Below are 56977 nucleotides of genomic sequence, written 5' to 3'. Positions count from 1 at the left end.
GGCTTATGTCTACCAACTGCAAGCCTATCGCAAGGGGCGTGCCGAGGCACCACGCAAGCCGCCTTCGGATCTGCCTATTCCCGATGAGCTGCGCTATTGACGTTTTTTTGGCGCCCAGAGCGTGAGCTGTATAACCATCTGAAAAATAAGTAATTAATTAGTGGCTCGTATTTTGCTAGTCTTTGGTTAGTATTTCTAGTCGAAGCTATGCCATGGAATTGAAAGCTGTTCTTGATTCGCTGGGGCTTAATCGAAGCATGCTGAGCAAGGGGCTAGGTACGCCTCTGCTGGTGCTGGCCTCCCTGGGCATGGTGGTTTTGCCCATGCCGACTTTCCTGCTGGACATACTCTTTACCTTCAACATCGCCCTTGCCCTAGTCGTCTTGCTGGTTTCCGTCTACACCAAGCGTCCTCTGGATTTCGCCGCGTTTCCCACTATCTTGCTGGTGGCCACCCTGCTGCGTCTGGCGCTTAACGTGGCCTCGACCCGGGTGGTGCTGCTGGAGGGGCATAATGGCCCCGGGGCCGCCGGTCATGTGATCGAGGCCTTCGGTAACGTGGTGATCGGCGGCAACTACGCGGTCGGTCTCATCGTCTTTATCATCTTGATGATCATCAACTTTGTCGTGGTCACCAAGGGGGCTGGCCGTATCGCCGAGGTGAGTGCCCGTTTTACCCTGGATGCCATGCCAGGGAAGCAGATGGCCATAGATGCCGACTTGAATGCCGGTCTCATCAATCAGGATGATGCCAAGCGGCGGCGCCAGGAGGTGACAGGGGAGGCCGACTTCTACGGCTCCATGGATGGTGCCTCCAAGTTTGTGAAAGGGGATGCCGTAGCCGCTATCCTCATCATGTTTATCAACATCATTGGTGGCCTGATTGTCGGCATGGTCCAGCATGGGTTGGGTTTTGCCGAGGCCACCACCATCTATACCCTGCTGACCATAGGCGATGGCCTGGTGGCCCAGATCCCCTCCCTGCTGCTCTCCATCGCCGCTGCTATCATAGTCACCCGGCAAAATAGCGAGCAGGACATGGGCAACGTCATGCTCTCCCAGATGTTCGCGGATCCCAAGGCGCTGAGTATTGCTTCCGGTATTTTGGTGGTGATGGGGCTGGTGCCGGGTATGCCCCATTTCGCCTTCCTGTTGCTGGGGAGTGCCTCGGGGGGGGTCACCTGGTGGGTTTATAAGCGTAACAAGGCCAATCAGTTAGCCGCAGCCAACCGTGCCTTGGCTCCGGTGGAGAGTGCGGGTGTGCCCGAGCACAAGGATCTAAGTTGGGATGATGTGAGTCCAGTGGATGTGATTGGACTGGAGGTGGGTTATCGGCTTATTCCCATGGTTGATCGCAGCCAGGGGGGTGAGTTGCTCAATCGTATCAAGGGGGTGCGCAAGAAGCTCTCCCAGGAGCTGGGCTTCCTCATTCCACCCGTGCATATCCGTGACAACCTGGATCTGCCGCCCAATCAGTATCGCATTACCCTGATGGGGGTGAATACCGGTGAGGCGGATGTTTATCACGACCGGGAGATGGCTATTAATCCTGGCCAGGTATTTGGTGCGTTGCAGGGGATCGAGACCCGGGATCCGGCCTTTGGTTTGGATGCCATCTGGATCAACCGGGACCAGGTCGATCAGGCCCATAGCCTGGGCTATACGGTGGTGGATGCCTCCACCGTGATTGCCACCCATATGAGCCAGTTGTTGACCAATCACGCGGCACAACTCTTGGGTCATGAAGAGGTGCAAAACCTGCTGGATATGGTGGGGCGCAGTCAGCCCAAGCTGGTGGAGGGGCTGATCCCGGGCGTCATGCCGCTGGGGACTCTGGTCAAGGTATTGCAGAACCTGCTGATCGAGGGAGTGCCCATTCGGGATATGCGTACCATACTGCAGACACTGGTGGAGTATGCGTCTCGTAGCCAGGATCCCGAAGTATTGACCGCTGCCTGCCGGATTGCCCTGCGTCGCCTGATAGTACAGGAGATAGTGGGAGGGGAGTCGACCATTCCGGTCATCACTCTGGCTCCTGAGCTGGAACGTATATTGCATCAGTCCCTGCAGGCGGGAGGCCCGGAAGGGGCAGGTATCGAGCCTGGATTGGCCGAGCGGATGCAGCAATCCTTGACTGAGGCGGCACAACGGCAGGAACTGGATGGGCAAGCCGCCGTCCTGTTAACATCGGGTGTGCTGCGGAACACCTTGGCTCGTTTCGTAAAAAATGCCATTCCAGGGTTACGGGTGCTCTCTTATCAAGAAATCCCTGATGATAAACAGATCCGCATCGTGAGCGCAGTTGGCCAGCAATAGCGACGCACGGGAGGTTTAGGTGAAGATTAAGCGTTTTTTTGCCAAGGATATGCGTACCGCTCTGGCTGAGGTGAAAGAGACTCTGGGGCCGGATGCGGTGATCATGTCCAACAAAAAGGTCTCCGGGGGCATAGAGATAGTCGCTGCCGTCGATTACCAGAATCAAGTGGCACCTCCTGTGGCTGAAGGGAAGCGGGAGGTGCGGGACGATAGCGTCAAACTATCGACGCATGCCCGTGCGTCCGAAAATTTTTCTAGCCAACTGGCGTTAAATAGTCAAAAACATGACGACAGTGACACCTTTCCCGATAGTCTGAGCGCCCTGCTGGCACGTCAACAGCCTAAGAGTCATGGCCATGGCGGCGGGGAGGTCGGTGCGCCGCGCACACTGGCCGAACAGTCGCAGTTTTCCGAGCCCCGTGATGCATCTCGGCGCTCTGCTCCGCTCCGTGGCGCGGCACCTGTGGCGCTCCCCGCTCGTGATAAAGAGATGGAGACCATGCGTGCCGAACTCACCTCCATCCGCAAGCTGTTGCAACATCAGCTCTCCGGTTTGATGTGGCAGGAGGTCGAGCGGCGTGAGCCGGTGCGGGCCCTGTTGATCAAGCAGTTGGTCAAAGGCGGATTTGACGATGCTTTTGCCGAACAGTTGGCGGCGCTCATCCCCGAAGAGGTGCCATTGCATGAGGCTTGGGGTCTATTGCAACGGGTGTTGACCGAGCAGGTGCGAACCGGCGACGACGACATATTGCGTCACGGTGGCGCCGTGGCTCTGCTGGGACCTACCGGTGTGGGCAAAACCACCACCATTGCTAAGCTGGCGGCCCGTTTCGCCATGAAATATGGCGCCGAGCAAGTGGCTCTCATCACCACGGATCACTACCGTATTGGCGCCCATGAGCAGTTGCAAACCTATGGCCGGATCATGGGGTGCCTGGTGCGCCCGGTAGCCGATGTCGAAGAGTTGTCTGCAGCACTTTACCAATTACGTAATCGCCGTCTGGTATTGATCGACACCGCAGGTATGGGGCAGCGCGATGTGCGCCTCACCGAGCAACTGGATACCCTGGTCAAAAATGCCAAGGTGCGCATTCGCAACTATTTGGTGCTGCCGGCAACCTCTCAACGTCGGGTATTGCAGGAGGCCTATGAGCACTTTCGGCGGGTGCCACTGAGTGGCTGTATTCTCACCAAGCTGGATGAAAGTCTGAACCTGGGAGATGTGCTGAGTATGTGTATTAAAAACGCCTTGCCGATCAGCTATGTCACCGATGGCCAGAGAGTGCCAGAAGATTTACAGGTAGCCAATGCTTCCGAATTGGTCGCTGCCACCCTACGTCAGTTGGAAGATGAGCGGACTCAGAATCATTTCTGGGGCCACGAGGGCGATCGAGCCGACCACATGGAGTTTTATAAATAAAATGAATAATCAATTTCTCGATCAAGCCAGTGGTCTGCGCAAGATGCGCACTAACAATCGCGTCAAGGTCATCACTGTCACCGGGGGTAAGGGTGGCGTGGGTAAGTCTAACGTCACCTTGAATGTGGCCGTGGCCATGGCGGCCCAGGGCAAGCGGGTGCTGGTGTTGGATGCTGACCTAGGTTTGGCCAATATTGACGTCATGTTGGGGCTACGTGTGCAGCGCAACCTCTCCCATGTGCTATCTGGTGAATGCACCCTGGATGAGATCATAGTCGAAGGCCCCTATGGACTGATGATCATTCCCGCCACCTCGGGTACGCAGTCCATGGTTGAATTGAAGGCCGCCGAGCATGCGGGGCTCATTCGCGCATTCAGCGACATGAAGACGCCAATTGATATCCTGTTGGTGGATACTGCTGCCGGCATTTCTGACATGGTGTTGAGTTTTGCCCGTGCGGCTCAGGATATCATGGTGGTGGTGTGTGATGAGCCAACCTCGATAACCGATGCCTATGCGCTCATCAAGATACTCTCTCGCGAATATGGAGTCTTCCGTTTCAAGGTGGTTGCCAACATGGTGCGGAGCATGCGAGAGGGGCAGGATTTATTTACCAAACTGACGCGGGTGACGGATAGGTTTCTGGATGTCTCACTGGAGTTAGTGGCCTGTATTCCCTACGATAATAATGTGCGGCAAGCGGTGAGGAAGCAGAAGGTTATAGTGGATGCATTTCCCAAGTCACCGGCTGCCCTGGCATTCCGTGCCTTGGCTAATAAGGCCATGAGTTGGCCGACACCTCATCAACCAGGTGGCCATCTGGAGTTCTTTATCGAAACCCTGTTACATAAACCAGCGTTAGTACAGGAAAGTATTCGTGAATAAAGCCCATGCTTATGTTCGTCATCAAGACGCCAATGCGTTGGTGGAGCGCCATGCGCTGCTGGTCAAACGCATAGGCCAACACCTGATGGCCAGACTACCAAGCAGTGTTCAGCTGGATGACCTGGTTCAGGCGGGCATGATTGGCTTGTTGGAGGCTGCGCGAAATTATGATGGCAGCAAGGGAGCAAGTTTCGAGACATTTGCGGGCATTCGTATTCGTGGTGCCATGATTGATGAAATCCGCCGTGGTGACTGGGTGCCACGCTCTGTGCATCGTAATAGCCGTCGTATCTCTGAGGCTATTGATGATGTTGAACAGAGGCTGGGTCGCGATGCTCGTGATCAGGAGGTGGCTGAACATCTCGATGTCACCTTGGATGAGTACCACAGTATGCTCAATGAGTCGGCTTGTGGCCGGATCATTGGCATTGAGGATTTGGGGATAACCGAGGATGTGCTCGGTGCACCTTCCGATGAACAAGAAGACAATCGCACCTTTTCAGGAATTGCCAACGAACGTTTCCAGGATGCACTGGCTAATGGTATTTCTACCTTGCCGGAAAGGGAGGCGCTGGTTTTATCGCTTTATTATGACGAAGAGCTCAATTTGAAAGAAATTGGTCAGGTTCTCAGCGTCAGCGAGTCTCGCGTCAGCCAAATTCATAGCCAAGCCATGCATAGATTGCGGGCCAGAATGAAAGATTGGAACTGACCGCACACAGCTTGTCTACACTGATAGGCAAGGGTGAGGCATAATAAAAGTATTATTGTTATAAACAGCATGAGTTCGGGCTGTGTTTGGCAGCCACCTAGGAGGGTATTTTGGATAAGAACATGAAAATCCTCATTGTTGATGATTTCTCAACAATGCGCCGGATCATCAAAAACTTGCTGCGTGATCTGGGGTTTAACAACACCCATGAAGCGGACGATGGCAATACGGCACTACCCATGCTGAAAAATGGTGATTTCGAGTTTGTTGTTACTGACTGGAATATGCCGGGTATGCAGGGGATCGATTTGCTCAAAGCCATTCGTGCGGATGACAAACTAAACCATCTGCCGGTATTGATGGTAACGGCTGAAGCGAAACGTGAACAGATTATTGAGGCTGCTCAGGCCGGGGTAAATGGTTATATCGTCAAACCCTTTACGGCTGCCACCCTTAAGGAAAAACTGGACAAAATTTTCGAGCGCATTGGCTAACGAGGTGGTGGTATGAAGGTCGATGCACCTCTGATTAGTCTGGAGCAGGCTAAATCGCTCGTTGCATATTTGGAGCAGGGTGAGCAAGCCGCGGCTGATCAGCTGTTGGCTGAGATCTGCTCGCATAATGCCAATGACCTGTTTGAGCAGATTGGGCATCTGACCCGACAGTTGCATACCTCACTCAATGATTTTCAGTTAGATCCTCGCATCCCTCACTTGGCGACTCAGGAAATCCCCGATGCCAAGGAGCGTCTTAGCTATGTCATCACCATGACAGATCAAGCGGCTAATCGCACTATGGATGCGGTAGAGGCCAGCCTGCCGTTGGCCGATGCCTTGACTGCGCGTATTCAACAGGTGCAACCCAGTTGGCGTGCCCTGATGAGTCGGCGTTTGGCTTTGGGTGAGTTCAAGGTGCTTTGTCATCAACTGGATGCATTCATCAACCAGTCTGAGCAGGATGCCAGCCAACTGCATTCACTGTTGACCGATATTCTTATGGCGCAGGATTTTCAGGATTTGACCGGGCAGATGATTCGCAAGGTCATCACCCTAGTGCAAGAGGTGGAGACCCAACTGGTTGAGATGCTACTGGTCTTTGGGGAGCCAGAGACGGCGAAGGTTGAACCCGTACCCGTTACTCGCTGCATCAAGGCTGAAGGGCCAATAATTAACAAGGATAAACGGACTGATGTCGTGGCAAGTCAGGATGATGTCGATGATTTGCTGTCAAGTCTAGGATTCTGAGGGAGTAAATATGGGCTACGAAGTTGATGAAGACATACTGCAGGACTTTTTAGTCGAGGCATCTGAGATCCTAGAGCAGTTGTCGGAACAGTTGGTTGACCTGGAAAAGCGTCCCGATGATCGTGAGCTGCTCAACGCCATCTTCCGTGGTTTTCATACGGTAAAGGGGGGCGCTGGCTTTCTCTCGCTCACCGAGTTGGTCGATGCCTGCCATGGTGCAGAAAACGTCTTCGATACCTTGCGCAACGGGCAACGGAAAGTTGATTCCGAGTTGATGGATGTGATACTGCAGGCGCTGGACGCGATCAACGAAATGTTTGCGCAAGTGCAAAACCGTGAGGCCTTGATCCCTGCCAGTCCCGAGGTGTTGGCCGCGTTACATGTTCTGAGTAAACCCGCTTCGTCCGAAGAGTTGGCGGCCAAGGCCAGGGCGGCAGCGCCTGCCGCAGCCCAAGCCCCCTCTGCTCCTGCTGCCTCTGCCTCGTCCATTGATGAAATCAGTCAGGATGAATTTGATCGCCTGCTGGATGAGCTGCATGGTAGCGGCAAAACGCCTAAGGCACAGGTTCAGGCCGACGTGTCACAGAGCGATATTACCGATGATGAATTTGAGGCTCTGCTGGATCAGTTGCATGGGCAGGGCAAGCATGCAGGCATTCCCAGTATTGCTGAGGTGCTGGAAACGGCCAGTCAGCATATTCAGAGTGCTCAGTCTGAAGCTGATGCGCTCATCAACGATGATGAGTTCGAGCGGCTGCTAGATGAATTACATGGCAAGGGTAAGGCACCGGTGGGGCCTGCAGTGGCTAGTGAACCGGGCTCAGATGCCGCAGGGCTCAAACCCGTCATTGTCGCTCCGGTTGCTCAAGCCCAACAGCAATCTCAGCAGGTGCAGAATGATACTACGGTCCGCGTGGATACTCGGACTCTGGATGTCATCATGAATATGGTGGGTGAGTTGGTGCTGGTGCGTAATCGCCTAGTTAGCTTGGGTATTGCCAGTAATAACGAAGAGATGTCCAAGGCGGTTTCCAATTTGGATGTGGTAACGGCCGATTTGCAAGGCGCCGTCATGAAGACGCGTATGCAGCCTATCAAGAAGGTGTTTGGTCGTTTTCCGCGAGTGGTGCGTGACTTGGCTCGTAGCCTGAAGAAAGAGATTAACCTGGTCATGGAAGGGGAAGAGACGGATCTAGACAAGAACCTGGTAGAGGCGCTGGCCGATCCTATGGTTCACTTGGTTCGTAACTCCTGTGACCATGGTATCGAGTTACCCGAAGAACGGCTTAAGGCCGGCAAGCCAAAAGTTGGGACTATTCGCCTCAGCGCTTCCCAAGAAGGGGATCATATTCTGCTACTCATCGAAGATGATGGCGCCGGAATGGACCCCGAAAAGTTGAAGTCAATTGCCATCAAACGTGGCGTTCTCGATCCCGAAGTGGCTAGCCGTATGAGCGATGCCGAGGCCTATAACCTGATTTTTGCGCCCGGTTTTTCGACCAAGCAGGAGATTTCCGAGGTGTCGGGGCGTGGTGTGGGCATGGATGTGGTCAAGACCAGCATTACCCAACTCAACGGCTCCATCCGCATTCACTCCGAGAAGGGAAGCGGCACTCGTTTGGAGATAAAGGTTCCCCTGACGCTGGCTATTTTGCCCACTCTGATGGTGGAAATTGGACAGCAAACATTTGCTCTTCCATTAAGCAGCGTCAATGAGATTTTTCATCTGGATTTGACTCGCTCCAAGATGGTCGATGGTCAGCTGACCATCATAGTCAGAGATAAGGCCATTCCGCTTTTCTACTTGCAAGACTGGCTGATACGCGGCGCGCGTAGAGGTAGCACTCGCAAGGAGAAGGGGCATGTGGTCATAGTGCAGATTGGTACACAGCATATCGGTTTTGTAGTCGATAATTTGATTGGCCAGGAAGAGGTAGTGATCAAGCCGCTGGACAAGTTACTGCATGGCACGCCCGGCATGGCTGGAGCTACCATTACCAGTGATGGCGGCATTGCACTCATCCTGGATGTACCCAATTTATTGAAAGCGTATGCACGCCGACATTGATGGAGCGAAAGAATAGATGGCAGTTAAGGTATTGGTTGTAGACGACTCCAGCTTCTTTCGACGTCGGGTTAGCGAAATCATCAATCAGGATCCGACCCTGGAGGTGGTTGACACCGCACAAAATGGGCGAGAGGCGGTAGAGAAGGCACTGAGTCTGCATCCTGATGTGATCACTATGGACATTGAAATGCCGATTATGGACGGCATAACGGCCGTACGTGAAATCATGGCAAAGTGCCCTACGCCTATCTTGATGTTTTCATCTCTGACCCATGAAGGGGCTAAATCTACTCTGGAGGCGTTAGAGGCTGGCGCCTTGGATTTTTTGCCGAAAAAGTTCGAGGACATTGCCAGAGACAAAGAAGAAGCAATTAAGCTGTTGCAACAACGGGTTAAGGCCATAGCTCGCCGTCATAGCTTCATGGCCCCTCGAGCGGCAGCAGTGGCACCGACGCCTTCATTAGGTAGCACCACTTCCGCTGTTACTCGTGCTGCTGTGTTGGGACGATCATCGCTGCCTCAACCCGCACCATCGCCGGTTGAGCGAGCGGCCCTGGTTGCTTTTAAAAAATCGGGTAAGTCATATCAGCTTCTGGCTATTGGTACCTCGACCGGGGGCCCCGTTGCGCTACAGGCTGTACTGACGCAACTGCCGTCTAATTTTCCTTACCCCATTCTGCTTATCCAACATATGCCTGCGACGTTTACCGCGGCCTTTGCTGCTCGCCTCAATACGCTGTGTCAGATTAATGTAAAAGAGGCTGAGGATGGTGACTTGTTGCGTCCTGGTTGCGCCTATCTGGCTCCAGGGGGGAAGCAGATGATGTTGGATGGCCGTGGCAACGGTGCGCGTATCCGGATCATCGAAGGCAACGATAAAGTTAACTATAAGCCTTGTGTAGATATCACTTTTGCCTCACTGGCCAAGAGTCACAACGACAAGGTACTGGCCATAGTCCTTACCGGAATGGGGGCGGATGGCCGGGACGGAGCGCGCCTGCTCAAGGAGCAGGGGGCAACCATCTGGGCGCAGGATGAAGCCAGCTGTGTTGTCTATGGCATGCCGCAAGCCGTTGCCAAGGCGGGGATAGCCTCAGAGTCTCTGCCTCTGGATAGAATTGCACAACGGATCCTGGTTGAAATAGGGCGATAATATGAGTCTCATCGGTATCTTTGTTGCACTAGCTTTCATCATTGGGGCCAACCTGCTGGAAGGTGGGCACCCCAGTGCTCTGCTGAATATGCCTGCTTTCCTCATCGTTATCGGTGGAGCGATTGGGGCTGTCATGGTGCAGTTTTCGTTTGGGGTATTGATAGGCTCTCTCAAGCAATGTAAGTGGCTGCTGGCTGGACCAAAACTTGATCTGAATGCCCAAGTGGAGCTGCTTGAGGGCATGTCAACCACGGCTCGGCAACAGGGTCTCTTGGCCTTGGAAAATCAAGTGGCGCAGATTGACGATCCTTTCACCCGCAACGGGTTGCAGATGATAGTTGATGGGGTTGATAAAGAGCAGTTACATCAATTACTCGAAAATGGCATCGAGATGGAACAGCATGAACTGGAGCAGTCCGTGAAAGTATTTGAAGCTCTAGGAGGATATGCGCCAACTATGGGGATCCTGGGCGCTGTACTGGGTCTTATTCACGCCATGGGACTACTGGATCAACCGGAAAAACTGGGGCCAGCCATAGCCGTGGCGTTCGTGGCCACTATTTATGGGGTTGGTTCTGCCAATATTCTGTTTTTACCTATAGCTAACCGCTTCAAGGCGTTCAACCATGATATTGCCCATTTCAAAATGATGGTGCTCGAAGGGTTATTGTCCATCGCCAGTGGCGAAAATACCATGCAGCTCAAGCGGCGTTTGCAGGTTTACATCGGAGAAGAGTAAGCCATGGCAAAAAAAAAGAAGGCCGAACCCCCAGAGAACCATGAACGTTGGCTGCTCTCTTATGCTGATTTCATGACGCTGTTGTTTGCGCTGTTTGTTGTGCTCTATGGCTTCGCCATGTCCAAGCAGACTGAGGTCAAAGCTCTGGTGCAGGGGTTGATCCAGAGTTTTACCGAGATGGGGTTCGTCACGGCGCGTCCCGGCTCCACAGTACTCAGTGGCAACTATGGGGTGCAGGAGGGGAATGACAGCTCGGATGTGCGCGCTGCGTCACCCAGTCAGCAGATGGCGATTGTCCAGGCTCCAACCCAGGGTGGGGGTGGTTTGCTCGATACCGGACAACCGCCAACTAACCAGCCTATGCCTAGTCAGAAATCCGCGCTGGAGAGCAAGGATCAGCTTCCTATCGATAATGCTACTAACAACAATGCTGGCGCTCCGTTTGATGCAATACGAAAAGAGTTCAAGAGCTCACTCGAGGAGTTGATCAGCTCGGGTCTTATCAATATCAACGAAGATGAGAACTGGTTAACCATAGAGTTGAACTCAGGCCTGATTTTTCCCAGCGGCAGTGCCACCATGATGAATCGAGCCAAACCCATTTTGCAACAGATAGCCAAGACGCTGGCTCCGCTCCGCAATTACGTGCGGGTTCGAGGCTATACCGATAATGTGCAGATGAGCAATGAGCTCTACTCCTCTAATTGGCAGCTTTCTGCTTACCGAGCGCTAGCCGTATTGAGCAGCTTGACCGTTAATGGCATTCCCCCGCAGCAACTGGCGATTGAAGCCTATGGTGAATTTTCTCCCTTTGCATCCAATTCGACCACCCGAGGCCGGGAGCAGAATCGTAAGGTAGTCATTGCCGTTTCGCGTTACTCCTATGTGCCCAAAGAGTTACCCATTTTTGCCGATGCACCCAGCGGCACACAGCCTGATGGCTCACAAAAGGAAATGCCAAATCTGGATGACTATGGTGTTATCCAGTTGCCAGATGGCCGTTTCAAGTTGAAGAAGACAGGAACCAATCCGTGATTGTATGGACGATTGCAAATCAAAAAGGTGGGGTGGGGAAAACAACCACGGTTGTCACCTTGGCGGGTCATCTGGCTGCGCAAGGCAAACGGGTTCTATTGATTGATACGGATCCCCATGCCTCGCTTACCAGCTATCTCAACTATGATTCGGATCTCCTTGAGGGGACCTTGTTTGATCTGTTTGAAACCGTTGCACCGACTCGACTGCAGGTTGAGCGAGTCACCTTGCATACGCAATTTGCCAACATCAGTCTGATCCCGGCTTCTATTGCTCTGGCTACTCTGGACCGCACCCTGGGTGGGCGAGATGGGATGGGTTTGATATTGCGTAGTGCTCTTGCCAGTGTCCGTGAGCAATATGATGTGGTCTTGATTGATTGTCCTCCCGTCCTTGGGGCTATGATGGTCAATGCCTTGGCGGCGAGTTCCCGAGTCTTGGTGCCGGTACAGACCGAGTTTTTAGCGCTAAAAGGGTTAGAGCGGATGGTGAAGACCTTTGAAATGATTCAGGGCACCAGCAAGCAATCGTTTAACTACATCATAATACCGACCATGTTTGATAAGCGTACACGAGCCTCCTTGCAGACGTTGGCCGAAATCAAGGCGCTGTATGGTACCCGGGTTTGGGACTCGGTAATTCCTATAGATACTAAATTTAGGGACGCGAGTCATTTACATATTCCTCCTTCTATCTTCGCGCCCGAGAGTCGGGGAAGCTATGCTTACCTTGAGTTATTAAAGACCTTAGTTGCATTGGATAGTGAAGCCGAAGGAGCCACGACATGAGTCAGTCTTCACAATTCAAGGCCATGGACAGTTATTTCTCGGCTCTGCTCTCAGAGCCAGGCAAAGAGCAGGTTGAATGCCAGAGTGCGCCATCTGTGTTTGCCGAGCCGGTTGAGCAGCAAGGGAAGCTGGCTGAGTTACTGGCCAATGTGAAATCGGACGTCGCGATTGCCACGAAACCTGCCAGCCTGCAGACGCAAAGTCTCTCTCGAGGTGTGGTCAAGGTTCCTGAGCCCCCCGCCCCCCCCCAGTGGCAGAACATTGTCACCGACCGTGAATTCCAGGCACTCTTCTTTGTCGTTTCGGGGGTGACGTTTGCGGTGCCGTTGACTGAGTTGGGGGGGATCCATCAGTTGGCCAAAATTAACACTCTGTTTGGTAAGCCAGACTGGTTTGCCGGTGTGATGACTCAGCGTGAGAGCCAGCTGAATGTGGTGGATACCACACGTTGGATCATGCCGAGCAAGGCGTCATCAGAGCCTTATCAGTATCTGGTTATGTTGGGGGATTCTCCCTGGGGGCTAGCGTGTCATCAGTTGGTTGGCACCGAGTTGTTATTGCGTGACCGGATCCAGTGGCGTAGTAGCGCCGGGCATAGGCCTTGGCTGGCTGGTATGGTGAAGGAAAAGATGTGTGCCTTGCTCCATGTTCAGGAGTTGCTCACACTACTGGAACGCGGTGTAAATATTGATGGTTGCTAACATCGCCCTTGTGTCAGTTTATTGCTAGTTTTAGTGTCAGGACGCCAGAAATTAAGGAAACCAACATGAGTCATAAACGTAACGTGGCGCAGAACATTGCTGAAGATGAAGTGCTCCAGTGGGTAACCTTCCAATTGGACAAGGAAACCTATGGTATCAATGTAATGCAGGTGCAAGAGGTCTTGCGCTATACCGAGATTGCATCCGTGCCCGGCGCGCCTGACTATGTGCTGGGTATCATCAACTTGCGTGGCAATGTGGTGACCGTGATCGATACCCGTTCGCGGTTTGGTCTGCCCCCTGCTGAGGTCAGTGATAACTCCAGAATCGTGATCATTGAGGCGGAAAAGCAGGTGATTGGTATTATGGTGGATAGCGTGGCTGAGGTTGTCTATCTGCGTTCATCTGAGATTGATGCCGCCCCTAGCGTCGGAACCGAAGAGAGTGCCAAGTTTATTCAGGGTGTCAGCAATCGTGGTGGTGAGTTGCTTATCTTGGTGGATCTCAATAAGTTGCTAAACGATGAAGAGTGGGATGAGCTGAATCTGCTCTGATGATGAATTACACACTGCTCTCTTTGTTGTTATCTGGCGCGGCACTCCTTCTTGGTGTGCTCGTTCTGGTGTGGGTTTGGCTCTTGGCTGGCAGACAACAGCGTAAGATGCAGGCGATGGAATTGTTGCTCAAAGAGTTGCTGAAGGCCCGTGATAGTGCTCGTAAGCAACTCAATGAACTGCATACCAGTTCCTTGGGGGTGGGGCAGCGTATAGGTGAGCTGGAAAAGGGGATCCTAACCGTTGCCGAGCGTCAGCAGGAACTGGTACAACAGGATCCTGATGGTCGGCTCTATAGTCGCGCAGCCAAGATGGTGGAGTTGGGGGCCGGTTTGGCAGAGGTTATGGCCGAGTGTGAGATACCCAAAGCTGAAGCTGAACTATTGATCTCACTGCGAAGTGCCAAACAACGGCCATAACAGCGTGAGACCCAAGAAGAAACGAAAAAAGAAGGCAACGCCTTCTTTTTTCGTTTTCCAACGCCTGTTCACCTGCATCAGATTTCGGTGTCAACCGCCTGACTCCCATCCGGGCGGCGCCAGTGCTCTGGGTATTTGCCCTGCAGCAGGTAGGAGTAGGAGAGGATTTCGGCTATGACCACATAGAGGGCCGGGGGAATAGACTCGCCCTCATTCAAGGAGGCTAGCCGCGCCACGAGTGCCGGGTCCTGATGAATATATAAGCCCTCTTTTTCCGCCATCGCCAGGATCTGTTCGGCAAATGAACCTTCCCCCTTGCTGCTGATATGGGGCGCCCGGGTGCCATCATAGCTCAGGGCAACGGCACGACTCACCTCTTGTTCACTCACCTTATTTTCTCCTAAATATGGATGGAAAGACCATCGCTGCCATTGGCTGTGGCCGCCTGTGGTGGCGGGGAAATTTTCCCCTGCCGACAACCCATGGCGGTAGGGGTTAACCCCAACTCTCTGAAGCGGCTTTCGAGTTGAGGCAGTGTCTGCTTGATGCGATCCACTGTGGTCAACTTCTCTGCTGTCACCTGCAACTGCAGATCAGGAATATCCAGGCAGGCCCGCACTTGCACAGGGCCTAGACCTGCGGGCTCCAGATAGAAATTGATACTCCACTGATAGGCATTGTGTTTGCCTGGACTGCGTTGCCAACCGAGTGAGCCTTCGCGCCCGTTCGGGTGCAGGGGGGGGAGGGGAATGTAATTTGGCAGTGGCTGCTGTGGCTCTGCTTGCTGCTGCAACCGATCTACTTGACCAAGAAAGTGGCCTGTCATCTTGCCCAAAGCCTGCTGTGTCTCTGGCCCTAACAGATCCTGTAGCGACTGGCCCAGTTGCTGGGAGAGGTGTTGCTGTTGAGCTTCATTTAGCTTGCCTTGCACCCCGAAGCGGATAGCTAGCAGGGTGACCCCCCACTGGCGCATCGCGCGGCCCATGGATGTGGTCTCGCTCATTGGCGAGCGTAGAAACTGGATCCACTCCCGCACAGCTCCCTCCGAGGTTAGGGGTTGCTGCAGTAAAGTTGACAGTTGCAGTAACAGCGGGCGCAGAGGCGAAGGGCTCGCAGCGTGAGAAACTTGCTGATTTAACTGGTGGATAAATTCGCCCAGCGGCTGTGCTACGACCATCTGGGGGCGCTCACCTATAGGCTGGTTGGTAATGGTTACGGTTTGCTGTTGGTTAAGTTCAGCGGTTTGAGCCGGGCTCAACCTGCCGTTGGGCTCTGCTGCGCTGGCAAGCTTAGCTATCACGCTGCCTGTTGGTTGGGCGGTTGCATCGAAATGACCCACTGGTTCGATTGTAAGCGAGTGGAGCGGCTGTGTCTGGGGGAGCTTGCCCGTTTGGATAGTCGCGCCGCCAACGCTGGTGAGTTTGGGCTGCTCAGCCTGTTGCCGTGAGGGCACTGACTCTTCAGCATGCTGAATGTCTTCGGCTCCCTCTGTAGCCAAGGCCATGTCTGTGCGGCCAGAGGGCATAGTGACGCCGGTTGTGGGGCTGGGACTCTGCACCGCCTGAGTTGTGCTTGTACTTGCTGTTGCTGTTGCTGTTGTGGTTGGGGGGGGAGCAGTCAACTTGCTGCTTAGCCAACTGGGGGTGATCCGCGCCAGAGTGGCACCGAGTTTTTCTTTTAACTCATGGCCAGTTGTCGTTTGGCCTGTCGCCTTACCCTCTTCGGACACCTCAGGCAGAGGGGGGCTGGTTATGGCGACGTTGCTGCGTTTATCGCCTGGCATTGCTGAGTCTGAGGTGGTTCGATTGTCGCGCGCGGGCTCGGGAGTATTGGTGATGGGAAGGCTAGCCCGTGCCAGTAGTTGTAAAGTTTCCTTAGTCAGTGACTGGAGTTGTGCTTGCCCGCGCTTATCGTTCAGCAATGCCTCGCTGGGTAAGGCTATCTGCGACTGCAGAAGTTGACTCTTGAGTGACTGATTGCCACTGCTCTGTGGGGTCAAGGTTGGTGTCCGCAGCGTTACCAGCTGGAGTAACCATTGGTTCAACGCCCGGCCTGCTCCTGCGTTTTCTTGTAACATTGGGGGGAGCCGGGTCAAGAGCTCCTGCAGGAGCTGCGGCTGTTGCTGTAGCTGAGCCAAGGGAATGCTGCCTCGCTCACCATAGGAGAGTGTTTGTCGCAGCAGAGGATCACTCCCTGGCAGCAGGGGCAATATTCGTTGTAACAATTGCTGCAGGGGGGCTGCGGGTACGGCTGTGGTTGTCGAGGCGGCATTAGTGATGGCCGGCTCTGCTGGCTCAGGGTTGGATGGATCCAGTAGTGGGGTCAGTTGCCGCAGCAAGGGTTGCAGCTTCTGGGCTTGCTCGGGTGGGAGTTGCCCTTGTTGCTGGCTCAATAATTGAACAAACTGGCGTAGCAGAACTGGGTCCAGGGTGCGCAGAGGTGAGCTTGCTGCAGACTCGGGTGGGGTCGTGTCATTTTCCTGGGGGAGAGAGAGTGGTGTACTTTGTTCTACTTGCTTGATGTTCGCCACCTGAACCCCCTTGGCATTTAGTCTGGCTAAGACCATGCTATCATGAAGCTTGTCGCTAGAGTGATAAGCCAAGCTTTGCAGCAAGTATTGCAGATAGTAGCGTGAAGTGGCGTGATACCACCCACTCTTGTCTCGCATCAAAGTGCGATTCGGTTTGCTAAATGCGGCGGCTGTTTGTCAGCTAAGTTATATGTTGATAGTCAAACGACTATCGCTATGGAATTGAATATCCCACATATGAATAGAGCCTATATAAAGTCTGGGGTTGCGTTGTTTTTGTTCCTGCTGCTCGGCACTCAGCAGGGTGTTGCAGCACAGACAACCCAGGGTGTTAATCATCAAGCCGAAATCGCTGCGGATGGTTCATCAGACCCTTTCGAACCGATCAACCGCGCAGGCTGGATGCTCAACTATGAATATCTGGATCGCTATGCCTTACGGCCAGTGGTCCATAGCTATGTCCAGTGGGTTCCTGTTCCCGTACGCGATGGGGTTGGCAATTTTGTCGATAATTTCGATGAGCCGAATAATACCGTCAATAACCTGTTGGTTGGGCGGCTGGCTGACTCTGGGCGTAGCGTCTTGCGTTTTGCTCTTAATTCGACACTGGGCCTGTTCGGTATAGTCGATGTGGCGGATGGTATGGGGATCTCCGCGCGTCCCATGACCATGAGCACGGTACTGGGCAAGGGCACGGTGGAGCAGGGCCCCTATTTCATGGTTCCCGTCTATGGGCCAACCACGCTGCGTAATATGATTGGCGATACTGTCGATGGCCTCTATTTCCCCTACGGCAGAATGTCGTTTGCCATGCGCGCCACCCATTGGGTGATTAATGGGTTGGATAGTCGCTCCAGGGTGGTTGATCAGGAGGCGGTGTTGGATAACTCGCTGGATCCCTATCTTTCGAGTAAAGATTTTTATCTGCAGTATGAAGAGGGTAAGGTGCAGGAGGGGCGAACCCCAGGCAAGCCATCTCCTCAGCCTGGCGATGCCGAGCTCGAACACTATATGGATGAGATTGATCAATAACACTATTTTTTGTTGGCTAAGCCCCGCATGTCGGGGCTTAGCGCTTTTTACGCCACGAAACAGCGCTTGCAAATCCTGACTGGCTTGGTATGGTGTGGTCACTTAGTGCCAAATTATCCATATGTCAATGCAGCAATTAAAACTTGATGGCGTCATTGCTGTAAAGTTTTGTTTACGAGGTTGGTTTACATCATGCAGAAAGATACCCTCAATAATGTTCATATTCAGTCAGAGCGAGTGCTCATCACTCCCATCGAGTTGAAACAGAAGGTTCCAGTTTCAGCCGAGGCTCTGGTTTTCATCGCCGACGCGCGCCAGCAGATTGCCAATATAGTGCAGCGTCAGGATCCGCGCTTGCTGGTGATCTGTGGCCCTTGCTCCATCCACGATGTCGAGGCTGCCAAAGAGTATGCTCTGCGTCTGAAAAAACTGCATGATGAGTATGCCGATAGCCTCTATATCGTCATGAGAGTCTATTTTGAGAAGCCGCGGACCACGGTCGGCTGGAAAGGTTTCATCAATGATCCCAATCTGGATGGCACCTTTGACATTGAGCTGGGTCTGGAGAAGGCGCGTGAACTGTTAGCCTGGTTGGCCGAGTTGCGTCTGCCCCTGGCGACCGAAGCGCTGGATCCTATCAGCCCCCAATACCTGGCCGATCTCTTCTCTTGGTCCGCGATTGGCGCACGAACCACAGAGTCACAAACCCACCGAGAAATGGCGTCCGGGCTCTCCATGCCGGTAGGCTTCAAGAATGGGACCGATGGCAACCTGGATACGGCCATCAATGCGCTGAAGTCCGCCTCGGCGCCTCATGCCTTCATGGGCATTAATCAACAGGGACAGGTGGCGCTGCTGCAGACCCAGGGTAACCCGGATGGCCATGTGATATTGCGTGGCGGCAAGCACCCTAACTATGATTCCGTCAACGTGGCACTGGCCGAGGCGGCACTGAATAAGTCAGGCTTGCAGCCGCGTCTGGTAGTGGATTGTAGCCATGGTAACTCCAGCAAGGATCACAATCTGCAGCCGCTGGTGGCAGAAAATGTGGTGCATCAAATCCAGGATGGCAACGGCTCTATCCTTGGTATCATGTTGGAGTCCAACCTGGGGGCGGGTAATCAGTCCAGCGAGCAGCCCAAGAGTCAGATGCAGTATGGTGTGTCCATCACCGATGCCTGTATTGATTGGGATACCACCGCGACGCTGTTGGCTAAGTGTTACCGGGAGTTGGCCGCGCCGCTCAAGGCTCGACTCAAAGCATGATCGGATCGGATAATAAGGCTCCGGTTTACCGGAGCTTTTTTTTGGATGACGGACAATGAATGAAGAATTAAATGCCCTGAGGGATCAGATCGATGAAGTTGACCAGCAACTGGTGACACTGCTGGCCCGTCGTCTGGAGCTGGTAGCTGGGGTGGGCGAGGTCAAGAGTCGCCACGGTCTACCCATCTACGCCCCCGACCGCGAGGCAGCCATGCTGGCCAAGCGGCGGGCTGAGGCTACGGCCAAGGGCGTGCCTGCCGATCTGATCGAAGATGTACTGCGTCGCGTCATGCGCGAATCGTATAGCAGTGAGAAAGATTCAGGCTTCAAGTGTGTGAACCCGGCCTTGCGCCCCATTGTGGTCATCGGCGGGCGAGGTCAACTGGGTAGCCTGTTTGCCCATATGTTTGAGCTCTCCGGTTATCAGGTACAAATTCTGGAACGTGACGATTGGTCTCATGCCGATGCTATGCTCTCTCAGGCGGGCATGGTGGTGGTGGCTGTGCCTATCGACTCGACCTGTGAGGTGATCGATAGATTGGGCCAGTTACCCGCCGATTGCGTGTTGGTGGATTTGACCAGCGTGAAGAGCGCCCCCTTGCATCATATGATGGCCGTTCATGCCGGCCCCGTGCTGGGATTGCACCCTATGTTCGGGCCCGATGTTGCCAGTCTGGCTAAGCAGGTCGTCGTCTGTTGCGCCGGGCGTGATGAGGCGGCTTGGCAGTGGTTGGTGGATCAGATGCGGATCTGGGGAGTGCGGCTGCATAGTGTGACAGCAGAGGAGCATGATGAGGCCATGAGTCTCATTCAGGCGCTGCGTCACTTTTCCAGTTTTGCCTATGGGTTGCACCTGAGTGAAGAAAAGGCAGATTTAAAGCGTCTGTTGGCCCTGAGTTCGCCTATCTATCGCCTGGAGTTGGCCATGGTCGGGCGACTGTTTGCCCAGGACCCCGCTCTCTATGCGGATATTATCCTCTCTGCGCCCCGTAACGTACAGATGATACGTCGTTATCATCAGCGCTTGGGGGAGGCCCTCGCCATGCTGGAATCAGGCAATCGGGCTGGCTTCATCGAGGCGTTCCATCGTGTCGCCGATTACTTTGGTGATTATGCGGGGCAATTTTTGCGGGAGAGCAAGCTGCTGCTGGCTCAGGCGAATGACAACCGTCATCACGAAACGCTGTGAGTGATCATGCATGCAAAAAAAAAGCGCCAATCGGCGCTTTTTTTCTGCGTTACGTTTCAGCTCTCACGCCTCGGGCGTGACATGGTTGCCTGAAACCAGATAGTCCGGGAGCTCGGTAGGGAGGACATCCTCACTGGGGTAGCAACCCAGCACCTTGAGGGAGCGGGTCAGCTGATACAACTCCTTGAGCACCGCCTGCATGGCGGGTTCACTCACATTGCCTGCCACATCCATGTAAAACATCTCTTCCCAAGGATTGCCCTGGATTGGTCGTGACTCCAGTTTGGTCATGTTAATGTTATGGTTGCGCAGTACCAGCAGGGCCTCTACCAGGGAGCCCGCTTTTTGGGCTGTGGACATGATGAGGGTGGTCTTGGCCGGGATCTGTGGTGCCACATCAATGGCTTTGCGCGCGACAATGATGAAACGGGTGATGTTATCGGTCTGGTTGGCAAGGCCCGCGGCGATGGGGTGCAAGCCAAACAGTTCACCGCCGGCCGCGCTACCCAATGCTGCAGCGTGGGGGGATGCCAGGTTTTTGACCTGCCCCATGGCGGCAGAGGAGGAGTCGCAGTACTCGTGACGCACACCTTGGAGCTTGGCCAAGTATTGCGAGCACTGCTGCAGGGGTTGGGGATGGGCATAGATAGTCTGGATCTCTTCCACCCGAGTCTCTACTGCGGCCAGGAGGCAGTGTTCGATGGGCAGGGTCAACTCTCCGACAATCGCAAGGCTGGTGTGTTGCATCAGGTCATAGACCTCATTGATGCTGCCTGAACTGGTGTTTTCGATGGGTAGCACCCCATATTGCACCTTGCCCGACTCCACTGTCTCGATGACCTGCTGGAAGTTGCTGCAACTGGCTTCTACTACTTGTGCCGTCTGGTGACTCAGATACTTGCGTGCCGCCAGACTGGAGTAGGAGCCGCGAGGTCCAAGAAATGCGATGCTGATCAGATCGCCTTGCTGCTCGGCGTTGAGTTGCCCCTGAATATAAGCCTGCTGGCTCAGCACCGAATCTTCGATGATCAGGTGGTAGAGCTGGTTGATATAGTGGGCGGAGAGTCCCAGCGGTTTACCCTGTTGGATCAGGCGTTCCAGCAACTCCTGCTCGCGAGCCTGATCGCGGATGGGGCGCAGATCGGTCTGCTTGCTACGTGCGACTTCAATGCTCAATGCCTTGCGCCGAGCCAGCAGAGTCAAGAGTTCGCCATCCAGGCTGGTGATCTCCTGCCGGATTGTCTCCAGTGTCGCCATTATGTTCTCCCTTCATAAAATGGAACCAGTTTGTGGCAAAAAAAAACCTCCCATCAGGGGAGGCTTTGCGCTGAAGGTCAGATTCACTGCTGCACATAAGCCTCACCCTGTGTGGGCGGGGTAAAATGGAAGCTAAAAGAACACAGCGAATGCAGGGACATGAATTACCAACCATCAACGGAATTGTTTATAGCAATACGTGAAATTACGACAAGATGCAAGTTTACCCCGCTCTTGGGCGCCATCCAGACTCGAGCATTTCATGTTCGAGAAGTAATGAAAAGGGCGCCAGTAGCGCCCTTTGGAAAAATGCTCCTCTGCTTAGAGTGCGGGGGTTAACTCCCCGGCACGGCACTGCTCTTTCCCTGAACGCCCACTGCGATGGGCTACGGGCTTGGTGCTGTGGCGGTGAAGTTGGCGTTCCAGCTTCTGACCCAGCAGGGTGACGGCGGCATAGAGATCTTCATGTTCAGCCTGCGCAAACAGTTGACCATTGGGTATGCCGATCTTGGCTTCGATTGTGAACGCGAGTCCCTCTTTGCAAATGATGACTTGGGGGGTGATAAGAGGGACTTGCATCCGTCCCAATTTGGCAAAGCGAGACTCAATCCGTTCGCGGATGGTCGGGGTGATGTCAACGGCTTTGCTGGCGATATCGATAATCATGTGAACCCCCTTGGTTCTTCTTCATTCTTCGATTTCAGATTAACCATTTCATCCCTGATGTAAACGTGATTGTCATCACTTCTCCATGCTTTAAGTTTAGTAAGAACTGCTTCTGTGATCCTTTGTCATTTACCAATAAATAATGCTTGTCACTGTCACTTCCCGCAGGCAGACTTTTTTGGATAAGTGCATGTTGTCATGCTGTTGGGTGCTCTTTGAGCGAGTGTTGTAGTTTGTGGGATAAACACCCCAACCAGTTGAATTTAAGGTTTTTTGTGAGCTTGCATTCCGGGTATGAATTGACAGATTTTTTTAAATTGGTCGCCGATGAGGCACCGGTTTTTTCTTTGCCGTCATACATGGAAGCCTTGCCTCATGGCACCACTGCCGAGCCGCCTGTTACCCAAGGGGCATTTCCTCATCCTCACTTGACGCACTCTCCGCCGGACGTTGCCGGAGAGTTGGTCTTTTTTTACCGCCAACTCTGTCTGCTGAGTCAAAAAATGCTTGATGCCAATCAGGTCAGCATTTGGCTAGGCGGGATGAATAGCGATGAGTTGATCTGTTCCCATGTGCTGGATGGTCATGGACGCTTGGGGCGGGTGTTGGAGCCTGAGGTGACCGGAGCCTTGACTAGGCTGTTGGCGGAGGGCGGGTGTGCCATATCGCGTCATACTCATACTGCGCTTTGGGATAGTCTGCTCTCGTCCGAGGTGAGTAGTGGTTGCTTGCTCTTGGCGAGCGTCCGCTGTGGCAGTCAGTGGCAGGGAGTGCTCTGTTGTCACCGTGCCCTGAGCATCTCCGATTGGGATAGTTTGGCTCAGGTTTTGAATCAATTGAGCATGTTGGCCGGGCGTGGTTTGGACTCCTTGTCCCAAAGCCAGAGCGAGCACGCCTTGCTGCAGCGCCAACACCAATTGGATCGCATCGCCTATGCCCTCTCCAGCAAGACCGGTCGCGCTTTCTTTGATGAACTGGTGAGCCAGTTGCATCGGGTATTGCAGGCCCAGCAGGTGTGGTTGGCGGAGGTCGAACGTTCGCCTTTGGCATCAACGGCTCGTGTGGTAGCGAGTGCCGGTATTGCGGAAGAGTTTTCTCGTTATCTGCTCAGTGACTCCGCTTGCGGCATCCTCTATCAGCATTGCACCGTGCCCTTTTTTGCCACGCAAGAGGTCACCTTGCCTCCGGCTCTTGCTCAGGCCGATTACTATTGGGCTTTGGCCCTGTATGACAGTAAACAGCAGATGATTGGTCACCTGGCGTTGACCTTTAGCGGTCTCTTGCCGGATAACAACACCCTGATTGCCTTGCAACAACTGATTGCCCATCGGGCCTCCGCCGAATTGGAACGGCAGCGAGCCGAGGCGGAGTTACGGCTATCAGCCGTAGCGTTTGAGACCAACGAAGGCATCATCATCACAGATCCGGATCTACTGATCTTGCGCGTTAACCATGCATTTTCTCACATTACAGGCTACGACTTGCAGCGGGTGGCGGGAAAACGGCTAGGCGTTGAGTTCTGGCCTTGGCACCATCTTGGCTTATTGGAATTCGATGAGGATGGCCGCTGGCAGGGGGAAGTGGAGCGGCAGCGCGTTGATGGCTCCAGCTATCCTCAATGGGAAACCTGGTCGCCGGTGCGCGATGAGCAAGGGGCGATCAGTCATTATGTCATCTGCTTTGAAGATATGTCCGAGCGCAAAGCCGCAGCTAAGCAGATCCAGAGCCTTGCCTATTATGATGATCTGACCGGACTCCCCAACCGTCGTTACTTGATGGAGCAGGTGGAGCGTAGCTTCACTCTTGCCCGTCAGCGGGACATGGTCGGCGCCTTATTGTTCATCGATCTGGATCATTTCAAGACCATCAATGACTCCTTGGGACACGCTACCGGGGATGCCTTGTTACAGCAGGTGTCCGGTCGGCTGGCCCTGCAGCTCAGTGGCGCCGATTTACTCGCGCGGCTGGGGGGGGATGAATTTGTGATCCTGCTGCCGTCACTGTCCAGTAACCCCCCACAGGCCGAGATCCAGGCCTCGTTACTGGCTGAACAGCTCATCGCGGCCATCTCCTTGCCCTATGAGTTTGAAGGGCAAACCCTGCACATTGGCGCCAGTGTGGGGATCAGTCTGTTTCCCACCCGTGAGCAGACGCCGGCGGATTTGTTAAAACAGGCGGATACGGCCATGTATCAGGCCAAGGCGGCCGGACGTCGGGTGATGCGGCTGTTTGATTCCACCATGCAGCGGCAGGCGGATAGACGGCTGCATATTCATAATCAGTTACGAAATGCCCTGAAAAACAATGAATTGCTTCTGCATTTTCAACCGCAACATATGGTGGATGGTGGTCGTTTGATCGGAGTAGAGGCCCTGCTGCGTTGGCAACCCCCCGGACGTAGCCTGATCTCGCCAGCTGAGTTTATCCCCATAGCCGAAGAGACCGATCTCATTATTGATATTGGTCAGTGGGTGATGATGGAGGCTTGCCATCAGTGTGTACGTTGGGAAGAGGAGGGGCTGCAATTGCCACAACTCTCGGTCAACGTCAGCGCCAAGCAGTTCCATCATCCAAACTTTGTCGATCAAGTGTACGAGGTTTTGGCCTCCACTGGGATGGAGCCATCGCTGCTCAATCTGGAGATCACTGAATCTGTGGTGTTAGGCAATACCGAAGATACTATCCACAAGATGACCGAGCTCAAGCAACTGGGGATCTCCTTTTCCATCGATGATTTTGGCACCGGTTACTCCTCTCTGGGGTATTTGAAACGCTTGCCAGTCGATGAGCTGAAGATAGATCGCTCCTTTATCCAGGATATTCCGCACGACACCAGCAACATGGCCATAGTCGAGGCCATCATGGCCATGGCTTCCCACCTGAACTTTAATGTGACGGCTGAAGGGGTGGAGACACGCCAGCAGCTGGAGTTTTTAAAGAAACAGGGCTGCCCCTTCTATCAGGGTTATCTGGCCAGCAAACCGCTCCCGCCAGATAATTTAGCTCGCTATTTGCGCAATCAGAAACCCCAGGCAGGCGCGTCGCAACCCGGCGATAACGAATAAAACAGTGTTATACTGCTCTTCCGTATCTATGTCGCATCTCTTGGAAGGCTTGTGGTGGTGAAACCCGCTGACTTTTTTTCTCGTATATTCGTGGTCTCTCTTCTTCTTACCGCCGCCCTGTCGCCCGTCTCGGCCAAGACGGTGCAACAGTCGCTCTATCTACAGGCACTCGATGCAGTGCGCAGTGGACAGAGTGCCCAGGCGCAACAGATCAGGCGTCAGTTGGGGGATTATCCTCTGGCGCTCTATGTCGACTACTATGACCTCTACCTGCAACCGGATGTCTCTCGTCTCGCCGAGGTGAAGCAATTTATTGTCCAGGATACTCAGGGGCTGCTCGCGGGGCGTTTGACCGGTCGCTACATGCGTCTGCTGGCCAGTCAGGGTCAGTGGGAGGCCTTACTGCGTTTTGCCGGGAAAGAGCCCAAAGCCCTCAGTTTGCGCTGCAGCTACTACTTCGCCAAGTGGGCTACGGGGGATCAGCTAAGTGCCTATCAGTTTGCCGACGATCTCTGGATGCACGCCACATCTCGTCCCGGGGAGTGTGATGCTCTATTCGAGCAGTGGAAAGTGGCTGGCTTGATGACCCCGGAGAAGGTGTGGCAGCGCATGTTGCTGGTCTACCCGGCTAGCAGCAGTGTCAACTTACTCACCCATCTCAATAGTCAGTTACAAGGCTCCAGCCTGCACAGCAAAGGGCAGCAGTTGGAGCAACTGTTCACGACGCCCGAGGCATTGCTGTCGATTTTGCCCGCCAGAAATGATGCGGATAGCCGGCAGATGGCCACCTTGGCGCTACAGCGTTTAGCGGCTCAGGAGCCGGCGCGCAGCCGTCAACTCTATCTGCAGGCGCGGAGCCGTTATAGTCTGAGTGAGCCCCAGCGGCTTGCGGTAGAAGGCGCCATCGCCCGTCAATTTATGCTCGATAGGACGGCAGAGGAGCGAGCCTGGATTGATAGCACGCTTAAGCGTCAACATGATCCGGCTCTGATCGAGTTGCGGTTGCGTTTGGCGTTGTGGGAATCCGATTGGCGCGGGGTGAAGCAGTGGGTGCAGCGCATCCCTGATTCCGCCCGTAGCGATGTGCGTTGGACCTATTGGTTGGCGCGGGCAGAAGAGGCGCAAGGTAAGCATCAACACGCTCAAGCTTTATATCGGCAAGCCAGCTATGAACGCAGTTTCTATGGCTTCATGGCTGCCGACAGGGTAGGCGCGCCCATGCCCATGAATCGTGTACCGTTGAAGCCCTCGCTCGCACTGGATTCGGCTATCACCCGATGGTCAGCCGTGGCCAGAGTACGCGAACTGCTGGCGTTGAATGAAGATGATCAGGCTCGTGGCGAGTGGAACTACCTGCTGGATCAGGTGAGCTATGATGACAAATTACAGTTGGGTAGCGTGGCCTTACAACAGCAGTGGTTTGATCTGGCGGTACTGGCCAGCATCAGCGCCAAGGCTTGGGATGTGCTGGATCTGCGCTTCCCGACGCCTATGGTCAGTACCTTTTCCCGTTATGCCGAGGCCCGGAATATGGAGCAGAGTTTTCTCTATGCCCTGGCGCGCCAAGAGAGTGCTCTCTATCCCAAGGCGCAATCCCCAGTGGGCGCCAGTGGCCTGATGCAACTGATGCCGGCTACGGCGGCACATATGGCCAAGAAGATAGGATTTGAACTGCAGGGATCGCGCCAGCTCATTGACCCAGAAGTGAATGTCAACCTGGGGAGTGCCTACATCAAGGAGCTGTTGGATAATTACGGTGGCAACCGGATCTTGGCGGCCGCGGCTTACAATGCGGGGCCCGGGCGAGTGCGGCAGTGGCGGCGCTTGAGCGGTGGTAAATCCTTTGATGTTTGGGTGGAGAATATCCCCTATCGTGAAACGCGCAATTACGTGCAAAATGTATTGGTTTTCAATGCGATATATCAAGAAAATCTGCGGAGTCCTGTGAAGTTTCTGACTGAGCGTGAACGCAAAGCCAAGTACTGATAGGGCTCGCGCCAAGTGGTTTATAAGTAATAATGATGATATAGCAATAGGTTGCCGTAGCGAGTTCATTAGCCGACTGTGGTACAATCTCAGTAGAAGATTTCTAAGCTTTTTAAGCTTTTAAGCACAAGGGGGTTCGGGCATGGCAACAATCAAAGATGTTTCCAGGCTGGCAAATGTTTCAATATCGACCGTTTCGCGGGTGATCAACAACACGGCCCAAGTGGCGCCGGAAAAACGCGAAGCCGTATTGAGTGCCATGAAAGAGCTGAATTTTCGTCCTAACAGCTTTGCTCAAGCCTTGGTCAGCAAGCGCTCCAATTGTATCGGCGTGTTGGTAGGGGATCTCTGTGGCGGCCCGTTTTTTGCGCAGATGATGCTGGGTATTGAACGAGTGATCGATAAGGCCAATAAGTTCACCATAGTCATGTCTGGTAATCACGATGAAGAGCGTGAGCGCCACGCCATTGAGGCGTTGCTGCAGCGTCAGTGTGACGCTCTGATTGTGCACTCCAAGGCATTACCGGATCAGGAACTATATGAGATAGCGCAGACGGGTACGCCCATTGTGTTTGTTAACCGTCTGGTTCCCGGGGTCGAAGAGCGTTGTGTCTGGTTGGATAACCGCGAGGGAACCCTGTGTGCAGTGCGTCATCTGCTGAGCCGTGGGCACAGAGAGATCGCCTTTGTCACCTCAGATGATGAAGAGTTCACCGATGCCCAGCAGCGTTTTGCTGGTTATCTGGAGGGGTTACGTGAGGCTGGGATTGAGTTCAAACCAGAATTAGTCGCGACTGCCTATCCTGATGAGATCGGTGGCTATGTGGCCGCCAAGGAGTTGTTGGTTAAACAAGTCAAGTTTACCGCCTTTGTCGGTTTCAATGATGCCATGGCCGCGGGTGCTATCTCTTGCTTTATCGATAACGGAATTGCTGTACCGGAGAAGGTCTCGGCCGTTGGCTTTGACGATATTCCCTATATTCGGTTTATTCGGCCTAAGTTGACCACAGTTCGTTATCCTATTGAAGCCATTGGTGAGCAAGCGGCTGAGCTGGCCGTTCGTCTGCTGGATAACAAGCCCGTAGAGGGGATGCAGCTTAAGTTTGTGCCCGAGATGGTGATCCGCGATTCAGTGGTGGGATGAGTAAATGAGATGAGACGGGGAGCTTCCCCGTTTTTTTTTTGGAGTCACCTTGAAATCGTTTGCAGAAAAGCTTTTCAATAGTGATCTACTTCAATTTTTCCCTGATTAAAGCGGGGTATGATCCCTCTCGAAATCTGGTTTCTCTTCACTATTCCCGCTGTGGGAGATAGCTGGTTCCGGATCCAGATATTTCCTTCGTTACTTTTAACGGTCATCATATGATGACCGTTTTTTTTGGATTTTTTATGTCTCAGCTAAGTATTGTTGGTCTGGGCTGGTTAGGTGAGCCTCTGGCTCATGCTCTCACGGCAGAGGGGATGTCGGTGGTGGGGTCGGTAACCTCGGAAGCCAAGGCCTTCCGTTTACGGGCGCAGGGGTTGACGGTGCAATGCTGGCAGTCGGCACTCGAGCAACCCTTGCCCGCCAGTCTGGTGGCTCCTGTCATGATCTTGACGCTACCGCCAGGCCGTTGCCCTGACTACCTTGCTGCACTCACGGCTATTCTTGAGTCAATGAAGCGGCAGGGTGGTCAGAAGGTGTTGTTTATCAGCTCTACCTCCGTATATGGCGTCGACGATCTTGGCATTGAGTCTCGGCATCCCCAGCCTGATGAGGCGCGTGGTGAGTTGTTGTTGGCGGCAGAGCGCCTGCTCATGAAAAGCGGGCTGACGCATACCATAGTACGCGCCGCTGGCTTGTTTGGGCCGGGGCGTTATCCTGGGCGGTTTTTAGCGGGGCGGCAGACGACTCGGGGGGGGGCGCCCGTTAATCTGGTCCATCAGGCCGACATGCTCGGTATCATCCGCGCTATTCTGGCCCAAGAGGCCTGGGGCATGCTATTCAATGCCTGTGCCCCCAGCCATCCCACTCGACGTGCCTTTTATGAGCGGGCTTGCACCCTGGCAGGCTTGCCGCAGCCTGAGTTTGTCGATGATGAGGTTGCAGGCAAGCAAATTGATGGGAGCCTGGTGGAGCGAGTGTTAGGCTATCACTACCAGTATCCTGATCTCTCGGCCGCCTTGGTGAGCCTATTAGCATGAAACAAGCCGTTTGTTATCCCTTGGTCTCCGTTGCGATCGCAGCCCTTTGCCTGAGCGGTTGTTTGGAAATCCCAGGCAGTGAGGTAATCAACTCCAATCAGGGCGAGCATTTGGTGGAACGTTGCCAGCGCATTCCTCTGAGTAAGGGCTTTAGTGGCGGAGTGCCTGCAGAGTTTGAGCTGCTGGTCTGGAATATTCATAAACAACAACATGTGAGTTGGCAGCCTGAATTGACACGTCTGGCTGCCAACAGCGATCTTCTGCTCTTGCAGGAGGCGGTGAATACCGATGAGCTGGTTCGTTGGTTTGCTGCTCAGGGTTGGCAATGGCAGCAGAGTGTTGCCTTTCGCTATGAGGGGCATACTGCAGGGGTGCTCACCGCGGCCAAAACCAGTGATGTATATGCCTGTGCGATCCGCGTTCCTGAACCCGCTATTCGCATCCCAAAATCGAGTCTGGTGACGCTCTTCCCTCGGCAGGGCAGCAGTTATCCGCTATTGGTCATCAACATCCACGCCATTAATTTCGAGCTGGGCATAGCCGCCTATAAACAGCAGGTTAACTCTCTACTGGCCATGAGCCGTCACTATCCAGGGCCGGTTATCGTGGCTGGCGATTTCAATACCTGGAGTGAAAAACGTCAGTTGTTGGTGACGACGCTACTACACCAATATAAGTTTAATGAGGTGAGTTTTTCCCCGGATGTGCGGACCAGAGTCTTTTCCCAGCAACTGGATCATCTCTTTTATCGTGGCCTATCCGTGGCACAGAGCGAGGCGATCCCCTCTTCTGGCTCGGATCATGTTCCGTTGCGGATTCGGTTTACGCCATGAGTTTGCTGCTGAAATAAAAAACCCCGCAGCTGCGGGGTTTTTTTGTCCGTGACAAGATCAGACATCGGGCCTGTCGACTCGCACCATCAGGGTTTGTCCTGGTTTGAGTTGATGACGATTTTCCAGTCGATTCCAACGCAGTAACTCGCTGACCGAGATCTGGAACTTTTCGGCGATGGAGCTGAGTGAATCACCGCGTCGCACCTGATAGTTGATGGTCTTGTTCTTAGCCGAGCTGGCGGGCAATTTGAGCTCTTGCCCGACGCGCAGGCGATTGTGCTCAAGCTGGTTGTAGCTTAGTAATTGGGTCTTGGTGATACCGTGTGCCTTGCTGATACTCCAGAGGCTGTCGCCAGGCTTGACCTTGTAGTTCGCCAGCTTGACTTGGTGACTGCTCACCCCTTTGGTGCGCCGATTCTGGGCTATGCTGAGGCTGGCCGTGTCGGTTGCGCCAGGAATATCCAAGGCTTGTCCCGGTTTTAGTCTGCGGCTTGACGGCAGCTCGGCGATGGCCAATTCCAACTCTTGGGCACCACGCTTGGGTACCAGCAGCAGATGGGAGCCATTTGCCGAGGTAGTGCCGCGTAAATAACCCGGATTGAGTTGCTTCAACTCGGCAAGGGTAATACCGCCCAGATCGGCAACCACGGCCAGATCAACCTGTCCACCCGCATCAATTTGCTGTAGATGGGACTTGTTCGGATGAGAGGGGAGGTTAACGCCATACTCATCGGCATGCTTGATAATATCGGCCAGGGCCAACAAGCGGGGAACGTACTCAGTGGTCTGTTTGGGAAGATCCAGACTCCAGAACTCTCCTGAGCCGCCACGTCGTTTACTCTGCTCAACGGCACGCTGTATCCGACCTTCGCCGGCATTGTAGGCGGCGATGGCGTTTGGCCAGCTGCCATCAAAGGTGTCATGCAGGATCTGCAGGTAATCCAAGGCGGCACGGGTCGAGGCTAGCACATCGCGACGGCCGTCATACCAGTAGTCCTGTTTCAATCCGAAACGTTGTCCGGTACCGGACATGAATTGCCATAAACCGACAGCATTACCATGGGAGCGGGCATTAGGGTTATACGCACTCTCGACAACGGGTAGTAAAACCAGCTCCATTGGCATCTGACGCTTCTCTATCTCTTCGATGACGAGGTAGAGATAAGGGGTGGCCCTTTGAGTAACAGTGTTGAGGTATTTAGGGTGTTTCAGGTACCAGTTGCGGTAGGTGGCTATCTCTGAGCGATCTGGAATATCCATGGCCATTTCGTTGCTGGCATATCGCCAGACCGAAATTCGTGCCTTTTCGTTTTCCGATCGATCGAGCGCGGAGCGTGCATCCGGTGCTGTCTGCTGAGCAATTTGCTCTGGCTCATTAGCACCATTACGGGTCTGTAAAGCCTGGCAGCCCGTGAGCAACAAGGTGGCTATAACAGCCATTCGTAGCTTCATGTTCATCCAGTTCTCTTCCAAGGTCAGTGGCGATGGTAAGGGTGATCGACAACTAGATCAACCAAAGCAAGTTTTATGCTCAATTTATGAACTGCGGTGGTCAAACATTATTCTTTTTTTCACGCAAAGAGGCAAAGACCTGGATCTCATTTTTACACATTGCCATTGCGATTCGTTCGGCACTCGACTTTATCCCGGGCAGGTGAGTGCGCAGAAACACATTGGTAGCTAGTTCCTCAGATAGTGTGCAGGGCAGCGTCGGTAATCCTTGCTGGCGAAGCCTGGCGACCATTTGTATCCGACGTAGCAGGTGGGGATTATCAGGCTCTATCAGCAGACCAAAGGCCAGATTATTGGCCGTATACTCATGAGCACAGTAGATGAGGGTTTCCGGGGGCAGCTGTTTGATCCGTTGCAGGGAGTCAAACATCTGTTCCGCTGTACCCCCCAGCAGACGACCACAGCCCCCGGCAAAGAGCACATCGCCACAAAAGAGGGCACCCTGCCCATAAAAGGCGATATGTTCTTGGGTATGCCCTGGCAGATGCAGTATGTCAAAAGTCAGATCCATGGCGGGCAATGGCAGCTGTGCCCCATCATGCAGCGGCGTAAGGTTAGTAATCATACTGGCTAGCATGGCTGGGCCGTAGCAGCTAGCCTCAGGATAGTGTGCTAATAATGCAGGGACGCCATCCACATGGTCATGATGGTGGTGGGTCAGTAAAATGGCGTGGAGTTTCAGGTCCAGCGCTCGCAGCCTCTCGAGCACCGGCTCGGCGCTGCCCGGATCGATCACCACGGCCTGATCCGCTTTTTTTATCAACCAGATGTAGTTATCCTGCCCAGCTGGCAGGGTGATGATTTGTAACATGTCTGCTTTCTCCTTCGACACCGTTGGCTATACATACGGGTAATTCAGGGGGGCTGCAATGTTTTTACGGAGGGAGTAGATGAAGCCAGCGCTCACTCGCAGAGAGATAGTTGCGCCGCTCTCCTGGTATGAATTACCTATGGGGGAGTGGTTGGCGGCCGAAATCCAGGAACGACTGGATGCCTGGTGTCCTCTGCTGTTTGGCTACCATCTGCTCAAGGTCGGGGCTCTGAGCAGTCATCTCTCCTGTAACAGTTCGGCCATTCGTCATCAGTGTGCCTTGGCGCCAGAGGGGGAGCGGGTAGGGCTGCGAGCCGACGTGGGGGCGCTGCCTGTGCGTGATGGGGTGATTGATGCCTGTCTGCTGGCTCATACCCTGGATTATGTTACCGATCCGCACCTGGTGTTACGAGAAGTCGAGCGGGTGTTGACCACTGATGGCTGGCTATTTTTGAGCGGATTCAACCCGCATAGCTTGGTGGGTATTGGCCGTCTGTTTCCGCGTTTGCGGCAATATCAGCCTTGGCATGCGCGGATGTTTTCACCTGAGCGGGTCACTGATTGGTTAGAGGTGCTTGGGTTTGAAGTGATCCATCTGGAATCATTTGCCTTCAGTACCCTCTCTCAGCAGAGTCATATTCACTGGTGGCGAGAGAATCTGGGGCGAGGTTATTTCAGCTATTTTGCCTCGGTCTATGTGCTGGCTGCACGCAAGCGCACCATTCCGCTGACGCTGGAGCCTCAAGAACAGTGGTTTAGCAAGCCGATCCTGGCCAACGGCATGGCCAGGATCTGAATGGCTTAGGGTTGGTAGCCGCTGTCTTCCAATAGTTCATGCCCCATGGCCGCATCGCGCGCCAAAATATCACACCGCTCGTTTTCATCATGTCCTGAGTGCCCCTTCACCCAGTGCCAGCTGACCTGATGTCTATGGACTTCTTTGTCCAGCAACTGCCAGAGATCGATGTTCTTGACGGGCTCCTTATTGGCGGTCATCCAACCGCGCCGCTTCCAGTTCTGGATCCACTGGGTAATGCCCTGTTTTACATATTGGCTATCTGTGGTTAAGGCAATCTGACAAGATTCTTGTAGCGATTGTAGTCCGGCAATGGCCGCCATCAGCTCCATGCGGTTATTGGTGGTGAGGCGGTAACCCTGAGATAGCTCCTTGCGATGCTGTTTGTAGATGAGAACGGCGCCATAGCCGCCAGGACCAGGATTGCCTAGACATGAACCATCGGTGAAGAGTGAAACCTGCTTTAACATGCTTGAAATAGGGTAAAATGAGATTTTCCGCAGTGTGACATAAAAGGCCTATGAACCCAACGCAATCCACACGCCAAGTGATTCTGGATACCGAAACCACAGGGATGAATTTAAGTGGTGGTCCACACTATATGGGCCACAGGATCATTGAAATAGGCTGTGTTGAGGTGATCAATCGTCGCCTGACGGGAAATCACTTTCATGCCTATATCAAGCCGGATCGACGGGTTGATGAAGAGGCGATCCGGGTGCATGGAATCACAGATGCTTTTTTGGCGGATAAACCTAGTTTTGCTGCCATAGTGGATGAGTTCCTCCGGTTTATCGATGGTGCCGAGCTGGTGATCCATAACGCCCCCTTCGACGTTGGCTTTATGGACTATGAGTTTGAGAAGCTTGGCATCTCGACCCGGACCAAACAGATCTGCGGCGTGACCGACACCCTGGTGATGGCGCGTCGACTGTTTCCCGGTAAACGTAATAGCCTGGATGCACTCTGTAGCCGTTACGACATAGATAACAGCCATCGCACCCTGCACGGCGCTTTGCTGGATGCCGAGATCTTGGCGGATGTCTACCTCTTGATGACGGGGGGGCAGACTCGTCTGGATTTGAGCGCTCAGGAGGAGCGGCATGCTCAGAGTGAACAGCGTGGCGAGCCCCAGCTTCTGGAGCGCGGCGCCTTTCAGCTGCGGGTGATAGGGGCCAGTGCCGACGAATTGGCAGCCCATGAAAAACGCTTGGATTTGGTGGCGAAAAAGGGGGGGCGTTGCCTGTGGCGGGAAGAGCCAACGGGCTGATGGCCGACATAAGCGGGAGCTAACAAAGAGCAGGCGGCCTGCTCTTTTTTTTGATGTCGGGAATCGCCTAGTCGCCCTGAAACTCATCCTTGTAGGTATCCCGGATGGCGAGAAATCCATCCAGATTGCTGAGCATCAGATCCACCAGGGCTGGGTCAAAATGGCGGGCACGCTCTTCTTGGATAAGCCCTAGTATCTTGTCCAGGGGCCAGGCGCGCTTGTAGCAACGGTCGGAACCCAGCGCGTCGAATACATCAACCAGAGCTGTGATGCGTCCTTCCAAAGGAATTTGCTCGGCTTTGAGCCCTTGCGGGTAGCCACTGCCATCCCATTTTTCATGGTGATTGAGGGCGATCTGCGAGGCGACCTGGAACAGCTCGATGTTGGAGCCACTCAGCATGTCGTAGCCTATCTGGGCGTGAGTCTTCATGATCTCCCACTCTTGTGCATCCAGCTTGCCTGGCTTATGCAGGACGGCGTCGGGTATGCCGATCTTGCCAATATCATGCAGTGGCGAGGCGCGCTTCATCAATTCTGCCCGCTCTTCGGAGAGCCCCAGCAGGCGAGTGAACAGCTCGCAGTAGAGAGCCACCCGCTTGACATGCAGGCCTGACTCTTTGGAGCGGGTCTCGACGATTTCGCCAATCCGATAGATGATTTCTCGTTGATTGTCCGCCAACAACTCATTGAGACGAATGTTCTCCAACGCCACCACGATATTTTCAGTAAAGAGGTTGAGCAGGTAGGTATCCACCTGGCTCAGTGGTCGGGTGCCCTCGATGTGAAACAGCAGGCTGTGGCGTGGATTCTTGCAGAAGATGACCAGCTCGTTATCCCGGTAGACATTACTCCGATTGCGGATCGCCTCGGCTATGATGTCAGATTTGGTCAGGTTGGCATGGCGTTCATTCACCTCCAGCAGCGGATCCAGGTCACTCTCACGCAACTCATAGGCATTCTGCTTAAGGCTATAGAGGCTGGTCTCTTCCAGGGCCAACAGGGCACTCAGCTGCTCTAGCGTTCCCTCGACAAACTGCTTGAGAGCCTGCTTCTCAAAGATCCCTTTGGAGGCGGCGATGACCTTCTCCAGCCCCTTGCGGTTGTGCTCGAGGGTGCAGATGTCACGGTAGGAGCGCAAGCTGGCCCGGATCAGCGTGCGTAACTTTTGGGAGGTAAGTTCGGTTTTGTCCTTGTAGTCGTTGATATCGAAGTTAGCGACGACATCATCTTCTGGCGCTTGGCCTGGCTGCCCGGTGCGCAGCACTATCCGTACACCCTGGTTGTGGAGTTCATTACGGACATAACGCACCACTTCCAGCCCGGCGTTGTCGGTCTCCATCACCACATCCAGCAGCATGAGTGCGACGTCGCTCTCTTGCGCCATTAATGCCTTGGCTTCATCGCCTGAGTAGGCATGCAGGAATTCGATGGGTTTGTTATCAAACTGGAACTGACTGAGCGTCATCTTGGTAATACGGTGAACTTCAGGCTCGTCGTCGACGATCAGAACTTTCCACCCTTGCTTGATGTGACGAGTTTCAGTGACATTATCGTCAATGATCAGGATCTCATCATCCAATTGCATAGTTATCATCCTGGTGGCTGTGCCTGAAGTCCGGCTCTTTAATCATATAAAAAGATCTCAAGAATGAAAGGCATACTCACGCTATTTCCCCTGTTCTGTGTCTTCACGCAGTAATTTGCTCTGTGACGTGGTGACACTGACGTACAGAGTAGCTTGTGTCACAATGACTATTCGTGATCGGGTGTTGATAAGAGGGAGAGGGAATGTACCAAACAGTGATCGAGCAGGAATTGCATGAAGCGGCGCAGGTGCTGACTAACTTTATTGGTCAGGCTGAGAATTTGCAGAAAATCTCTGCCGCTGCCGTCATGATAGCCGATTCGTTCAAGCAACAGGGCAAGGTTCTCTCTTGTGGTAACGGGGGATCCCATTGTGATGCCATGCATTTTGCCGAGGAGCTAACGGGTCGTTATCGGGAGAACCGACCAGGCTATGCGGGAATTGCCATCTCCGATCCTAGCCATCTCTCCTGTGTTTCCAATGATTTTGGCTATGAGTATGTGTTCTCCCGCTATGTGGAAGCGGTAGGACGTGAGGGGGATGTGCTCCTGGGGATCTCCACCAGTGGTAACTCGGCTAATATCCTGCGTGCCATCGAGGCGGCCAAGGCCAAGGGCATGAAGAGCATTGCCTTGACGGGTAAGGATGGTGGCAAGATGGCCGGGCTTGCGGATATCGAGATCCGGGTGCCGCATTTTGGTTTTGCCGACCGGATCCAGGAGGTGCATATCAAAATTATCCACATCCTGATCCAGTTGATAGAAAAAGAGATGGTCAAGGCTAGTTGAGGATCGACGCATGTGTGAATTGCTTGGGATGAGCGCCAATGTGCCGACCGATATCTGCTTCAGCTTTACGGGCCTGATGCAGCGCGGCGGTAAGACCGGCCCCCATAGGGATGGCTGGGGCATCACCTTCTATGAGGGCAAGGGGTGCCGAACCTTCAAGGATCCGATGCCCAGCAGCCAGTCGCGGATCGCCCAGTTGGTTCAGGAGTATCCCATCAAGAGCTGTGCCGTGGTTAGCCATATACGGCAGGCGAACCGGGGAGGCATAGCACTGGAAAACACGCACCCTTTTACGCGTGAGCTGTGGGGGCGTTACTGGACCTTTGCCCACAATGGCCAGCTCAGTGGCTACGAGAGCCTGGCGACTGGCCGGTTTCAGCCCGTGGGCACCACCGACAGCGAGCTGGCGTTTTGCTGGTTGCTAAACGAGATGGAGCAGGCATTTGCTACCCCGCCCGAGGAGGTTACGACTTTGTTCACCCTGATCGCCGAGCGCAGTACACAACTGGCGGCATTAGGCGTGTTCAACATGTTGCTCACGGATGGTGAGTTTGTGATGTGCTACTGCACCACTAATTTGCACTGGCTGACCCGGCGGGCTCCTTTCGGTCAGGCGCGTCTGCTGGATGAGGATGTCTCCATCGATTTTCAGCGGGAGACCACGCCGAATGATGTGGTGACTGTCATCGCTACCCTGCCTCTGACTCACGATGAGCGTTGGCAGAAGATGGCCCAAGGGGAGTTCAATCTCTTTCACTATGGTGAGCGGGTGTGGCATGGTTCTGCGGCTTAGGCCACAAATGAGTGCGGCTCGGCTGACTCGCGTTACGCCTAGCTACTGCCAGCGTGCATAAAAAAACAGGAGGACGCTGGGTCCTCCTGTGTCTATTGCGTCACTCCGTCATCTCATGCCTGTTGGCTTGGCTCGTCATCTTCATCGTTGGCGTAACCTTGCGCCGGTAAAGCTTGACCATCCAGCCAGGCTTGACCTGCCTGCATCTGCAGGCGTCCCTGACAGAACCAGTTCACCACCAGCGGATAGATCTGGTGCTCCTGGGTCAGCACTCGGGCAGCCAGCTCATCCGGGGTATCGTCGGTAAAGATCGGTACCTTGGCTTGCAGCACAACCGGGCCACCATCCAGCTCTTCGGTAACAAAGTGCACACTGGCGCCATGCACTTGGTCGCCAGCGGCGATGGCGCGGGCATGGGTGTGGATACCCTGATACTTGGGCAACAGCGCCGGGTGAATGTTGAGCATCCGCCCTTGGTAGTGTTGCACAAAGCTGGGGGTCAGAATGCGCATGAAGCCAGCCATGACGATGAGCTCGGCCTGCCAGGACTCCAGCGCCTGCAGCAGAGCCGCATCATACTCTTCGCGATTGGCATAGGCCTTGTTGTCGAGAACCTGGGTGGCAATGCCTGCTTCCTGGGCGCGTACCAGACCATAGGCGTCGGCGCGATTACTCAGCACGCCGACCAGTTGGCCTTGTACCCGTCCGGCCTCACAGGCGTTAATCAATGCCTGCAAGTTACTGCCATTACCCGAGATCAGTACAACAATACGCATCAGCAGATCTCTACCTGCTCTTCATCGGTGCTGGCTGCGGCTATGTGGCCGATATGCCAGGCTTGCTCCCCTTCGGCTTGCAACAGAGCCAGTGCTTGAGCCACTTGCTCGGCAGGCAGGGCGATGATCATGCCCACCCCACAGTTGAAGGTGCGGTACATCTCGTAGGTGTCCACATTACCGTTGGCTTGCAGCCAAGAGAATACGGCAGGCCACTGCCAGCTCTGGCCATCGATCACCGCTTTGGTATTTTCCGGCAGTACACGGGGGATATTTTCCCAGAAACCGCCGCCTGTGATGTGGGAGAGGGCATGGATATCGCACGCCTTGATGAGCTTGAGTACCGGCTTCACGTAGATGCGGGTTGGTTCCAGCAGGGCGTCAGCCAGGCTCTTGTCACCGACGGTTTGTTGCAGATCGGCCTTGGAGACTTCCAATATCTTGCGGATCAGCGAGAAACCGTTGGAGTGCGGGCCGGAGGAGGCCAGGGCGATCAGGGCATCACCGGCCTTGACCTTGGTGCCATCAATGATTTCAGAGGCTTCCACTACGCCGACACAGAAGCCGGCGATATCATAATCTTCGCCTTCATACATGCCGGGCATCTCGGCAGTCTCACCGCCGATCAGGGAGCAACCTGACATCTCGCAACCGACACCGATGCCGGTCACCACGGCGGCGGCCGTGTCCACATCCAGCTTGCCAGTGGCATAGTAGTCGAGGAAAAACAGCGGTTCAGCACCTTGTACGATGAGATCGTTGGCACACATGGCCACCAGATCGATACCGACTGTGTCATGCTTTTTCAGGTCGATGGCCAGACGCAGCTTGGTGCCAACACCATCGGTGCCAGAAACCAGAACTGGCTCGCGGTAGCCAGCCGGAATGCGGCACAGGGCGCCGAAGCCACCGAGGCCACCGATGACTTCAGGACGGCGAGTGCGCTTGGATACGCCTTTGATACGTTCAACCAGGGCATTACCCGCATCGATATCAACGCCAGCGTCCTTGTAGCTCAGTGAGGTCTTGTCAGTCACAGGAGATCCTTGTCGTATAAGGGGGTGGAAAAAACGCGCATATTCTAGCAACCAAAGGCCTCAGGTTAAAACGAAATCGTTGGTTGGTCGTTCGATTAAACTACTCCACTCCCTGTTCTGTGAATGATAAAATTCTGTGATTAAGCATGGCGCCTAAGGAGCGAATGATGAAAGTGGTTGAGGTCAAACACCCGTTGGTAAAACACAAGCTGGGATTGATGCGCGAAGCAGATATCAGTACCAAGCGTTTTCGTGAGTTGGCCAAGGAGGTGGGAAGTCTGTTGACCTATGAGGCGACGGCTGATTTCGAGACCGAAAAAGTGACCATAGAGGGGTGGAATGGCCCGGTCGCCGTGGATCAGATCAAGGGTAAAAAAGTGACTGTGGTGCCTATCCTGCGTGCTGGACTTGGCATGATGGACGGGGTCCTGGAGCACATGCCCAGCGCCCGAGTCAGTGTGGTGGGCATCTATCGGGATGAAGAGACCCTCAAGCCGGTTCCCTACTTTGAGAAGATCGTCAGCAATATCGAAGAGCGTCTGGCCCTGGTGGTGGATCCCATGTTGGCCACGGGCGGCTCCATGATCGCGACCATAGACCTGTTGAAGAAGAAGGGCTGCAAGTCGATCAAGGTGATAGTGCTGGTGGCGGCGCCAGAAGGCCTTGCAGCGCTGCAGGCGGCGCACGATGATGTGGAGCTCTATTGCGCCGCCATAGATGAACGACTCAATAGTAAGGGCTATATAGTCCCGGGCTTGGGTGATGCTGGCGATAAGATTTTTGGTACTAAATAACGCGTTATGACACCGCAATAAAAAACCGGCAATTAGCCGGTTTTTTATTGGCTCGGCCCATGGCCGCAGCAGGCTTGCTGCCTTGGGCCTACGACCGCTATCATCGAGGCAATTATCTGGGGAGCTTAGCCATGTTACGGATCCTGTGGGGGTGTTGTTGTCTGGGGGGGATGCTGCTGATGGCCTCCTCTGCTGTGGCCGCAGCGCAGCGTGATGAATCGCTCTATCAGGCCAGTGTGTCTATGCCTAGCGAGCAACTGGCTGCGGAGCGCGAGGCTCTGTTGCTGGTGCTCAACCGCCTGACAGGGCAGCAGATCGATACGACCCGTCCTGAGGTGGCGCAGGCTCTGCTGCAAGTCGGTGCCTTGGTGCAGAGTGCGAACCCGAGACCAAACCAGGTGTTGGATGTCCAATTTCAGGCGCCGGCTATTGATACTCTCATTCAGCGTTCGGGGGCCCCGCTATGGCTGACGCCACGGCCGCCCCTGTTACTGTGGATCGTCAGCCATAATGCTGAGCAGCCCATCATACCGGGTGACGCTTCCACCTCCTGGCCAGAGCAGTTTCGCCGGCAGGGCGTGGTGGTGGGGTTTCCGGCTAACTTTCCCCTGCTCGATCTGGACGATGTGGCACTGGTGACCCCCGATGCCATTCAGCAAGGGCTGATGCCATCACTACTGCAGGCCAGTCAACGCTATGCCCCAGGTCTGTTGCTGCTGGGCGAGTTAGACCAGCAGGGGCAAGCATGGGCATTGCACTGGTCACTGCGTGATGCGTCAGGGGCCGGTAAGGAGCTTATCTCGGGTCAGGCCAAGGGCAACGAGGCCGAGGTGGCGGCTCAAGCCTTGAGTGCGGTGAGCAGTTATCTGGCGGAGCGTTATGGGAAGCGTCAGTTGGCGGTGACCACCAATACCGTGCCTGTGGCTGCCAGCTCAGCTCAGGAGACGGGCGGCGGCGAAGTCCGCCTGGTTGTCGAGAAGATAGGCACCCTGGATGATCTGCTGTTGCTGCAGAACCAGTTACGCCAGAATCACTCTATTCGGGCATTTCATGTGGAGAGTATGGCCAGCGATCGCGTCACCCTGGTGCTGAGTCTGGCCGTATCGGCCGAGGTGGTGTTGCAGACCCTGGCGTTGGATAAGCAACTGCAACCGATAGGAACCGAGCCTTTTCACTATCAATGGCAGCAGCCATAACGGGAGTGGTATGTCACACCAATCCATGAATCAACCGATCCAACTCTCATTGGCCGTGCAACTGCCGGATGATGAGACCTTTGCCAGTTTTTATCCCGGTGATAATGCCCAGCTCATCACCAGCCTGAAAAATGCGACCATAGGACAGGGGGCTCCCCTGCTGTTTTTCTGGGGCAGTCAGGGTTCAGGGCGCTCGCATCTACTGCATGCCACCTGTGCCGAGGTGAATGCCAGTGGTGATGCGGCCGCGTATATTCCGCTGGAGCAGCATGCGGGGTTTGATCCTGGCGTGCTGGAGCAGATGGAGCAGTTGCCTCTGGTTTGTCTGGATAATTTAGATTCGATCGCGGGTAATGCGGAGTGGGAGGAGTCGTTATTCGATTTCTTCAATCGCTGGAAGGAACACAATCAGGGCTCGCTTATTGTCTCGGCGGCCACGGCGCCCCGCAAGATAGGGCTCTGCTTGCCCGATCTGGCCTCACGACTGGATTGGGGGTTGGCTTATCAGCTCCATGAGCTGGATGATGAGGGTAAGCTCAGCGCCCTGCAACTGCGGGCTGAATTGCGCGGTTTCAAGTTGCCGGTGGATGTGGGGCGTTTCTTGCTCAACCGACTATCGCGGGATATGCGCACCCTGCTGGCCACCTTGAACGAGTTGGACAATGCCTCTTTGGATGCCAAGCGTAAGCTCACCATTCCCTTTGTCAAAGAGGCACTACGTCTGTAGTGCCTCGAGAGCTCGGGGTTAGAGCAGTTCCAGCACTCGCTCTGGCGGTCGACCTATCCGGGCTTGAGCCCCCTTGACCACTATGGGTCGCTCCAGCAGGGCGGGGTGGGTTGCCAGTGCAGCATAGAGGCTCGCCTCATCGAGCTCGGGGGCATCGAGTCCCAGCTCCTGATAGAGGCTCTCCTTGCTCCGCATCAACTGGCGCACTGAGTCAAACCCCAGGGCGTTCACCAGTTGTTGGAGCTTGGCCACATCCGGTGGCGTCTCCAGATAGCGGATCACCTCGGGGGTACAACCGCGGGCCTCAAGTAGCGCCAGGGTCTCGCGGCTCTTAGAGCAGCGCGGATTATGGTAGATCACCAGTGGCATCATACAGACCCTCTCTTTCACCATCACTCGTTACTGCTTCAAGCTCTCATCCTGGCGTTTAGCCTCTTCCAGCTGTACCAGGCGGGCATCGATGCGGGCGATGACCAACTTGTCACTGGTCGCGGCGCGAGCCAGATTTAGCTCATCCATGGCGCGGAGGAAGTCGCCCTTAAGGGCTCGGCTCTCGCCATAGGCCAGATGCAGATTGGTTTGATCCCCCGTCTGTTGATAGACATCGGTCAGCATTTGCCAACCCAGATCGCTGTCTGGGTGATTACGCACAAACAGATCCAACATCTTGGCTGCTTTTTGTGCCTCTCCTGTCTGTTGATAGGCCGCTGCCAGATTGAATACCACCACGCCATTGTCAGGCAGCGTCTTATAGCGGCTCTCTAGACGTTTGATGGCCTGCTGCGAACGATTGGCGGCCAGATCAATATCACTCAAGGTATCGAGAATAAACAGGTCATCAGGATAGCGGCGGCTTAACTCCTGGATCAGGGGTTCGGCCTCTGTATTGCGTTTGAGGGCCAGCAGAGCCAGGGCTTTACCGTATGACAGGCTGTCGCGTAACGCTGGTTGACGGGTCAGTTGGCGCTGAAAATAGTCCAGCATGCCTTCCGGGGTTTCGCTGCTATAGCGCACCTGGATCCGGGCCTTGGCAAATTGGAAGTCAAGATCACTGGCCGGTGCCCGCTGAGGATAGTTGGCCGCCCGGCTGCGAGCCTCGGCGATCCGGGTCTCGGGCAGGGGGTGGGTGAGCAGCATCTCAGGTGGCTTGCTGGCATAGCGATAGGTCGCGGCCAGTTTCTGGAAGAAGTTAGCCATGCCCATGGGCTCGAATCCCGAATCATAGAGCACCTTCATGCCGATGCGGTCAGCTTCATACTCGTTGTCCCGGGTGTAGTTGATGGCCGATTGTACCTGCAACCCCATGGTGGTTTGCAAGGCGGCGATCCCGGCGGTGGGATTGAGGATGGCCAGGGCCACTGAGCCAACTAGGCCAGCTATGGTGACCGGGGTCTGGCGGGTCTGTGCCTCCATATAGCGGGCGATATGGCGTTGGGTTACATGGCTGATTTCGTGAGCGAGGACCGAGGCCAGCTCGCTCTCGTCATCGGCACTCAGAAATAGCCCGGTATGCACCTTGACCTTGCCCCCGAGGAACGCCGCCGCGTTGATGGTGTCATCCTTGACCAGGAAGAAGGTAAAGGGGAAACGCACATCGGTGGCATGGGAGAGTAAGCGCTGACCCAGGTCGGTGAGGTACTCGCTCAATACCGGGTCATCGACTATGGGCAAGCTGGCTCTGGCCAGCCGGATAAAGGAGTTACCGTAGGCCATCTCCTTGTCGATGGAGAGGGCTGAGACGCCTGCCGTGCCGATATCCGGCAATTGATTCTCTCCCAGCGCATGGACTTGACTGCTGAGGAGGGCGAGGGTGATAGCATAGGCAGCTGGATTGAAAAAATGCTTGAAAGACACGAGGATACCTCCCAGTAAGAGCTTGGGCAGCATACTCCCCCCTCGGATCCTGGACAAGCCTGAAAAAGAGGGCGTGCTGCCTGCAAACGAGCGATCCTCTGGGGAGGCTATGCCTCATGCTGGCGCGTTATGGGGTAAACTCAAGACTATTCACCATGGGGGCTATGGTTAGTGGCACGCCCATGGTTTTACCACTTGCAGTGAGAGGCTTCGCACTATGTTCAATGTTCTGGTCAGTTGGTATCGGCGGCGTTTTTCGGATCCTGCTGCAGTGACGCTATTTTTGATGCTGCTAGCCGGCTTTCTGACTCTCTATTTCTTTAGTGATCTGATCGGCCCCATCCTGGTGGCGTTGGTGCTGGCCTATTTGCTGGAGTGGCCCACCCAACATTTGATGCGGATTGGTTGTTCCCGAACCGTGGCCGCAACTCTCGTATTGCTGCTGTTTATTGGTGTCATGCTGCTCCTGCTGACCGGGCTATTGCCGAGCATAGTCCGGCAGGGGCTCAACTTGGCTAAAGAAGCCCCCATTATGCTGAGTAACGTGAAGGAGTACCTGCAACGGTTGCCCCAGGCCTACCCGGATCTGGCTGATGTCACCTTGGTTGAGACCCTGTTGAACTCACTGCAAGGGCGGCTGGTCGGGGTGGGGGAGAGTCTGGTTACGGCCTCGCTCTCCTCGCTCATCAACATAGTGGTGCTGATGATTTATTTTGTCTTGGTGCCCATCATGGTGTTTTTCATGTTGAAAGATAAGGGGGTGCTATTGGCTGGGGTACGCCGCTTCCTGCCTTCCAACCGGGCTCTTGCCAATCAGGTCTGGTTGGAGATGAATATCCAGATCATGAACTATATCCGTGGCAAGGTACTGCATATCCTGCTAATCAGCCTGGTCAATTATCTGGTGTTTTATGTGATGGGCATCAACTATGCCTTGTTGCTGGGGGTGGGGGTGGGGCTCTCTGTGCTGATCCCCTATGTGGGGGCTGTGATGATCACGGTTCCCGTGGTGGTGGTGGCGCTGTTCCAATGGGGGCTATCCCCTGATCTGGCCTATCTGCTGCTGGCTTATGGCATAGTTCAGGCGTTGGATGCCAACTTGGTGGTGCCTCTGCTCTTCTCTGAGGCAATGAATCTGCACCCTATTGCCATCATCATAGCCGTGCTTATCTTCGGTGGGCTGTGGGGGTTTTGGGGCGTCTTCTTTGCCATACCGCTTGCCACGCTGGTGAAGGCGGTACTGCATGCCTGGCCTGGGCAAACCAGCAAGAAGGAGAGCGTACCGGCCTGACTTTGCTTCAAATAGCAGAAGACCAGCACAAGGCTGGTCTTCGATTACTCAGAGTGTTAACACCTATTAGTGCAGGATCCGAGCCCGAATGGTGCCATTGATCTGCTTGAGGCGAGCCAGTGCTTCCTCACTGCGTTCGGTTTCTACATCGATGACCACATAGCCAATATCGGAGGTGGTCTGCAGGTATTGACCGGCGATGTTGATCCCCTCTTCGGCGAAGGCCTGGTTGATTTGATTCAATACGCCAGGCTGGTTGTGGTGAATATGTAGCAAGCGGCTAGAGCCACGATGCTCAGGCAAGGAGACCTCAGGGAAGTTCACCGCCGTCAAAGTGGAGCCGTTGTCGGAGTATTTAACCAGTTTACTGGAGACTTCCAAGCCGATATTTTCCTGGGCTTCCTGAGTCGAACCACCTATGTGGGGAGTCAGCAGCACATTATCGAAGGCTTGCAGCGGGGAGACGAACGCCTCGCCGTTGGCGGTAGGCTCAACTGGGAATACGTCGACGGCAGCGCCAGCCAGATGGCCGCTCTGCAGCGCCGCGGTCAGGGCTGGAATGTCCACCACTGTGCCGCGGGCGGCGTTGATCAGAATGGCACCTGGCTTCATCTGCGCCAGTTCTGCGGCACCAATCATATCTTTGGTCGAGGCGGTTTCGGGAACGTGCAGGGTCACTACATCGGCCATGCCGAGCAGGGTTTCAAGGCTGGCGACCTGGGTGGCGTTACCCAAAGAGAGCTTGTTCTCGATATCGTAGTAGTAGACTTTCATACCGATACTTTCGGCTATGATGGAGAGCTGGGTACCGATGTGGCCATAGCCTATGATGCCCAGCTTCTTACCACGAGCCTCAACGGAATTGTTGGCGCTCTTGTCCCATTCGCCACGGTGAGCCTTGGCATTCTTGGCCGGGATACCACGTAGCAACAGCAAAATTTCGCCCAGCACTAGCTCAGCCACACTGCGAGTGTTGGAGAAGGGCGCATTGAATACCGGGATGCCTCGGGCTTCAGCAGCCTTCAAGTTGACTTGGTTGGTACCAATGCAGAAGCAACCGATGGCGACCAGCTTTTGGGCGGCATTCAGCACTTTCTCGGTCAGATTGGAGCGGGAGCGGATACCGACAAAGTGTACATCGCGGATTTTTTCAATTAACGCATCTTCTTCCAATGACCCCTTCAGATATTCGATATTGCTGTAGCCAGCGGCCTTGAAGGTGTCAACCGTGTTTGGGTGTACACCTTCGAGCAACAGGATCTTAATCTTCTCTTTTTCCAGTGAATAACGGCTCATTTAGGTCCCTCTGGTGTGGCGTTACGGGGTGGGGAAACGGCTAGCGTCGCAGGAGGCCGTGCCCAAGATGGTGAGGTGTGTAAACTAGCAAAAAAGCGGTACGCTGGGCAACCGCGATTCTTTGGGTTGGCGAGAAAAACCAAGGGCACCAGGCCCTTGGCCATGCAGGTTCGTCAACTCTGGAGTTGAGGCGGCTCACTTTAACTGTTGGTGTGCATACCGGGGATCTGATGCCAGTAACCGTTGCACTCTTGGGCGGTGAGGGGCAAGGGCGGTGCAATGCCGCTGAGTTGCTGGGCAAAGCGCTCGACCGACTGCAGTGTGTCATGGTCTTGCGGGCTGAGACGCACTATATCGACCAGCCCCTGCATGCTGGGGAGATCCCGCCCCAGGTTATAGCAATGGCCGGATTGTGTCTGGATGCCATTGAGTACGAAGAGTGCTTCTCCCTCCTGGCTATTGACCAGACGCCCTTGCGGATCGGCACGACAGGCCAGTTCACAACTATCTTTGGGGCGATTTTCGGCGCGGGCGGTGAAGCAGCGGGCGGAATAGGCCAGCGGCAGATGGCCGTAGGCGAATACCTCTACCTGGAATTGCTCGCGGATGTTTCGCTCTTGGCACTCCTGTAACAGTTGTTGCAGCCAGTCGCGCGACAGCTCAACGGGCATCACCCAGCGCTGCATCCCCTTGCTCAGCAGCATCTGGATCACATCGGCGTTATAGCAGTTGATGGCGGGGCCACAGACAAAAGGCAGCTTGGCTTCGTGGGCCAATTGCACTGTCCCCAGATCATTGGCTTCGATCAGCAGCTCGCCATTTTCCACCCACTTTTTCATCTCGGCGAGCTCGGAGGGGGCCTGGATCAGAGCCAGGGTGGAGATCACGACCTGTTTGCCACTCTCCCGTAATGGGTGCGCCAACCGCAACCAGTCCGCCAGTTTCAACTCCCGTCGCTTGCTGCAGACGGTTTCCCCCAGATAGACAATATCGACCGGGCTGTTACTCGCGGCTTGATAGAAGTGTTCGACTTCCGCCTGTGGCCAGAAGTAAAGCAGGGGCCCCAAGGATAGTTTCATGCTCATCTCGATTAACTCCGGGGCTACTGCCACTCTCTATGGTAGGCGCCTAGGGTGGTTTGACTGCCCTCTGAGATGGCGGCCAACTGTTTATCCCAGGCGGTATGGACTTGATAGGCGGCCGGGTTTGCCAGGTAACTATCGATGGCCGCACGCCAGACTCTGGTTACCTGCTCCACATAGGCCGGGCTGCGTTGTCGACCTTCAATCTTCACCGAGCGGATACCGCAGGCAAATAACTCAGGCAACAAGGCTAAGGTATTGAGGCTGGTTGGCTCCTCCAGGGCGTGATAGAGCTGCTCGCCGACGCGATAGCGCCCCTTGCACAGTGTGGGGTAGCCCGCGTTTTCGCCCGGCCCATAACGGTCAATCAGTACCTCATTGAGCCGGGACTCCAGACCGCTGGCGGTCTCCTGCCAGCGGACGAAACGCGCCGGTGAGCAGGCCCCGACCGTATTGGGGCTCTCGCCTGTCATGTAGGAGGAGAGGTAGCAGCGTCCTTCGGCCATGATGCAGAGGCTGCCGAAGGCAAAGACCTCCAGCTCGGCCGTGGTGTCGCGGGAGAGCTGTTTGACTTGGTGCATGGAGAGCACCCGGGGCAGCACCACGCGTTGGATATTGAAATTCTCCTGATAAAACCGAATGGCCGCGCTGTTGGTGGCCGAGGCCTGGACCGAGAGGTGAAGCTCCATCTGTGGATAGGTGCGGTGGGCATAATCGAGCAGGGCAATATCGGCGATGATCAAGGCATCGGCGCCCAGGGCTACCGCTTTGTCGACGGCCTGATGCCAGCGCTTGGCTCCACCTGGATGAGCGAAGGTGTTGATGGCCACATGGAGCTTGCGCTGGTGCTGGTGGACATAGGCGACAGCCCGCTCCAGCTTCTTGTCATCAAAATTCAGACCGGCGAAGTGGCGGGCATTGGTATCGTCTTTAAAGCCGATAAAAACGGCATCAGCACCGTGGTCAACTGCGGCTTTGAGGGCGGGCAAGTTACCTGCAGGACAGAGCAGTTCCATAAACGCTTCCCGTTACAACTAAAGTGGGGCGATTGTAGAGAAGCTGAGGATGTGCAATTTTGACTTGCGGCAGTTTTATGTGTGCCAGCAGAATTAAAGTTGATTTCCAACAGAATTAATCTGGCTGCTATGTGGTTAGATGGTCGTTTTACAGCGGGAGAAGCTAACTGTGTTGACTCGAATTCATCGTGCCCTGGTGCAGACCGCCCCTAAGGCCCTGCGTTTGCCTATGCAGATGGTGCCTTTTGCGCTGCAGAAGCAGGTGATGCGTAAGGCCTTGACTCAAGTATTCAAAGAGGCCTTGGCGGAAGGGGACTTTGAGTTCTTACGGGGGAGTTGGTTGAAGCTGAGTGTCGAGGATGCGGGCTTATGCTGGTTTATTAGTTATCAGGATGAGGCCTTGCAGATCGCCGAGCAAATCGCACAACCCGATGTAACCTTCACCGCCTCGCTCAATGATCTGATCCTGATGGCCGCCCGCAAGGAAGATCCCGACTCGCTCTTCTTTCAGCGTCGCTTGAAGATAGAGGGGGATACTGAGCTGGGCCTGGAAGTCAAAAACCTGATCGACAGTCTGGATCTGGCGGTATTACCTGCCTTGCTGCAACGGGCTCTGGGTGATTTAGCCACCTTTATTCAACAAGGTACTAATCTGCAACAGAAAGGCGGGGCTGCTTCCGATCTGCGGACGGCCTAAGTCAGATGTGGTGTCTTTTCCGCTGAGTTCTGCGCTGGCCCAGGCGGTGTATATGACGTCTGTGTAGACAGATTAAAGCCCAGCCGAGCAGACAAAACGATGCTAGCTGTATGCCCAGGGGCAGCGGACTGCGCCACACCAGAATCACCAAGCCTATCTGCAAAAAAGGCATCAACTCATACAGCCATTCCGGTTGTAGCCAGAACTTGTGCGGGTAGAAGACAAGGTCACGTCGGCGGGCCGTGGAGCGCAAGATGCTGATGAGTGCTCCGCAGATATAAAACAGCAAGCCCCCCATTAGCAGCAGCTCCATGTTGCTGCGTAGCAGTAAGAGCCCCCCTGACAGGGTGTAGGTTAAGGGCAGCAGTTCGTAGATAAATAGGGGTAACATAAATGTGACCTGCTTCTACTTTATGTAAGGACAGAGTTGCCTCTTCGTTTAAAGATAGATGCGCAAGGTTACTTTTGCAAATTCGCTCCCCCTTGGTCTACGCCTAGGGGGAGGCGCATGTTACCATCCGCCACTAGTCGCTCGAGAACATGAAGCAATGTTAGATAATATTCGAATTGTCCTGGTGAACACCTCCCATACTGGCAACATAGGTTCCGCCGCCAGAGCCATGAAGACCATGGGCATCCATGAGCTGGTACTGGTCTCTCCCGTTGAGGCGATAGATGGTCAGGCCGTTTCCATGGCCGCCGGCGCCACAGACATCTTGGCGAATGCCCGAACCGTGACCACCCTGGCTGAGGCGGTGGCCGATTGCCAGCTAGTGATAGGGAGCAGCGCGCGCTCGCGAACTCTGGAGTGGCCCATGCTGGATCCTCGTGAAGCCGGCGCCAAGGCGATTGCGGAGTCTGCGCAGCATAAGGTCGCTTTTGTCTTTGGCCGCGAACGCACCGGGCTCACGAACGATGAGTTGCAGCAGTGTCATTTCCATGTCTGTATCCCAGCCAATCCTGAGTACAGCTCCTTGAATCTGGCCATGGCAGTGCAGACGCTCTGTTATGAAACCCGCATGAGTTGGCTCGCCGGACATGAAGTGGTGGTGAGTGATGAGGTATATCCCCAGCAGCAGGAGCTGGATCGTTTCTATGATCATCTGCAGCACACGCTACTGAACATTGGCTTCTTGCGTGCCGACCATCCGGGACAGGTGATGAGCAAGTTACGTCGACTCTATAACCGCAGCCGCCCCGACAGTCAGGAGCTCAACATACTGCGCGGCATACTGACGGCCGTTGAGAAATTTGGCCGGAGTAGTTGACTAGCTAGCATGGTTAAATACTTGACTCAAAAGGTCGGGCATGGGATTATCATCATAGCTTAATATGATAGGTGGATCTGCTATGCGACTGACTTCGAAAGGGCGTTATGCCGTAACCGCCATGCTGGATGTAGCCCTGCATGCCGAGTTGGGCCCGGTTCCGCTTGCGGATATTTCCGAGCGTCAGGGTATCTCGCTCTCCTATCTGGAGCAGCTCTTCTCCAAACTGCGGCGACAGGGGTTGGTCGCCAGTGTGCGCGGTCCAGGTGGTGGTTATCGCCTGGGTATGGCGCCTGCCGACATCTCGATTGGCAAGGTCATAGCCGCAGTGAATGAATCGGTTGATGCGACGCGTTGCCATGGACAAAACGGTTGCCAAGGCGGCACCCAGTGTTTGACTCATGCCTTATGGCGTGATCTCAGCGATCGCATCAGCAACTTTCTTGACGATATCACCTTGGCCGAGTTGGTAACCCAGGCTGACGTCAAACGTATCGCCGAGCATCAGGACAAGCATAAACAGGCCATTCCAGCCCAGGGTAACAAGCTGGAACTTGACCCCATCAGTGTGACACTGCAACTGGGTTGAGCCTCTGGCCTGTATGATATCGAGGTAATATTTGAATATGAAACTGCCTATCTATCTGGATTATTCCGCGACCACGCCGGCCGATCCCCGGGTCGCCGAGAAAATGATGCAATGCCTGACTCTGGATGGCATTTTTGGCAACCCTGCTTCTCGTTCGCACCGCTTTGGCTGGCAGGCTGAAGAGGTGGTCGATGAGGCGCGTAATCAGGTGGCTGAACTCATCGGTGCCGATCCCCGTGAAATTGTCTTTACCTCCGGGGCGACCGAATCCAATAACCTGGCCATCAAGGGCATAGCCCACTTTTACCGGAAACAGGGTAAGCACATTATTACCTGCAAGACCGAGCATAAGGCGGTTCTCGATCCTTGCCGTTATCTGGAAGGCGAGGGGTTTGAGGTGACTTATCTGGATCCACAGTCCAATGGTCTGGTTTCGCTGCAGCAAATTGAAGCCGCCATGCGCGATGACACCATTCTGCTGAGCCTGATGCACGTCAATAACGAAATTGGCGTCATTCAGGATGTGGCGGCCATAGGTGAGCTGTGTCGTGCTCGCAAAATCTTCTTTCATGTGGATGCTGCGCAGAGTCTGGGCAAAATTGCCATCGATGTAGAAGCGATGAAGATCGACTTGCTCTCCATGTCTGCTCACAAGATTTATGGCCCCAAGGGCATAGGTGCCCTGTTTGTGCGCCGTAAGCCGCGGGTGCGTCTGGAGGCCCAGATGCACGGTGGTGGACACGAGCGTGGCATGCGTTCCGGTACCCTGCCGACCCATCAGATAGTGGGTATGGGTGAGGCTTGCCGCATTGCGCGCCTGGAGATGGCCAGTGATGAAGAGCGGATCATGGCGTTGCGGGATCGTCTGTGGGATGGCATCAAGAATATTGAAGAGGTCTATATCAATGGCGATGTCAAACAGCGAGTTCCTGGCAATCTGAATGTCAGCTTTGCCTATGTAGAGGGTGAGTCGCTGATTATGGCGCTCAAGGATCTGGCGGTCTCTTCCGGTTCGGCTTGTACATCGGCTAGCTTGGAGCCTTCCTATGTGCTGCGCGCATTGGGTCTGAGCGATGAATTAGCACACAGCTCGATCCGTTTCTCCATCGGCCGTTTTACCACGGCAGAGGAGATCGATTATGCGGTGCAACTGATCAACGATTCGATCAGTCGTTTACGTGAACTATCCCCCCTGTGGGATATGTTCAAAGAGGGTGTTGACCTGAGCAAGGTTGAATGGGTACATCACTAAATCCGGTCAGATGCAGTTTGGAGGTGAGACATGGCATACAGTGAGAAAGTCATTGACCATTATGAAAACCCACGTAACGTAGGCTCCTTTGATAAGGATGACCCTAGCGTGGCTACGGGTATGGTCGGCGCACCGGCCTGTGGTGATGTGATGAAGTTGCAGCTCAAGATCAGCGATGCGGGCATCATAGAAGATGCAAAATTCAAGACCTATGGCTGTGGCTCGGCCATCGCGTCCAGCTCGTTAGTCACCGAATGGGTGAAGGGCAAGACCCTGGAGCAAGCCCAAGCCATCAAGAATACCGAGATTGCTGAAGAGCTGGCGTTGCCTCCGGTGAAAATCCACTGCTCTATCCTGGCGGAAGATGCCATCAAGGCGGCAATCTCTGACTATAAGAAGAAAAAAGGTCTCGAATAAGTACATTTAAGGTGAATGAGATGGCTGTAAGCATGACTGATGCCGCTGCTGAGCGGGTAAAAAAATTCCTGCAAAGCCGTGGTAAGGGCTTGGGGCTGCGCCTGGGGATCAAGACCTCGGGCTGTTCGGGCATGGCCTATGTGCTGGAGTTTGTCGACGAAGCCCAGCCCGATGATGAGATCTTCGAACTGCATGGTGTCAACATCATAGTCGACAGCAAAAGCCTCATTTACCTGGATGGCACCGAGCTCGACTTCGTTAAGGAAGGCCTTAACGAAGGTTTCAAATTCAATAATCCCAATGTGAAGGGAGCCTGTGGCTGCGGCGAGAGCTTCACTGTCTAGCCATGTGTTGTTGAGGGCTGAATGCGTGAATTATTTCGAGCTGTTTGCACAACCTTTGCAGTTTGAGCTGGATACGACTCAGTTGGCGGAGCACTACCGCCGACTGCAGCAGCAGTTCCACCCGGATCGCTACGCTGCGGCGCCTGATGCGGAACGTCTGGTTGCCTTGCAGCAGGCGGCGGAGATCAACAGCGGTTATCAGACGCTCAAAGACCCCCTGACTCGTGCCGAATATCTGCTTAGCCTGTTAGGCTTGGATATTCGAGGCGAGCAACACACTCTGCAGGATCCTGAGTTTCTCATGCAGCAGCTGGAGTGGCGTGAAGAGCTGGAAGCGCTGCGTGAGTCAGCCGATCCCGATGCGGCCATTCCCCTCTTTGCCCAACGTATTCATCGCGAATATCAGCGTTTGCTGACCATACTGACTCTGGCATTAGCGGTGCCAGAGCGCGAGGTGGCGGCCACCCAGATCCGTAAGCTCAAGTTCATCCGCAAGTTGCGTGAAGAGCTGGAGCGTCTCGAAGACTCTTTGATGGACCTTTGATTTTCCATGGCGTTATTACACATAGCTGAACCTGGCCAGAGCGCGGCACCCCATCAACACAAGTGGGCTGTGGGTATCGATCTGGGCACCACTAACTCCCTGGTGGCTGTCGTGCGCAGTGCCAGTGCCGAGACCTTGCCTGATGCGCAGGGGCGTCATCTACTCCCTTCGGTCGTCCAGTATCTGCCTGCCGGTATTCGGGTGGGTCATGAGGCCAAGGCCGATGCGGCCCTCGATCCACGCAATACCCTCTCCTCGATCAAGCGATTGATGGGCAAGTCGGCCACTGAGCGTGTATCGGCGCATCTACCTTACCAGTTTAGTGCCAGCGACAGTGGCATGGTCCAGATCGAGACTGTCATTGGCCCGGTGAATCCGGTTCAGGTGTCGGCCGAGGTGCTCAAGGCCCTGGCACAGCGCGCCAGCGAGAGCCTGGGTTCCGAGTTGGATGGAGTGGTCATCACGGTTCCTGCCTACTTCAATGATGGTCAGCGCCAAGCGACCAAGGATGCGGCCCGGCTTGCGGGGCTGCATGTGTTACGTCTGCTCAATGAGCCCACGGCGGCGGCCGTAGCCTATGGCTTGGACTCAGGCCAAGAGGGGCTGATTGCTGTCTATGACCTGGGCGGCGGCACTTTCGATATCTCAATCCTGCGCTTGCACCGGGGGGTGTTCGAAGTGCTCGCCACGGGCGGTGACTCGGCCTTGGGCGGCGATGATTTCGATCACCTGCTAGCCGATTGGTTGTTGGCTCAGGCCTCCCCAGTCGCGCCCTTGTCGCCCGAGCTGCAACGCCAATTGCTGGATCTGGCCTGTGCCACCAAGCAACAGCTCACCGAGTGCAACTCGGTGGCAGTCACCTTTGCCGGTTGGCAGGGTGAGGTGAGCCGCGGCTTGTTCGACTCGTTGATTGAACCCCTGGTGAAGAAGACCCTGCTGGCCTGTCGCCGCGCTCTGAAGGATGCTGCAGTCACAGCCGCTGAGGTGTTGGAAGTGGTGATGGTCGGCGGCTCGACCCGAGTGCCTCTGGTGCGCGCTCGGGTGGGTGAGTTTTTCGGCCGCACTCCCTTGACCAGCTTGGACCCAGATAAGGTGGTAGCGCTAGGCGCGGCCATTCAGGCCGATGTGCTGGTAGGCAACAAGCCTGATTCGGAGATGTTGCTGCTGGATGTGATCCCCCTCTCCCTGGGGCTGGAGACCATGGGGGGGCTAGTCGAGAAGATCATCCCGCGCAACACCACCATTCCCGTGGCGCGTGCTCAGGAGTTTACCACCTTCAAAGATGGGCAAACGGCCATGGCCATGCATGTGGTTCAGGGTGAGCGTGAGCTGGTGGCCGATTGCCGCTCTCTGGCGCGTTTTACCCTGCGAGACATCCCGCCCATGGCGGCGGGGGCGGCCCATATCCGCGTCACCTTCCAGGTGGATGCCGATGGCCTGCTCTCGGTCTCGGCGCTAGAGAAGAGCTCCGGTGCTCAGGCAGCCATAGAGGTGAAACCCTCCTATGGGCTGCATGAGGATGAGATAGCCAACATGCTGCGTGACTCCATGCAGTTTGCCCAGCAGGATATCCAGGCCCGCATGCTCGCTGAGCAGCAGGTTGACGCCGATCGGGTACTGGAGAGTGTGGGCCAGGCTCTGCTGCTGGATGGTGATGCTTTGCTGGAGCGGGGAGATCGAGCCGTGATCGATGCGGCCCTGGCCACACTGCGAACCTGCCGCCATGGTTCTGATGTGGATGCCATCAAGGCGGCGATTAGTGCAGTCGACCATGCCACCGCCGATTTTGCCGCCCGTCGGATGGATGCCTCCATCCGTAAAGCCCTGCAAGGGCAACAGATAGACAAGGTGTAATATGCCCAAGATTGTATTTCTTCCCCATGAGACACTCTGCCCTGAGGGGTTGGTGGTCGACGCGGCCAGCGGCGAGACGATTCTGGACGTGGCACTGCGACATCACATCGACATCGAACATGCTTGCGAGAAATCCTGCGCCTGCACCACCTGTCACTGCATAGTGCGTGAAGGGTTTGATTCCCTGGAACCCAGCGATGAGCTGGAGGATGACATGCTGGATAAGGCGTGGGGATTGGAGCCAGAGTCCAGACTCAGCTGCCAGGCCAAGGTGGCCGATGACGATCTGGTGGTGGATATTCCCAGGTACACCATCAATCTGGCATCGGAACGCCATTAATCGCGTTCGAGTCATTGACGGATGGCCTCATCTTTTGTTCTATCTCCTCATGTGTTGCTGACTGAACCCAAGAGAGTGTGCCAGTGTACCTCCCTAGCTGTATCTCAGTTGCTTTGACTCCCATACAGGCCGCATCCACCAGGATGTGGCCTTTTGCATTCATTTTTAGTTCACAAGGATAGCCATTGTTATGTCTGCCATCATGAAACTGCTTTTGACTGACCATACTGCCGAAGCTCAATGGGGCGAGAAGGCGTTGCTGAGTTTTCACCAACATGGCGCCTCCATCCACATCAGTGGCAATGAGGCTGAGTGTTTGCGGCTCATTCAACGGGCTGGACGGCGCTTGGATGGTCAGGGGATCAAGCAGGTCGCGCTGGTGGGGGGCGAGTGGGATTTAGAGCGGCGCTATGCCTTCTATCAGGGCTTCTATAACCCCAAAGCGGGACAGAGTCTCTATCTGGGCGAGATGCCTGCCGCCGAGCAGGCACAACTGGATGCGCTGCTGGAGGTGACCCGTTGGGTGCGGCAGATCACCAACGGTACACCGGACGAGGTTTACCCACAGATGCTGGCCGAGCAGGCGGCCACCTTTATCGGACAACAGGCTCCTGAGGCGACCAGCTACAGCATCATCAGTGGTGACGAGTTGAAGGCACTCGGTCATGTGGGTATCTATCAGGTGGGACGGGGCAGCGAGCGGGAGCCGGCGCTGCTGGTGCTGGACTACAACCCCAGTGGCAACCCGGATGCGCCAGTAGCGGCCTGTCTGGTGGGTAAGGGCATCACGTTTGATTCCGGTGGCTATAGCCTCAAGGGGTCGGACAACATGCTGCCGATGAAGTCAGATATGGGGGGCGCGGCCATGGTGAGTGGTGCCCTGGCGCTGGCTATTCGTCAGGGGCTCAAGGCGCGGGTCAAACTCTTCCTCTGCTGTGCCGAGAATCTGGTCAGCGGTCATGCCTTCAAGCTGGGTGACATCCTGACTTACCGTAACGGGGTGACT

The 56977-nt window shown here is 54.8% G+C and carries 57 protein-coding genes (2 of these 57 running past the window's edge); 41 read left to right on the top strand and 16 right to left on the bottom strand.

What is annotated here, in order from left to right:
- The 15 genes from flhB to ACZYTD_RS06005 all read left to right on the top strand — a co-directional run.
- Nucleotides 1-100: the end of a flagellar biosynthesis protein FlhB gene (gene flhB, locus ACZYTD_RS06075; protein WP_463890303.1), read on the top strand. 1034 nt of this gene lie to the left of the window's left edge; the window shows 100 of its 1134 coding nt (coding positions 1035-1134); its start codon lies off the left edge, out of view; it ends in the stop codon at nucleotides 98-100.
- Nucleotides 101-212: 112 nt separating this feature from the next.
- Nucleotides 213-2315 carry a flagellar biosynthesis protein FlhA gene (gene flhA / locus ACZYTD_RS06070; protein WP_463890301.1) on the top strand — a complete coding sequence of 701 codons (2103 nt, stop codon included), beginning with the start codon at nucleotides 213-215 and terminating at the stop codon, nucleotides 2313-2315.
- A gap of 19 nt (nucleotides 2316-2334) precedes the next feature.
- A complete protein-coding gene (gene flhF, locus ACZYTD_RS06065) occupies nucleotides 2335-3735 on the top strand; it encodes a flagellar biosynthesis protein FlhF (protein WP_463890299.1) in 1401 nt (466 codons plus the stop codon).
- 1 nt (nucleotide 3736) lies between these two features.
- A complete protein-coding gene (locus tag ACZYTD_RS06060; RefSeq protein ID WP_463890298.1) occupies nucleotides 3737-4621 on the top strand; it encodes a MinD/ParA family protein in 885 nt (294 codons plus the stop codon).
- Nucleotides 4614-5333, top strand: a complete 720-nt coding sequence (locus ACZYTD_RS06055) for an RNA polymerase sigma factor FliA (RefSeq protein WP_463890296.1) — start codon at nucleotides 4614-4616, stop codon at nucleotides 5331-5333. The genes ACZYTD_RS06060 and ACZYTD_RS06055 overlap by 8 nt, the downstream gene beginning before the upstream one ends.
- A gap of 122 nt (nucleotides 5334-5455) precedes the next feature.
- Nucleotides 5456-5827, top strand: a complete 372-nt coding sequence (cheY, locus tag ACZYTD_RS06050; protein WP_463890294.1) for a chemotaxis response regulator CheY — start codon at nucleotides 5456-5458, stop codon at nucleotides 5825-5827.
- Nucleotides 5828-5839: 12 nt separating this feature from the next.
- Nucleotides 5840-6577, top strand: a complete 738-nt coding sequence (locus ACZYTD_RS06045; RefSeq protein ID WP_463890292.1) for a protein phosphatase CheZ — start codon at nucleotides 5840-5842, stop codon at nucleotides 6575-6577.
- Between the two features lie 10 nt (nucleotides 6578-6587).
- Nucleotides 6588-8645, top strand: a complete 2058-nt coding sequence (locus tag ACZYTD_RS06040; protein ID WP_463890289.1) for a chemotaxis protein CheA — start codon at nucleotides 6588-6590, stop codon at nucleotides 8643-8645.
- Between the two features lie 16 nt (nucleotides 8646-8661).
- Nucleotides 8662-9798 (top strand): protein-glutamate methylesterase/protein-glutamine glutaminase, encoded by a 1137-nt coding sequence (locus ACZYTD_RS06035; RefSeq protein WP_463890287.1) that lies wholly within the window; start codon nucleotides 8662-8664, stop codon nucleotides 9796-9798.
- 1 nt (nucleotide 9799) lies between these two features.
- Complete coding sequence (locus ACZYTD_RS06030) at nucleotides 9800-10537, top strand: flagellar motor protein (RefSeq protein WP_463890285.1); 738 nt, start codon at nucleotides 9800-9802, stop codon at nucleotides 10535-10537.
- Nucleotides 10538-10540: 3 nt separating this feature from the next.
- Nucleotides 10541-11572 carry an OmpA family protein gene (locus ACZYTD_RS06025; RefSeq protein ID WP_463890283.1) on the top strand — a complete coding sequence of 344 codons (1032 nt, stop codon included), beginning with the start codon at nucleotides 10541-10543 and terminating at the stop codon, nucleotides 11570-11572.
- A complete protein-coding gene (locus ACZYTD_RS06020) occupies nucleotides 11569-12360 on the top strand; it encodes a ParA family protein (RefSeq protein ID WP_463890281.1) in 792 nt (263 codons plus the stop codon). Before ACZYTD_RS06025 ends, ACZYTD_RS06020 begins: the two co-directional genes overlap by 4 nt.
- Entirely contained in the window at nucleotides 12357-13061 is a 705-nt protein-coding gene (locus ACZYTD_RS06015; protein WP_463890279.1) for a chemotaxis protein CheW, read from the top strand. The genes ACZYTD_RS06020 and ACZYTD_RS06015 overlap by 4 nt, the downstream gene beginning before the upstream one ends.
- 65 nt (nucleotides 13062-13126) lie before the next feature.
- Complete coding sequence (locus ACZYTD_RS06010; protein WP_463890277.1) at nucleotides 13127-13615, top strand: chemotaxis protein CheW; 489 nt, start codon at nucleotides 13127-13129, stop codon at nucleotides 13613-13615.
- Entirely contained in the window at nucleotides 13615-14034 is a 420-nt protein-coding gene (locus ACZYTD_RS06005; protein WP_463890275.1) for a DUF2802 domain-containing protein, read from the top strand. Before ACZYTD_RS06010 ends, ACZYTD_RS06005 begins: the two co-directional genes overlap by 1 nt.
- Nucleotides 14035-14111: 77 nt before the next feature.
- Here the strand turns inward: ACZYTD_RS06005 and ACZYTD_RS06000 are convergent, their stop codons facing one another.
- Together ACZYTD_RS06000 and fliK are read right to left on the bottom strand one after the other, a co-directional pair.
- Nucleotides 14112-14423: an EscU/YscU/HrcU family type III secretion system export apparatus switch protein gene (locus ACZYTD_RS06000; RefSeq protein ID WP_463890272.1), complete on the bottom strand. Its 312-nt coding sequence runs from the start codon at nucleotides 14421-14423 to the stop codon at nucleotides 14112-14114.
- A gap of 11 nt (nucleotides 14424-14434) precedes the next feature.
- A complete protein-coding gene (fliK, locus tag ACZYTD_RS05995) occupies nucleotides 14435-16702 on the bottom strand; it encodes a flagellar hook-length control protein FliK (RefSeq protein WP_463890270.1) in 2268 nt (755 codons plus the stop codon).
- Nucleotides 16703-16834: 132 nt separating this feature from the next.
- Here fliK and ACZYTD_RS05990 point away from each other — a divergent pair, with 132 nt between their 5' ends.
- The 3 genes from ACZYTD_RS05990 to tyrA all read left to right on the top strand — a co-directional run bounded on the left by ACZYTD_RS05990 (nucleotide 16835) and on the right by tyrA (nucleotide 20051).
- On the top strand, nucleotides 16835-17596 hold the full coding sequence (locus tag ACZYTD_RS05990; RefSeq protein WP_463890268.1) for an MlaA family lipoprotein: 762 nt from the start codon (nucleotides 16835-16837) through the stop codon (nucleotides 17594-17596).
- 192 nt (nucleotides 17597-17788) lie between these two features.
- Nucleotides 17789-18862 (top strand): 3-deoxy-7-phosphoheptulonate synthase, encoded by a 1074-nt coding sequence (locus ACZYTD_RS05985; protein ID WP_463890266.1) that lies wholly within the window; start codon nucleotides 17789-17791, stop codon nucleotides 18860-18862.
- A 55-nt stretch (nucleotides 18863-18917) separates the two neighbouring features.
- Nucleotides 18918-20051, top strand: coding sequence for a bifunctional chorismate mutase/prephenate dehydrogenase (gene tyrA / locus ACZYTD_RS05980; protein WP_463890264.1), 1134 nt, complete (start codon nucleotides 18918-18920; stop codon nucleotides 20049-20051).
- Nucleotides 20052-20114: 63 nt separating this feature from the next.
- Here tyrA and pheA read toward each other — a convergent pair whose 3' ends face one another.
- Nucleotides 20115-21308 (bottom strand): prephenate dehydratase, encoded by a 1194-nt coding sequence (gene pheA / locus ACZYTD_RS05975; RefSeq protein ID WP_463890262.1) that lies wholly within the window; start codon nucleotides 21306-21308, stop codon nucleotides 20115-20117.
- 321 nt (nucleotides 21309-21629) lie between these two features.
- Nucleotides 21630-21974 (bottom strand): ribosome hibernation-promoting factor, HPF/YfiA family, encoded by a 345-nt coding sequence (hpf, locus tag ACZYTD_RS05970; protein ID WP_463890260.1) that lies wholly within the window; start codon nucleotides 21972-21974, stop codon nucleotides 21630-21632.
- Between the two features lie 299 nt (nucleotides 21975-22273).
- On the opposite strand from hpf, the gene ACZYTD_RS05965 reads away from it, so the two are divergent.
- From ACZYTD_RS05965 to ACZYTD_RS05945, 5 genes are all read left to right on the top strand, one after another.
- Entirely contained in the window at nucleotides 22274-25039 is a 2766-nt protein-coding gene (locus ACZYTD_RS05965; protein ID WP_463890258.1) for a putative bifunctional diguanylate cyclase/phosphodiesterase, read from the top strand.
- A 90-nt stretch (nucleotides 25040-25129) separates the two neighbouring features.
- Entirely contained in the window at nucleotides 25130-27025 is a 1896-nt protein-coding gene (locus ACZYTD_RS05960) for a transglycosylase SLT domain-containing protein (protein ID WP_463890257.1), read from the top strand.
- 142 nt (nucleotides 27026-27167) lie between these two features.
- The gene (locus tag ACZYTD_RS05955; RefSeq protein WP_463890255.1) at nucleotides 27168-28169 is read left to right on the top strand and encodes a LacI family DNA-binding transcriptional regulator; all 1002 of its coding nucleotides are present in this window, start codon (nucleotides 27168-27170) and stop codon (nucleotides 28167-28169) included.
- Between the two features lie 245 nt (nucleotides 28170-28414).
- Nucleotides 28415-29209, top strand: coding sequence for an NAD-dependent epimerase/dehydratase family protein (locus ACZYTD_RS05950; protein ID WP_463890253.1), 795 nt, complete (start codon nucleotides 28415-28417; stop codon nucleotides 29207-29209).
- Nucleotides 29206-30042, top strand: a complete 837-nt coding sequence (locus ACZYTD_RS05945; protein WP_463890252.1) for an endonuclease/exonuclease/phosphatase family protein — start codon at nucleotides 29206-29208, stop codon at nucleotides 30040-30042. The genes ACZYTD_RS05950 and ACZYTD_RS05945 overlap by 4 nt, the downstream gene beginning before the upstream one ends.
- Nucleotides 30043-30099: 57 nt before the next feature.
- On the opposite strand, the gene ACZYTD_RS05940 is transcribed toward ACZYTD_RS05945, so the two are convergent.
- Both ACZYTD_RS05940 and gloB read right to left on the bottom strand, forming a co-directional pair.
- Nucleotides 30100-31302: a LysM peptidoglycan-binding domain-containing protein gene (locus ACZYTD_RS05940; RefSeq protein ID WP_463890251.1), complete on the bottom strand. Its 1203-nt coding sequence runs from the start codon at nucleotides 31300-31302 to the stop codon at nucleotides 30100-30102.
- Nucleotides 31303-31594: 292 nt separating this feature from the next.
- Entirely contained in the window at nucleotides 31595-32365 is a 771-nt protein-coding gene (gloB, locus tag ACZYTD_RS05935) for a hydroxyacylglutathione hydrolase (protein WP_463890250.1), read from the bottom strand.
- A gap of 79 nt (nucleotides 32366-32444) precedes the next feature.
- Between gloB and ACZYTD_RS05930 the strand changes: the two genes are divergently transcribed.
- Nucleotides 32445-33161 (top strand): class I SAM-dependent methyltransferase, encoded by a 717-nt coding sequence (locus ACZYTD_RS05930; protein WP_463890249.1) that lies wholly within the window; start codon nucleotides 32445-32447, stop codon nucleotides 33159-33161.
- A 5-nt stretch (nucleotides 33162-33166) separates the two neighbouring features.
- Here ACZYTD_RS05930 and rnhA read toward each other — a convergent pair whose 3' ends face one another.
- Entirely contained in the window at nucleotides 33167-33631 is a 465-nt protein-coding gene (rnhA, locus tag ACZYTD_RS05925; protein WP_463890248.1) for a ribonuclease HI, read from the bottom strand.
- Nucleotides 33632-33681: 50 nt separating this feature from the next.
- Here rnhA and dnaQ point away from each other — a divergent pair, with 50 nt between their 5' ends.
- On the top strand, nucleotides 33682-34431 hold the full coding sequence (gene dnaQ, locus ACZYTD_RS05920; protein ID WP_463890247.1) for a DNA polymerase III subunit epsilon: 750 nt from the start codon (nucleotides 33682-33684) through the stop codon (nucleotides 34429-34431).
- A gap of 67 nt (nucleotides 34432-34498) precedes the next feature.
- Here dnaQ and ACZYTD_RS05915 read toward each other — a convergent pair whose 3' ends face one another.
- Nucleotides 34499-36010: a DUF3369 domain-containing protein gene (locus ACZYTD_RS05915; protein ID WP_463890545.1), complete on the bottom strand. Its 1512-nt coding sequence runs from the start codon at nucleotides 36008-36010 to the stop codon at nucleotides 34499-34501.
- A 209-nt stretch (nucleotides 36011-36219) separates the two neighbouring features.
- On the opposite strand from ACZYTD_RS05915, the gene lpcA reads away from it, so the two are divergent.
- Nucleotides 36220-36804: a D-sedoheptulose 7-phosphate isomerase gene (lpcA, locus tag ACZYTD_RS05910; protein WP_463890245.1), complete on the top strand. Its 585-nt coding sequence runs from the start codon at nucleotides 36220-36222 to the stop codon at nucleotides 36802-36804.
- Nucleotides 36805-36814: 10 nt separating this feature from the next.
- Nucleotides 36815-37597, top strand: a complete 783-nt coding sequence (locus ACZYTD_RS05905; protein WP_463890244.1) for a class II glutamine amidotransferase — start codon at nucleotides 36815-36817, stop codon at nucleotides 37595-37597.
- A gap of 113 nt (nucleotides 37598-37710) precedes the next feature.
- Here ACZYTD_RS05905 and purN read toward each other — a convergent pair whose 3' ends face one another.
- On the bottom strand, nucleotides 37711-38376 hold the full coding sequence (purN, locus tag ACZYTD_RS05900) for a phosphoribosylglycinamide formyltransferase (RefSeq protein WP_463890543.1): 666 nt from the start codon (nucleotides 38374-38376) through the stop codon (nucleotides 37711-37713).
- Nucleotides 38373-39410, bottom strand: a complete 1038-nt coding sequence (gene purM / locus ACZYTD_RS05895) for a phosphoribosylformylglycinamidine cyclo-ligase (RefSeq protein ID WP_463890242.1) — start codon at nucleotides 39408-39410, stop codon at nucleotides 38373-38375. Before purM ends, purN begins: the two co-directional genes overlap by 4 nt.
- A 167-nt stretch (nucleotides 39411-39577) precedes the next feature.
- Here purM and upp point away from each other — a divergent pair, with 167 nt between their 5' ends.
- The 3 genes from upp (at nucleotide 39578) to hda (ending at nucleotide 42127) form a co-directional block, all read left to right on the top strand.
- Entirely contained in the window at nucleotides 39578-40204 is a 627-nt protein-coding gene (gene upp / locus ACZYTD_RS05890; protein WP_463890541.1) for a uracil phosphoribosyltransferase, read from the top strand.
- A 131-nt stretch (nucleotides 40205-40335) separates the two neighbouring features.
- Nucleotides 40336-41400 carry a DUF2066 domain-containing protein gene (locus tag ACZYTD_RS05885; protein ID WP_463890241.1) on the top strand — a complete coding sequence of 355 codons (1065 nt, stop codon included), beginning with the start codon at nucleotides 40336-40338 and terminating at the stop codon, nucleotides 41398-41400.
- Between the two features lie 25 nt (nucleotides 41401-41425).
- Nucleotides 41426-42127, top strand: coding sequence for a DnaA inactivator Hda (gene hda / locus ACZYTD_RS05880; protein WP_463890539.1), 702 nt, complete (start codon nucleotides 41426-41428; stop codon nucleotides 42125-42127).
- A gap of 18 nt (nucleotides 42128-42145) precedes the next feature.
- On the opposite strand, the gene arsC is transcribed toward hda, so the two are convergent.
- Both arsC and bepA read right to left on the bottom strand, forming a co-directional pair.
- Nucleotides 42146-42496 (bottom strand): arsenate reductase (glutaredoxin), encoded by a 351-nt coding sequence (arsC, locus tag ACZYTD_RS05875; protein WP_463890537.1) that lies wholly within the window; start codon nucleotides 42494-42496, stop codon nucleotides 42146-42148.
- A 30-nt stretch (nucleotides 42497-42526) separates the two neighbouring features.
- The gene (gene bepA, locus ACZYTD_RS05870; protein ID WP_463890240.1) at nucleotides 42527-43981 is read right to left on the bottom strand and encodes a beta-barrel assembly-enhancing protease; all 1455 of its coding nucleotides are present in this window, start codon (nucleotides 43979-43981) and stop codon (nucleotides 42527-42529) included.
- Nucleotides 43982-44198: 217 nt separating this feature from the next.
- Between bepA and ACZYTD_RS05865 the strand changes: the two genes are divergently transcribed.
- Complete coding sequence (locus ACZYTD_RS05865) at nucleotides 44199-45272, top strand: AI-2E family transporter (protein WP_463890239.1); 1074 nt, start codon at nucleotides 44199-44201, stop codon at nucleotides 45270-45272.
- Between the two features lie 66 nt (nucleotides 45273-45338).
- On the opposite strand, the gene serA is transcribed toward ACZYTD_RS05865, so the two are convergent.
- The 3 genes from serA to ubiU all read right to left on the bottom strand — a co-directional run bounded on the left by serA (nucleotide 45339) and on the right by ubiU (nucleotide 48666).
- Nucleotides 45339-46568 (bottom strand): phosphoglycerate dehydrogenase, encoded by a 1230-nt coding sequence (gene serA / locus ACZYTD_RS05860; protein WP_463890237.1) that lies wholly within the window; start codon nucleotides 46566-46568, stop codon nucleotides 45339-45341.
- A gap of 200 nt (nucleotides 46569-46768) precedes the next feature.
- Nucleotides 46769-47647 (bottom strand): U32 family peptidase, encoded by an 879-nt coding sequence (locus tag ACZYTD_RS05855; RefSeq protein ID WP_463890236.1) that lies wholly within the window; start codon nucleotides 47645-47647, stop codon nucleotides 46769-46771.
- A gap of 23 nt (nucleotides 47648-47670) precedes the next feature.
- Nucleotides 47671-48666: a ubiquinone anaerobic biosynthesis protein UbiU gene (ubiU, locus tag ACZYTD_RS05850; protein WP_463890234.1), complete on the bottom strand. Its 996-nt coding sequence runs from the start codon at nucleotides 48664-48666 to the stop codon at nucleotides 47671-47673.
- A 169-nt stretch (nucleotides 48667-48835) separates the two neighbouring features.
- Here ubiU and ubiT point away from each other — a divergent pair, with 169 nt between their 5' ends.
- Nucleotides 48836-49363: a ubiquinone anaerobic biosynthesis accessory factor UbiT gene (gene ubiT / locus ACZYTD_RS05845; RefSeq protein WP_463890232.1), complete on the top strand. Its 528-nt coding sequence runs from the start codon at nucleotides 48836-48838 to the stop codon at nucleotides 49361-49363.
- 1 nt (nucleotide 49364) lies between these two features.
- Here the strand turns inward: ubiT and ACZYTD_RS05840 are convergent, their stop codons facing one another.
- Nucleotides 49365-49754 carry a hypothetical protein gene (locus tag ACZYTD_RS05840; RefSeq protein WP_463890230.1) on the bottom strand — a complete coding sequence of 130 codons (390 nt, stop codon included), beginning with the start codon at nucleotides 49752-49754 and terminating at the stop codon, nucleotides 49365-49367.
- A gap of 157 nt (nucleotides 49755-49911) precedes the next feature.
- Here ACZYTD_RS05840 and trmJ point away from each other — a divergent pair, with 157 nt between their 5' ends.
- The 9 genes from trmJ to pepB all read left to right on the top strand — a co-directional run.
- The gene (gene trmJ, locus ACZYTD_RS05835) at nucleotides 49912-50631 is read left to right on the top strand and encodes a tRNA (cytosine(32)/uridine(32)-2'-O)-methyltransferase TrmJ (protein WP_463890228.1); all 720 of its coding nucleotides are present in this window, start codon (nucleotides 49912-49914) and stop codon (nucleotides 50629-50631) included.
- An 82-nt stretch (nucleotides 50632-50713) separates the two neighbouring features.
- A complete protein-coding gene (iscR, locus tag ACZYTD_RS05830) occupies nucleotides 50714-51220 on the top strand; it encodes a Fe-S cluster assembly transcriptional regulator IscR (RefSeq protein WP_463890226.1) in 507 nt (168 codons plus the stop codon).
- Nucleotides 51221-51257: 37 nt separating this feature from the next.
- Nucleotides 51258-52472: an IscS subfamily cysteine desulfurase gene (locus tag ACZYTD_RS05825; protein ID WP_463890224.1), complete on the top strand. Its 1215-nt coding sequence runs from the start codon at nucleotides 51258-51260 to the stop codon at nucleotides 52470-52472.
- Between the two features lie 30 nt (nucleotides 52473-52502).
- Complete coding sequence (gene iscU / locus ACZYTD_RS05820) at nucleotides 52503-52889, top strand: Fe-S cluster assembly scaffold IscU (RefSeq protein WP_463890222.1); 387 nt, start codon at nucleotides 52503-52505, stop codon at nucleotides 52887-52889.
- A 20-nt stretch (nucleotides 52890-52909) separates the two neighbouring features.
- Nucleotides 52910-53233: an iron-sulfur cluster assembly protein IscA gene (gene iscA, locus ACZYTD_RS05815; RefSeq protein WP_463890220.1), complete on the top strand. Its 324-nt coding sequence runs from the start codon at nucleotides 52910-52912 to the stop codon at nucleotides 53231-53233.
- A gap of 25 nt (nucleotides 53234-53258) precedes the next feature.
- Nucleotides 53259-53777 carry a co-chaperone HscB gene (gene hscB / locus ACZYTD_RS05810; RefSeq protein ID WP_463890218.1) on the top strand — a complete coding sequence of 173 codons (519 nt, stop codon included), beginning with the start codon at nucleotides 53259-53261 and terminating at the stop codon, nucleotides 53775-53777.
- A 6-nt stretch (nucleotides 53778-53783) separates the two neighbouring features.
- Nucleotides 53784-55631 carry a Fe-S protein assembly chaperone HscA gene (gene hscA, locus ACZYTD_RS05805; protein WP_463890216.1) on the top strand — a complete coding sequence of 616 codons (1848 nt, stop codon included), beginning with the start codon at nucleotides 53784-53786 and terminating at the stop codon, nucleotides 55629-55631.
- Nucleotide 55632: 1 nt separating this feature from the next.
- On the top strand, nucleotides 55633-55971 hold the full coding sequence (gene fdx / locus ACZYTD_RS05800; RefSeq protein ID WP_463890214.1) for an ISC system 2Fe-2S type ferredoxin: 339 nt from the start codon (nucleotides 55633-55635) through the stop codon (nucleotides 55969-55971).
- Nucleotides 55972-56161: 190 nt separating this feature from the next.
- Nucleotides 56162-56977: the 5' portion of an aminopeptidase PepB gene (gene pepB / locus ACZYTD_RS05795; protein ID WP_463890212.1), read on the top strand. 480 nt of this gene lie beyond the right edge of the window; only the first 816 of its 1296 coding nucleotides appear in the window; its start codon is at nucleotides 56162-56164; its stop codon lies beyond the right edge, outside the window.

It is taken from the genome of Pseudaeromonas sp. HNCC25DJ180 (genome assembly GCF_055413345.1).
Note: the sequence above shows the minus strand (reverse complement) of the source record. Positions and strands in the feature narration are given on the sequence as shown.

Bases quoted from the DNA above. Each gene is read 5' to 3' on its own strand.
- ACZYTD_RS05905 (WP_463890244.1), top strand. From the start codon at position 36,815: ATGTGTGAATTGCTTGGGATGAGCGCCAATGTGCCGACCGATATCTGC.
- hscA (WP_463890216.1), top strand. From the start codon at position 53,784: ATGGCGTTATTACACATAGCTGAACCTGGCCAGAGCGCGGCACCCCAT.
- ACZYTD_RS06010 (WP_463890277.1), top strand. From the start codon at position 13,127: ATGAGTCATAAACGTAACGTGGCGCAGAACATTGCTGAAGATGAAGTG.
- hda (WP_463890539.1), top strand. From the start codon at position 41,426: ATGAATCAACCGATCCAACTCTCATTGGCCGTGCAACTGCCGGATGAT.
- arsC (WP_463890537.1), bottom strand. From the start codon at position 42,496: ATGCCACTGGTGATCTACCATAATCCGCGCTGCTCTAAGAGCCGCGAG.
- ACZYTD_RS06045 (WP_463890292.1), top strand. From the start codon at position 5,840: ATGAAGGTCGATGCACCTCTGATTAGTCTGGAGCAGGCTAAATCGCTC.
- iscU (WP_463890222.1), top strand. From the start codon at position 52,503: ATGGCATACAGTGAGAAAGTCATTGACCATTATGAAAACCCACGTAAC.
- ACZYTD_RS06040 (WP_463890289.1), top strand. From the start codon at position 6,588: ATGGGCTACGAAGTTGATGAAGACATACTGCAGGACTTTTTAGTCGAG.
- ubiU (WP_463890234.1), bottom strand. From the start codon at position 48,666: ATGGAACTGCTCTGTCCTGCAGGTAACTTGCCCGCCCTCAAAGCCGCA.
- rnhA (WP_463890248.1), bottom strand. From the start codon at position 33,631: ATGTTAAAGCAGGTTTCACTCTTCACCGATGGTTCATGTCTAGGCAAT.
- ACZYTD_RS05930 (WP_463890249.1), top strand. From the start codon at position 32,445: ATGAAGCCAGCGCTCACTCGCAGAGAGATAGTTGCGCCGCTCTCCTGG.
- dnaQ (WP_463890247.1), top strand. From the start codon at position 33,682: ATGAACCCAACGCAATCCACACGCCAAGTGATTCTGGATACCGAAACC.
- ACZYTD_RS05950 (WP_463890253.1), top strand. From the start codon at position 28,415: ATGTCTCAGCTAAGTATTGTTGGTCTGGGCTGGTTAGGTGAGCCTCTG.
- serA (WP_463890237.1), bottom strand. From the start codon at position 46,568: ATGAGCCGTTATTCACTGGAAAAAGAGAAGATTAAGATCCTGTTGCTC.
- ACZYTD_RS05865 (WP_463890239.1), top strand. From the start codon at position 44,199: ATGTTCAATGTTCTGGTCAGTTGGTATCGGCGGCGTTTTTCGGATCCT.
- ACZYTD_RS05840 (WP_463890230.1), bottom strand. From the start codon at position 49,754: ATGTTACCCCTATTTATCTACGAACTGCTGCCCTTAACCTACACCCTG.
- cheY (WP_463890294.1), top strand. From the start codon at position 5,456: ATGAAAATCCTCATTGTTGATGATTTCTCAACAATGCGCCGGATCATC.
- ACZYTD_RS06015 (WP_463890279.1), top strand. From the start codon at position 12,357: ATGAGTCAGTCTTCACAATTCAAGGCCATGGACAGTTATTTCTCGGCT.
- trmJ (WP_463890228.1), top strand. From the start codon at position 49,912: ATGTTAGATAATATTCGAATTGTCCTGGTGAACACCTCCCATACTGGC.
- ACZYTD_RS06060 (WP_463890298.1), top strand. From the start codon at position 3,737: ATGAATAATCAATTTCTCGATCAAGCCAGTGGTCTGCGCAAGATGCGC.
- iscA (WP_463890220.1), top strand. From the start codon at position 52,910: ATGGCTGTAAGCATGACTGATGCCGCTGCTGAGCGGGTAAAAAAATTC.
- ACZYTD_RS05825 (WP_463890224.1), top strand. From the start codon at position 51,258: ATGAAACTGCCTATCTATCTGGATTATTCCGCGACCACGCCGGCCGAT.
- ACZYTD_RS05985 (WP_463890266.1), top strand. From the start codon at position 17,789: ATGCAGAAAGATACCCTCAATAATGTTCATATTCAGTCAGAGCGAGTG.
- fliK (WP_463890270.1), bottom strand. From the start codon at position 16,702: ATGCGAGACAAGAGTGGGTGGTATCACGCCACTTCACGCTACTATCTG.
- ACZYTD_RS05855 (WP_463890236.1), bottom strand. From the start codon at position 47,647: ATGAAACTATCCTTGGGGCCCCTGCTTTACTTCTGGCCACAGGCGGAA.
- ACZYTD_RS06005 (WP_463890275.1), top strand. From the start codon at position 13,615: ATGATGAATTACACACTGCTCTCTTTGTTGTTATCTGGCGCGGCACTC.
- ACZYTD_RS05940 (WP_463890251.1), bottom strand. From the start codon at position 31,302: ATGGATATTCCAGATCGCTCAGAGATAGCCACCTACCGCAACTGGTAC.
- gloB (WP_463890250.1), bottom strand. From the start codon at position 32,365: ATGTTACAAATCATCACCCTGCCAGCTGGGCAGGATAACTACATCTGG.
- pheA (WP_463890262.1), bottom strand. From the start codon at position 21,308: ATGGCGACACTGGAGACAATCCGGCAGGAGATCACCAGCCTGGATGGC.
- flhA (WP_463890301.1), top strand. From the start codon at position 213: ATGGAATTGAAAGCTGTTCTTGATTCGCTGGGGCTTAATCGAAGCATG.
- ACZYTD_RS06025 (WP_463890283.1), top strand. From the start codon at position 10,541: ATGGCAAAAAAAAAGAAGGCCGAACCCCCAGAGAACCATGAACGTTGG.
- ACZYTD_RS06030 (WP_463890285.1), top strand. From the start codon at position 9,800: ATGAGTCTCATCGGTATCTTTGTTGCACTAGCTTTCATCATTGGGGCC.
- ACZYTD_RS05945 (WP_463890252.1), top strand. From the start codon at position 29,206: ATGAAACAAGCCGTTTGTTATCCCTTGGTCTCCGTTGCGATCGCAGCC.
- lpcA (WP_463890245.1), top strand. From the start codon at position 36,220: ATGTACCAAACAGTGATCGAGCAGGAATTGCATGAAGCGGCGCAGGTG.
- ACZYTD_RS05885 (WP_463890241.1), top strand. From the start codon at position 40,336: ATGTTACGGATCCTGTGGGGGTGTTGTTGTCTGGGGGGGATGCTGCTG.
- fdx (WP_463890214.1), top strand. From the start codon at position 55,633: ATGCCCAAGATTGTATTTCTTCCCCATGAGACACTCTGCCCTGAGGGG.
- tyrA (WP_463890264.1), top strand. From the start codon at position 18,918: ATGAATGAAGAATTAAATGCCCTGAGGGATCAGATCGATGAAGTTGAC.
- ACZYTD_RS06035 (WP_463890287.1), top strand. From the start codon at position 8,662: ATGGCAGTTAAGGTATTGGTTGTAGACGACTCCAGCTTCTTTCGACGT.
- iscR (WP_463890226.1), top strand. From the start codon at position 50,714: ATGCGACTGACTTCGAAAGGGCGTTATGCCGTAACCGCCATGCTGGAT.
- hpf (WP_463890260.1), bottom strand. From the start codon at position 21,974: ATGATTATCGATATCGCCAGCAAAGCCGTTGACATCACCCCGACCATC.
- upp (WP_463890541.1), top strand. From the start codon at position 39,578: ATGAAAGTGGTTGAGGTCAAACACCCGTTGGTAAAACACAAGCTGGGA.
- ACZYTD_RS05955 (WP_463890255.1), top strand. From the start codon at position 27,168: ATGGCAACAATCAAAGATGTTTCCAGGCTGGCAAATGTTTCAATATCG.